Genomic DNA, 51,175 nt, shown 5'->3' with positions numbered 1-51,175 from the left:
CAAAATAGAATATTCAAGAAGAAACCAGGTATTCAAACGGAAATTCAGAGCAAAACTGAAATACTCAATGAATTACAAATCTATTTAATTACATTCCTTAACTTAACGGCATTAAATTACCAATTAACAATTACCAATTACCAATTAGCAAAATTCGAAATTCAAACTTAATGTTCAAAATCCCAAATGCCTATACAAAATATGAACCGTAGAAAATTCATCCTTTCCTCAGCTTTGGCGGCATCTTGGGCCACATTTCCTGGCCAATCTTTATTTGCGCAATTGCCAGGAAACAGAAAATTTAAAATTTCTCTTAACCCGGGTATCATTGGTGTGAAAGCCAATTTTGCCCAAACTTTGGATTATGCCATACAATACGGTTATGAGGCCATCAGTCCTTTCACTCAAGAGGTAATGGATAATTATTCTGATCAACAACTAGATGAGATAAATGCAAAAATGAAGGCTCATGGAATCAGTTATTGTTCTACCAATATTCCGGTGGAATTCAGAAAGGATGAAATTACGTTTAAGGATGAATTTAAAGGTTTGAAGAGGTTCTGTCAGACCATGGAAAAGCAGGGGGCAACACGGATGAATACCTGGATTATTTCTTCCCATAATGAGCTGACATATAATGAAAACATGCGTCAGCATGCATATCGCCTTGGTGAATGTGCCAAAGTGATGAGCGACTACGGTATTAGGCTGGGCTTGGAATATTTAGGAATGCGTACGCTTTTGATCATGAACCGCTATCCTTTTATTTCCAGTATGAAAGAAGGGAAAGAACTGATTGGGGAAATTGGGCAAAAAAATGTTGGTTTTGTTTTGGATTCATTTCATTGGTATTGTGCCAATGAAGGTATTGAAGACCTGCATACCTTAAAGTCGGAAGATATTGTAGTGGTAGACTTGAATGATGCTAGGGAAGGATTCACAAGAGAGACGCAAATGGATGGCAAAAGAGAACTGCCTATGGCTACTGGAGTAATTAATCTCAAAGATTTTCTTCAAGGACTTATCGACATAGGTTATGATGGCCCAGTTAGGACAGAACCTTTCAATCAGGTGTTGAACGAAATGGAAAATGATGAGGCTTTAAAAATCAACATGGATGCCATCAAAAAATCTTTGGCATTGGTGGGGATGTAATTGAATTTCCTTTTACAAGAACCCAATAGCATGTAGGCATAAAAAAACTCCTGCCAAAATAATTATCAGGCGGGAGTTTTTGAAGAATCTGATTTTTGTTTTTTTAAATTATCTCGGAATTTTAAAGACCAAACCTCCATCAAATCCAAACTGATACATGGTGGAGAAAGTAGTCAGACCAGCACCTGCGCCTCCTGTTCCCAACCAAAGTCCTCCACCCACAGATTGTACAGCAGAGAATAAAGAAGCTTGGATTCGGATCCCAACGTTCTCTGAAACCCATAAATTGGTTCCCCCTCTTAAATTCCAACCAAATTTGGTTGGTGTCTGGCTGCCACCGGTATCAGGATTCCTGACAGAGAAAATACCCATTCCAAGGCCTCCTCCTATAAAAGGTTCGGCGACTTCGCTTACCGGAAAATAGTTGGTAAAATTCAACATTATCCAATTGATACCCAGATCAAAATTTGTTCTTCGGATATCTCCTCCTGTAAGTTGAGAATCTACCCAAGTAGTTGGGGCATTGGTATCCTGCCTTAAATATTGGATTTCAATAGCCTTGCCGCCTGGAATTAAATATTCCAGACCAGCACCCCATCTGAATCCATCCTCAACCCTTCCTTCAAAATAGGAACTGCTTGAAAAAAAAGAGTCAAATCTATCCGGGAAAACATATCCTCCATAGGCATTGAAACGGAGACCTTGTGCAAAGCTAAGGGTGCTCACCAGCAGGAAGGTAAAGAAAATAAGAGCTTTTTTCATAATTTAAATACCATTGATTTACCTAAAGTTTACAAAACTAAGGATAATTGGCAATGATTAAAGGTTTGATGGCAAAATAATTATAAAATATTTTCCCTTACATTTCCCAACCCGATCTTACTGGTTCCTTTATAAATTGGTCTGCTTCAGGAAGACCTTTGGCTTTCATATTGTCATAATCCCACTCGATCAATTTGCCTCCCATTCTCAAAGAAAGAACTCCCAATAGGGTTATTTCTGTCAATCTGGCTCCGTATTCAAAATTGGAGGAAGCTTGGTCATTGTTTCGGATGGCATCGATCCATTCCTGGAAATGTCCAGGAGATCTTTTGATCGTTGGTTTTGGAGGTTTTACACTATTTCTGAAGGACTCTGGGAAAACCTGTGGTTTGCGATTGCCACCGTCATTGATGATGATGCCTTTGCTTCCCACAAACATGGAGGCTCTGGAACCATAAGAATATCCTTTTGGTAAGGCTGGGTGTAGATCCGGCTTTAGTCCTCCTGAATACCAAGTTATTTTCATGGCTTTTTGCTTGCCTTTTGGAGAAAAGTTAAAATATCCTATTTCCCCGTATGGTGCAATTTTGGCATCTGAATAGCCTGCGGGAAACACCTGCACGGTATCAGGGCTTTGAAGATCAAATGCCCAGGTCACAGAATCCATATCATGGCAACCAAAATCCCCCAAGGCTCCGCAACCATAATCCCAAAAATCTCTCCAGGTTACGGGTACATAGTCCTTGTGGAAAGGTACCATTTCCCTTGGCCCGATCCACTGATCCCAGTCAAAGCCAATAGGCATGGTACTCTGTCCTTGGGGCAAACCCTTCAGGCCAGGCAGCCAACGGCCTGCTGGAACCCAAGCATGGAATTCTTTGACTTCTCCAATGACCCCTGCCTGAAGGTATTCCACGGTTTCCCTTATGCCCTCAGCTGCATGTCCTGAATTACCCATTTGGGTAATCAAACCGGTTTCTCTGGTGACTTTGGCCACTTCACGGGCTTCCCAAATATTATGGGTAAGTGGTTTTTCGCAATACACATGCTTGCCCAATTTCAGGGCCATCAGTGCAATGTAGGCATGGGTATGGTCCGGTGTGGAGATTACAATGCCATCAAAATCAGAAGACTTTTCCATCATTTTACGGAAGTCATCATATTGGGCAACCCGCTTGTTCTCACCTTTGGAAGCATAATGTGCATCAATCATGGCTGATGTCGGCCCTCTTCCTGCTTCCGAGCGGTAATAAAAATCCGCCAGGTTCCAGTAATAGGCAGGATCTGCAACTGCTGTGATATTGACATTTTCCACCCTTAAAAAGGCTTCTGCATTTTGCTTTCCTTTTCCTCCGGCACCGATAATGCCTAAGTTGACCTTGTCACTGGGGGCAATATAGCCTGGTCCGCCAATAACATGCCTTGGCACAATCATCATGCCTGCACCACTAAGAGCAGCTGCTTTGACAAAGTCTCTTCTGGAAAGGGGTGATTTTTTGTTTTTCATGGTCAATAGGGTTCAAGGTTTTTAATGGTTAAGGTATTTATTTTGACCTTACAATGAATAATTTATTTGATGAAAGCCAGTTCATCCAATATCCATGGTTATATTATTTCATTTTAGCTATCAATTCTTTCATCAACTTAAAGGCTACCATTGCTGTCATATCATGATAGTCTCGGATTGGATTGTATTCTACTAAATCTGCTCCAATAATTGGCAATTTGATAGCCAAGAGAATATCCAATAATTGTCTGCTGCTCATTCCTCCAGGTTCGTAATGGGAAATTCCCGGCGCAAAAGCAGGGTCCAAAACATCGATATCCAGGGAAATATACAAAGGTCTCTCTAAGGCCGAAATAAAATCCATGGTGAAATCCTTCATTTCAATGATATTGACCTTGTACTTGGCTGCCTGTTCCCGCTGATGCTGTGTCAAGGTCCGGATACCTACCTGAGTGAGTGATTTCAACAAACCTTTCTCCAATAGTCTAGCAAAGGGAGAAGCATGGGAATAGGGATTATCTCCAAAATTCTCATATAAATCCCCGTGGGCGTCCAGTTGCAAGGCATGCAATGGGCCATATTTTAAAGCATATGCTTCAATCACTGGATAAGCAATAGAATGATCCCCTCCTAAACTCAGCAGTTTGCTTCCATCGGCTATGGCTTCGCTGACGGCTGATTTGATCTGTTCGTATGCCTTTTGGGGATCTTGACTGGAAAAAGAAAGATCACCCAAATCCTGATAATCCTGGCCTGCAATGATTTCCTTTCCCTCTTCTGTGTAGTTATTGGCAGAACCTTCGGTTGCCATTAAGCGGATTCTAGCTGGAGCTAAATACGGACCTCTTAGGAAGGAACTGTTGCTGTCGAATGGGATTCCTAAAACCTTTATTTTCATTGGGTTTTTACAGGTTTTAGCTCCTCGAAGAAGATATCGTCGTTGGGTACATTAAAGTCCATTCCTGTTACCTGCAATTTGTTGTTGATCAAAAACTGCAGAGTGCCGAAATTAAACCAGGCATGTTTTTCATCCCATGTTATTTCATAGGTGTCATAATGCCAGTGATTCAGGCTGGCGTTTAGTCTTGGGGCGTCTTCGAAATATAGGCGCAAAGCTCCTTTTTCTTCTTTGACTTCGATCTTGCCATAGATGTCTGATTTATAGGTTCCTACAAATTGGGAAGGAGAGACGGATGTCTTGGTATTGAGAACTCTGGCTTTTTTGATGTCTGCGATTCGGGTGTCAGTGGCTTGGTTGGCCAAACTCCTTTTGAGCAAATCAGCTGACCAGTCCTTATTTCCAGTTCCCAAAAATTGGTCAAAAACATAGTAGGTAGCCGCCATGATGGGGCTTTGGTGGCCATTGGTTAATACGACCACACCCAGCTTTTCCTTAGGGATCATGGTCACTGCGGTGATCATCCCGTCGTAGCCTCCTGTATGACCCACTATCAACTTTCCATGGAAATCTCCCAGATTCCATCCCAGTCCATAGCCGCTGAAATGCCTGCCCAGATCGTTTGGCTGGGTATGGTCCACCACATTGACATTGTGCATGGTCCACATCAAGTTGCGGTTGGCTCTGGAAATCAGGGTATCCTGTCCGATGATGCCATGATTCATATTGAAGATCATCCATTTGGCCACATCGCTTACGGAAGAGATCAATCCTCCAGTGGCACCGATAGTATCCCAATCCTCAAAGACGATGTGGAAGTTTTTTCCTTCTTCTCTTCCATGGGCAGTGGTGTAATTCCCTTTTTTATTTAGTTCTTTCGCAGTGGTGAGGGTACGGTCCATTCCCAAGGGATTCAGGATTCTTTCCTGCACATTTTCACCCCAGGTTTTGCCTGTAATCTTCCGTATGATTTCACCTGCGGTAACATACATTAGGTTGGAATAGCCATAACCCCCACGATATTCAAATGCCTGTGGGATTTTTCCTGCTCTTTTGATAAAGTCTTCAGCCGAACCTTCATTTTTGTACCAGATCACATCCCCGCTGAAAGTTCCCAAACCCACCCTATGACTCAATAGGTCTCGTATGGTGACATGGGCACTGATCCAAGGATCATCAAAAAGGGAAAAATAAGGCAGGTAGTCTTTTACCCGATCGTTCCATTCTAATTTCCCTTCCTGGACCAACATCCCGATAATCGCTGAGGTAAAGCCTTTTGAATTGGAAGCGATGGCGTAGAGGGTGTGTTCGTCAGGTTGCTCATTTTTGCCAACTGTTTTTGTGCCGTAGTTGCCGGTGAAAACAAGTTGCCCGTCTTTGACGATGCCTATGCTAACCCCCGGAACATCCCAGTCTTTGACCATCTGTTCAAAATAAGCATCGATTTTTTGGAGATCCGGGTTGGTTTGGGCCTGAAGTGAATGGATTGCCAATAACAAAAAGACCCAGAAGAAGTGTATATGTTTTTTCATCAATTGAGCGGGGATGGTTAAGGGCTCAATTTAGGAAAAAATCAATATTTAAAATGGTAAACAATTAGATTGAATGAAGCAGAAGAATTGCCTGAGATATGTCAGTTAAAAATTTCCTCCTTTTCTCCGTCATATATCAGTTTTCTTGTCCGATCTATTTCTTTTTTCAAGAAAGGATTTTTGATTTTTGATTAACAAAAGTTCTAAAGTGTTCATCAATTAGGATTGGTAGGCAACATATTTCTGATTGCTGCGATTTTCCAGTTTCCCTCCACTTTGATGACCAAAAAAGTACTCCACATCCTTCTCGTTGGAACCTCATTATCACTAATAATTTCATAGCGGGCATCTACAATGGCACAAGTTTCATTCAATAAGCGTGATTTTTCAACTTTGAGTTGGCGTTGCCCAGGATTATTGGCGGAGCTTCTTTGCATGCCGGACATGGCTTCATTGATCCCGGTTCTCCATTCCCCAGAAGAAACCAATTGATCTACCTCTTTTGTCAAAATAGATTTGAGCAATAAGGTATCCTGGTTTTCCCTTGCTTTGGAATAATCGGCAATCAGAGCCAGGATTTTTTCTTGGTCCTGATCTGAAGGTTGGGTTTGCCCAAATAAAAATGGGATAAATAGAACTTGGGAAAGAATTAGGAAGGATAGGATTTTGTTCATTGATCTGGGATATTAAACGAATCTTAATGTTATACCTTAAAAATAGCGAAAATAAAGAAGAAGCTTATTCAATTCCGAAATCCACCTTCCGAATCCTGCCTTTCAAATTTTCCGCCTTTCGAAATCCCCCTTTGTAAATGAATTCCTTAAAACCTAATAGAAATGTCAATTTTAAACCTCTAATTTCCCGTTTCCTGTCTCTCTTTTACCACCAATATCCCTGTAATTTCATTCATCGCTTTGACCTTATACTCAAAATCCCCTTTCAGGGTGTCCCGGTATGCGTGGAGGTTTTCCAATAGATCGTCGATTTCTTCGGGAAGGACTTCTTCCAATAGTTGCCTTAGGCGCTTTGCTGTTGTCGGGGATTTGCCGTTGGTACTAATGGCGATTTTCAGGTTGCCTTTGGTGACTATTCCTCCCAAATAAAAGTCACAGAGTTCAGGTGTGTCCGCCACATTGACTAGGATAAAGCGCTCCTTGGCTTCATCATGAATTTGCTTGTTTACCTCAGGGGAATTGGTAGCTGCAATCACGATATGTTTACCCCCCAAATACTTCTCATGGTAAGCATCTTCAATCAAGGTGACATGAGGAGCTGATTTTGCTATCTCTAGAAATTCCTCATTAAATTCTTTGGAAATTGCAGTCACATGGGCTTCAGGACTGCTTTTGAGCAAAAATGAGAGTTTCTCCGTTCCCACAAACCCACCCCCTACCAGGAGGACGTTGAGTTGGTGGACTTTAAGGAAGATGGGATAGAGGGTGTTCATGGTTCTAGAGATTAGAGTTAAGGCACAAGAAACAAGATGTAAGATGGATATTGGTAGATATTCACTTTGCGATATTTTGATATTTTGGTAGCCCCTAGAGTTCAGGGTACGTATATGATCTCATGAAGGAACAAGAACCTAATATCCATTAATATCCAACCCGCCTGCTGCCGGCAGGTATCAATTAATATCTTAATTTATTGAGCAACATGAATCACTTGTTCATAAACTTCTTTCAATCGATAACTTTCCTTCACCACCTCACCCACAATAATAATCGCCGGAGCGGCAATGCCTGCTTGATGGGCTTTGGAGGCTATGTCTTTGATCGTGCCTGCGACAAATTGTTCTTCCCTAGTGGTACCATTCTGGATAATGGCTACTGGAATATCAGACTTGCCGGCTGTTGAATATGCTTTCACGATCTCGTTTAGTTTTTTGGTCCCCATTAAGATGACGACCGTAGCTGTGGATTCGGCAGCTATGGCGATGTCGCGGGAGAGTTCTCCGTAACTCGTGGTAGCCGTAATCACCCAGAAACTTTCTGAAACCCCTCTTTTGGTAACAGGAATGCCGATTGAAGCAGGAACCGCAATTGAGGAAGTAATCCCTGGTATCACCTCAGTCGGAATACCAAAGGCTTCGATGTAGTCAATTTCCTCTGCCCCCCTTCCAAAAACAAATGGATCTCCTCCTTTTAGTCTGACCACATGCCCATGCTTAAGGGCGTTCTCCACACAAAGTCTATTGGTTTCATCCTGAGGACAGGAATGTTTACCTACCCGCTTACCTACATATATTTTAATAGCCTTATCGGGAGCATGTTTTAGGAGAGTTTTGTCTATCAGGGCATCGTAAAGTACTACATCCGCTTTATTCAATGCCAATATTGCTTTAAGTGTGATCAATTCGGGGTCACCCGGGCCCGCACCGACCAGGGTCACTTTTGGTTTAACTGACTGTATCATGCGAGCACCTCCCTTTCCCTATAACTGCTTATTGCTTCAAATACAATATTTGCATCTTTGAAATATGATTTCGCAAAGGATTCTGAAGGTTCATTTTTATTGATTTTATAAACAATATCCCCAAATTTTCCCCCTAAGTCAATTTTGCCACTTTCAATAAATGTTTCGTCAAAAAGTGCGATAATATTTGCATAGGAATTAGTGCTTTTATTTTCACTGAGCAATATGGCTTTTGCAGCATTTACCAAGGCAGCATAGGTATGGTATATACTGTCTGACCACCTTTTTTCAACATATGATTCTTTTGCTAGATCCAGCTTCTCCCTTGCTTCCAATAGGAGTGTCGCAATCAAATCTATAACTACGCCTGCACATTCTCCTACCCCGACTGCGACTTTATAGGCTTCCTCATTGCCCCAGTCTACCTGGTCTGCTTCTGTTAAGGTATCTGTATCTGTAAGAACCTTAAGGATGTCATAAAAATAAATCTGACCTTTTCGGTCATAGTAATTCAGGAAACTTTCACCTTCCTCGGAAAAGGCCTCAAAATCCTTTATCAGGATCCTAAGAGCCTCTGGGCCCCTTTTACTGGGTATTTTGATGACTTTATCAGCAAACCTGCCGTTTCCATTGCCTAATGTTCCACCGCCCAACAATACCTGGAGTGCAGGGAACACGGTTTTGCCCACTTTCATGGACATGCCCTGAAAGCCAATATGCGCCATGTTGTGCTGACCACAGGCATTCATACAACCGGAAATTTTGATGGTCAGGTCCTTGTTTTTTAAATATTGGGGAAATTCTGCCAAGATCAATCTTTCCAACTCCTGGGCAATGCCTGTACTGCTTGCTATTCCTAAATTACAGGTGTCAGTTCCAGGACAAGCAGTGATATCTCCAAATGAATTGTATCCGGCGTCAGCCAATCCGATTTTTTTCAATTCATGATAAAAGAACGGAATTGCTTTCTCTTGGACATCTCTGATAAGTATATTTTGTCTTAAGGTAAACCTGACTTCATTACCTGCAAATTTCTTAACCAAGTTAGCCAATTGTCTTGCCTGATCCGTATTGAAATCACCCAATAAAACTTTGACACCTATGGAAACAAAACCATTTTGTTTTTGTGGGAAAATATTGGTCAGTTTCCAATGTTCGTAATTTACATCAAGGGGTTCTTCCGAAACCGGGAAGGCCGGCTTAGGAAGTATCCTTGAATTTTCATAGGTTTTGTGGTTTATGGGATATTTTTTAAAAGGCAAGGCCTTTTGTTCTTCTTTGACCAAGTCCAAAAAGGCTTCTATTCCAATTTCATTGACCAAAAATTTCATTCTGGCTTTCAACCTTCTTGCCCTTTCTCCATGTCTGTCAAAAATTCTTAGCACTCCTTCAATAAAGGGAATCAATTCATCTGTTGCCAAAAATTCAGTGATTAAGTCTGCATGTCTGGGCTGAGAACCTAAACCACCCCCCAAAAGAACTTTGAATCCTCTGATTTCCTGTCCTTTTTCAATTTTGAGTTGGGGAATAAATCCCAAATCATGAAGATAGCTTAGTGCTGTATCCTCTTCTGATGCCGAGAATGCCATTTTAAATTTCCTCCCCATTTCCTGGCAGATGGGATTTCTTAAAAAGTATTGAAAAACAGATTCTGCATATGGCGTTACATCAAAAGGTTCCTTTGGATCCACACCTGCGGTTTCAGATGCGGTAACATTCCTGACGGTATTACCACAAGCTTCCCGAAGGGTCACATCGTCTTTTTCCAATTCCGCCCATAGTGCAGGTGTCTCCTCTAAGCTTACATAATGGATCTGAATATCCTGTCTGGTAGTAATGTGGAGTTTTCCTGTAGAATATTTATCTGAAACATCAGCAATCCGTTTTAATTGCTCACCGGTTGCCTTGCCATATGGCAGCTTGATGCGTATCATCTGGACTCCTGGCTGCCTCTGTCCATAGACACCCCTGGCCAACCTTAGGCTTCGAAATTTCTCTTCGTCAATTTTGCCTTCCCGAAAAAGTCTGATTTTCTTTTCCAATTCTATGATGTCCTTTTCTACAATTGGATTTTCGATTTCTGTTCTAAAACTCTCCATAATTAAAAATTATCCCTATAGGTTTTGTGGTTTAATAATAAATTTAAAATACACATTTCCTAATGGCCCTGTGTAATAAAATTGCTCTATTCAATAAATCCTACACTGACTGTATCAAAATTGCCTTCATCAATCAATATAAAACTTCCGTTTGATTTGTTCTTTTTGTAACTGTCAAAATGGATAGGTTTGCTTAATTTGAAATTAACTTTTCCTATATCATTTAATTTCAATTGTTGGGCATTTTCCTCACCTGAGAAGTCCGTATGAATAAGAGCGTCAATACTTTCCACTTTGGCTATAACCCTATTGATTCCATGTTGCAAAGTAAATTTATCACCTACTCTTAGCGGTTTGGAGTTAACCTGACATATGGTAGCCCTTACTGATTTTTCGGAAGTTGGTATCTCATATCGTTTTACCAACATATCCCCTCTACTAATATTGACCTCGTCCTCCAGCCTTATGGTAATGGAAGAACCAGGAGTAGCTTCCTCATATTCTTGATCAAAAAACTGTATGGATTTGATTTTGGATTGGGTCATTGATGGAAGAATGGTGACTTCATCCCCAACTTTCAAATTATCTCCATACAATTTACCTGAAAAGCCCCTGTAATCATGGAATTTTTCAGTTTTAGGGCGAATGACATATTGTACCGGGAATCTGGCCACCCCACTTTCGTGAAGGTCTTCTGTTTCAAGTACTTCTAAATGATCCAATAAAGTGTTCCCCACATACCAAGGCATTAATTCTGATTTTTTGGCAATATTTTCACCTTTTAATGCGGATATGGGAATAAAGGTAATTTGGTCTGAATTGAAATCACTTTTTTCAACCAAAGCCTCAAAGTCATTTTTTATTCTGATAAAAATGTCTTCATCATAATTCACCAGGTCCATTTTATTAATAGCTACGATTACATGACCCAAGCGCAATAAATTACTGATGAAAAAATGTCTGTATGTCTGTTCAATGACCCCCTTTCTGGCATCGATCAAAATAATAGCGACCTGAGATGTGGAGGCTCCTGTAACCATATTTCGGGTATATTCCACATGTCCAGGTGTATCTGCAATAATAAAGTTTGTTTTATCTGTATTGAAGTAGATATGTGCCACATCAATGGTAATTCCCTGTTCTCTTTCTGCCACCAAGCCATCTGTTGCAAGAGAAAAATCCAGATAATCAAATCCCCTTTGACGGCTGGTTTTTTCAATGGCTTCCAACTTATCAGTTGTTAAGGAATTGGTGTCATAAAGTAATCTTCCGATCAGTGTACTCTTGCCATCATCAACTGAACCGGCGGTTGCTATTTTTATAAGTTTTCTGTTTTCCATTATTTAAGATTTTAGACGTGAGACGCAAGACCTAAGACTAAATCTAGAGTCTGGTAAATGAAGCGATTTCAGTTTTAAGAAAAGATCCGTTCTTCATTCTTGATACTACATTAATTCCTTTCTTTGGTACATTGTACTTAATACGACGACAATCAGAAATACCCGACTTTCTTCCTTTTTTCCATGGCTGCCTCAGAGCGTTTGTCATCGATGCGGGCACCGCGTTCAGAGATAGTAGATTGTCTTATTTCTTCTACTACAGAATCCAAGGTAGTCGCATCGGAAAGAACAGCAGCTGTGCAGGTCATGTCACCAACAGTCCGAAATCTTACCATTTTTTCTACTACCGTTTCATTGCTTTCCCTATATACATGCTCATTGGCAGTCCAGATCAAACCATCACGGAAAAACACTTCCCTTTTATGGGCAAAATAAATTGAAGGTATTTTAATGTTTTCATTTTTAATATATTCCCAAACATCCAATTCTGTCCAGTTTGAAATTGGGAAAACCCGTACATTCTGGCCCTGGTGAATTTTTCCGTTCAACATATCAAATAACTCCGGCCTCTGGTTTTTTTCGTCCCATTGTCCAAAATCATCTCTAACAGAAAAAACCCTTTCTTTTGCCCTTGCTTTTTCCTCATCTCTTCGGGCCCCACCAATGCAGGCATCAAACTTGAATTCCTCTATGGCATCTAAAAGCGTTGTGGTCTGCAATGTATTTCTACTGGCATACCTTCCTCTTTCCTCTACTACTTTTCCTTGGTTAATGGAATCCTGAACATTCCTGACAATCAATTCCAATCCTAGCTCCCTGACCAATTGATCTCTGAATTCAATGGTCTCAGGGAAGTTGTGCCCTGTATCAATATGTAAAAGAGGAAATGGGATTTTGGCTGGATAAAATGCCTTTTGTGCCAGTCTAACCAAGGTTATGGAATCTTTTCCCCCAGAAAAAAGTAAAACAGGTCTTTCAAACTGGGCAGCTACTTCTCTCAAAATCTGGATTGACTCCGCTTCTTTTGGATTAGGTATAAATAAGTTTGACATGTCTATGTTCAGATTATGTTTTTCATTTTATTAAAAATTCCACCCGCTACTTTTGAAAAGTATGGGACATTTGTTTGGATCCCTTTAATTCTTAATTCAAAATTCTTCATTCCTAATTTCATATTCAAATTGTTCTGAAATCTCAGGCCCTAATGCTCACTTTGCATGTAAACCACACTCTTTCTTGGATTCTTCCCACCACCATCTGCCTGCCCTAACATCCTCCCCTGGTTGAATGGCTCTCGTGCAGGGAGCGCAGCCTATGCTGACAAAGCCTTTTTCATGAAGGGGGTTGTAAGGGATTTTGTTCTCTTTAATATACGCAATCATTTTATCAAAAGTCCAATCTAAAATTGGGTTGTATTTAATGATCTGATTGGCCTCATCCCATTCGATTTTTTGCATGCCGGACCGGTTTGGACTTTGTTCTGCCCTAAGCCCTGTTATCCATACACTGTTGTTTTGAAGAGCCCTTTTTAAAGGCTCCACTTTTCTGACATAACAGCATGATTTTCTGTTTTCTACAGAATTGTAAAAACCATTGATTCCCATCTCATGGACGAGCTTTTCAACAGATTCCCTTTCAGGATAATAAACCTTTATTTTTATGCTGTAATGGTTTTCTGTAATATCCAATAAGTCTAAAGTATCCGGGAAAAGTCTTCCAGTATCCAGGGAAAATATTTGAATGGGAAGCTTATTGGATGCTATCAGATGCGTAATGACCTGGTCTTCCTGACCAAGTGAGGTAGAAAAAACAATTTTACCAAAGAATAAATCACTTAACAGGGCAAGACCCTCATTTGGACTGAGTTGGTCTATCTTTCTGCTTAAGTTATGCAAGTTGTTTATCAGGCTCATTTTTTTCAATTTTTATTACGCCTTCCCAAGCGCGTTCGTGTAAATAATACAAGATAATTTTTGTCACTACTTCAATTGACCCTATGGAAATTGCCATTACCAATTGACCCGTCACAAAAAATGAAATTACCATGGTGTCAAGTGTGCCGACAATCCTCCAGGAAATAGACTTTAAAAAGCTTTTGAGGTTACTGTCCTTGCCTTTATTATTGACAAACCACTTTTTAATTGACTGATCTAAAAGCATATTTCAAATAGTTTTAAAAACAAAACTACATAAAACCTATAAAAAAACTAGGGTAATCTGAAAAAAAATTTATTCTTTTTCTAAAATATCAGCTAATGTCTTGTTTTCCAGCACATTAAGCATTTCGTCTCTAACTTGAAGCATGACTTTTTTTAAACCGCATTGTTCTTCATTTTTACATTCCACACAGGGTTCATAATAATTGAGGCTTACACAGGGTAGCAGTGCAATAGGCCCATCCAATAACCTGATAATTTTGGACAAAGGAATATCCTTCGGATCTTTGATCAGATAATATCCGCCCCCTTTACCTTTTTTGCTACCTAAAAACCCGGCCTTTTTAAGCTCCAATAGGATATTTTCCAAGAACTTATGGGAAATCCCATATTCTTCTGAAATATCCTGAATAAGTACGGTTTTTTGATCCCTGTGTTTGCCCAAGTAGGTGAGGGCATGTAAAGCATATTTGGTCTTTTTAGATAGCATAAATACAAAAATAGGCTTTTTATTTATTCTTCAAAGAGAAGGATTTTCAACCTTAGAATATTTATTTGACCTATCTTTGGGGCATGAATTACCTATCCGTAGAAAACCTAAGCAAGTCATTTGGCGAGCGTAAACTTTTTCAGAATATTTCATTTGGTATTGATCAGGGTCAAAAGATTGCCCTTGTTGGTATAAATGGTGCAGGGAAGTCCACTTTGATGAAAATTATTATGGGCATAGAAGTGGCAGATGCGGGAAATATTGCCATAAACCAACAGATCAAAGTGTCTTATGTACATCAAAACCCTGTATTCACCGGAAATCTGACAATATACCAAACCATTTTTGAGGGGAGTAAGAATGAAACCTTGCAGGTTATTGAGGACTACCATAAGGCTATGTTGGATTCTGAGATGGGCAAGGAAAACGGTGATATCCTCCAAAGGCTTTTTGAAAAAATGGATACTTTACAGGCTTGGGATTATGAATATCAGATTAAGGAGGTTTTGGGAAAACTTGGCCTTCATGATACGGATTTAGCGGTAGGTAATTTAAGTGGTGGCCAAAGAAAGCGTGTGGCTTTGGCCAAAGCCATTTTGGAGAAGCCGGATTTGCTATTGTTGGATGAGCCTACCAATCATTTGGATTTGGAGACTATAGAGTGGTTGGAAGATTATCTTTCCAAAGCAAATCTTGCCATATTAATGGTAACCCACGACCGTTATTTTTTGGAAAAAGTAACCAATCAGATCATTGAACTGGATAATGGAAGCATTCACCGCTATTTAGGAAATTATGGATACTTTTTGGAAAAAAAAGCAGAGAGACGGGAGATTGAAGCCACTGAACAGGAAAAGGCGAAAAGTCTATATAAAAAAGAATTGGAATGGATCAGAAGACAACCCAAGGCACGTGGGACAAAAGCTAAATATAGAGTAGATGCATTTGAAGAGACCAAAGAAAAGGCCTTTCAAAAAAGGGAGGAGAGGGAGATAGAACTCAATGTGGTCTCTCAAAGACTTGGGAATAAAATCATTGAAATTGAAAGCTTAGGAAAATCCTTTGATGAAAAAGTTTTGGTTAAAGGCTTTAGTTATACTTTTAAAAAGGGAGATAAAATCGGGATTGTTGGCCCAAATGGATCTGGAAAAACAACTTTTTTAAATATGTTGACGGGGATTATGCAACCGGACAGGGGAAAAATAACCTTGGGTCAAACTACTGCTATTGGTTATTACCGGCAAGAAGAGGATTCATTTGACGAGGAAAAGAGATTGATTGATATTGTTAAAGATGTTGCCGAAGTGGTGAGCATTGCAGGCGGGTCAACTATAACCTTCTCCCAATTTTTAACCAAATTCGGTTTTCCTCCTAAACAACAGCATACGCCAATTTCAAAACTAAGTGGGGGAGAGAGAAGAAGGCTTCAACTATTAATGGTACTGATAAAAAGTCCAAATTTCCTGATTTTGGACGAACCCACCAATGATCTGGATATCATGACCCTCAACACTTTGGAAGAGTTTTTGGACAATTTTCCAGGTTGTCTGATCATAGTTTCCCACGACAGGTATTTTATGGACAGGTTGGTCGACCATCTTTTTGTTTTTGAAGGAGAGGGTATAATCAAAGATTTTCCTGGTAACTATACAGATTTCAGAGAATGGGAAAAGCAACAAAAATCTCTTCAAAAGGAAACACCTTCTGCAAAGGAACCTGCTTTATTATCCTCAGAAACCCCCTTAAATAAAAATAAGGCCAGCTTCAAGGAAAAAAAGGAGTTTGAGGAGATAAACCAACAAATTGAAACACTGAACAAGGAAAAAAAATCTCTTGTGGAAAAAATCACCTCAGGAACTGTTGATCATCAGGCATTGCTTGATTGGTCTAATAGAATACAGGAAATTGAGGGAGTTTTGGAAGAATTGGAAATGAGATGGCTGGAATTGAGTGAATTGGATGGGATTGAATAAGTGGATGGGAAATGGTTAATTTTAAATGATAAATTACTCCTTAAAAAACTCCAAAATCCAAAGTTCAAATTTTAAAATTCAAAGCCCGGAGTTATCCTTTTCTTTAAGCCAATGGTAACGTATGTATTGAATTAATTGAATTTGGTTTACGCTAAATATTTCCTTTCATAAATTGAGTCCTAACATCGTGATGAAACTTTTCAATTGCATATCTTAACATGGTTCGGGGCATATTTTTGTAATGTTGGGTCAAAAAATCATAAGCCAATTGATAATCGCGCTTTCCCACTTCCCTAATCATCCAACCTACTGCCTTATGTATTAGGTCATGGGGATGGTGGAGTAATTTTTCAGCCAAGGCTATAATATCTTTAAAGTCGTTCTTTCTAATAAAATGGAAGGTAGCCAATATGGCCATCCGATTTTCCCAAATGTTCTCTGAATTGGCCAATTTGTAAAGGATATCCCTGTCTTTATCCCAAAGCCATCCGCCTAAAATTTGAGGGGCAGAACCGTCTACCATATCCCAGTTATTGATTTGATGCCGGATATTTAAATAGAAATCAAAAATTCTTTTCCTTTCCAGTGAATCTTTAGTTTTCTCAAATTTTGCGACCAACATGAAAAGACCGGTAAGTCTAACCTCATGGTATTCTGAGGCCATAAGTTCTTCGATTTGGGAGAGGTTTATTGACTTTTCAAATTTTTTGGCAACACTGCGTTGATATGGGACAGTCACACCCAAAAATTTATCTCCTTCTCCATATTCTCCAGGTCCGGTTTTAAAGAATCTTGGAAAAAATTCAGCTTTTTTCAAATCTGATAATTCCTTAAGACATCTAATTATTTCTTTTGGGGTATGTACTTCCATGTGTCCTGAGCTTATCAATAAATTTTCATAGTTCTCAACTATCAGAAAAATTGAGTGGATCATTAAAGATAATTACTTCCAAAAAAATAAAGAGAGTTTCTTTAGGTTACATGTGATTTAAAAATCCATGTCCTCATCAAATTCTTCTCTGTCCCTGTTTCTCCCATTTCTATCTTTAAAACCCCCAAACCTATAGGTGAAAGATAAGGTTCCGATTCTTGTTTCCCGGTTAAACATATTGTTTTGGACAAAGTTTTGATCTTCTGTTTTTATTCTAAAAATCCTCGTGTTGAAGATATCACTGACGTTCAAACTTACTGTAGCTTTATTATTCATGATGTTTTTTCTTACTCCAGCATTGATGCCCCACAGTGGTTCAATCTGACCTTGCGGCAAGACAATCGGACCCCGGTAATTACCCTGGATTTGAAAGGTGGCAAAATTAGGAACAGCCATATTGGCCAAGAGGGCTACTGTCCAACTAAAATTGGAATTGACAAGCCCTTCTTCGATATTGTCTGCAATTAATTCAGAATAAAACAGATTGCCTGTAACAGTTGCATCAAACCATTGCGTTACCTGGATCTGATTGATCAGTTCAAAACCCAGTTCACTTCTGCTATTGGCGTTTTCGCGGGTTTGTGTAGCCACGTTATTCTCATCAACGTTTAATACCCTGGTCAGAATATCAGTAGAGTATCTATGATAAAGGGTACCGTTCAGCAAGTATTTTTCCCAACCTTTCATATACCCTAACTCATAACTGTTGGTAAATTCAGGTTGTAAATAGGGATTACCGATGGATAAATTATATAAATCCGATACCCTGTAAATTGGAGCGAGCCCCCACATATTGGGACGGTTGATTCTTCTACTGAAATTAGCTGTAAATTCTTCCTCCTGGCCAAGATTATAGGATAAATAAGCACTTGGGAAAAGATTGAAATAATTGTTGACTACCACATTTTGATTGCTCTCTTGAAGGGAGATGGTCTCTGTATATTCTGCTCTTAAACCAGCCTGATATCCTAATTTGCCTTTAGAATTCCTGTAAATGCCATATGCTGCGTAAACATCTTCTTTAAAGTTGAATCCATCACTGAAAAAATCATTCTGTTCTAATCGGAATTCATTGTTTATATCCCCTTGATAAAAATCCTGTTCACGGTTCCATTCCCCAAAGGTTCCCTTTAATCCAGTTTCCAGCTTTCCTCTATCTCTGAATGGTTTCTCATAATCTAATTGAAGGATATAAAACCTACTCCATTGGGGTCTTTCATTGAATTGGAGTAACTTTTTAGAAATTACCTCTTCGTTGGATTCATTGAAAAATGCCTGGTCATAGAATTCTTCCTGGAGGCGGTCATCATAGGAGAAAGAAGCGGAGGAATACAGCCTTTGGCCCAAAGCGTCAATTTCCCAGGTGTAATTGATGCCAGTTTCAATGTTATAACTTTGTCTTTTGGAATCTGTATCTCTTACAAATAAGCTGTCCAATTGCCTGGAAGAATTTTCATTCCTTTGGTTCAATTCATTGAAACTGTATCTGTCCCGGATATTACCTTGAATATATATCCCCAAGGTTTTTTCTTCCGTAAAATTGAAATCGATTCCTCCCCTCATCAGATGGGAAGTGTTGTAGTTTTCGCCATAATTATTTTGGTTCAAAAAGGGAGAGGTGTTCGGATTGAAAGATTCTCTTAATCCCTCACCTTCTCTGAATAATCTTCTGTCCTGGAAATTATAAGAACCGTAAATATTCATTTTCTCAGTTCCGTAATTTAGATTGATTCCTGCGGTATATTTGTCTCTTGTTCCAACAGATGCATTTACCTGACCGTTCAAACCGGTTCTTTCATTCTTCTTAAGAATAATATTGATAATTCCCCCTACACCTGCAGCATCATACCTAGAAGAAGGATTGGTAATCAGCTCAACGGATTTAATACTATTTGCCGGAAATTGAGCTAAGATATTTTCTGAATCATCACCTGATAGATTAGAAGGCCTTCCATTGATATAGATCAGGATGTTTCCACTGCCCCTCATAGAAATTCCCCCTTCATCATCAATTTGAATAGAAGGAAGCGTTTCTAATAATTCAGTTGCAGTAGCCCCTTCTGCGACTATACTGTTTTCTACATTATAGGATCTTTTATCTATATCGCTTTCAAACATGGAAGTAACCCCTTCCACTACAACTTCCTGAAGATTTGTGGCATCGGTCTCGATCCGGATATTACCTACATTCAAAACACTTCTTTCTCCGATTGAAATATTTTTGAAAGCACTTTCATATCCAATAAAACCGACTCTTAATATGAAATCTCCTTTCTCTGATTCAAATGAAAAGCTCCCGTCCAATTCTGACATGGTACCAGTCACAAGGGAAGAATCATTGGGATTCAACAAAGCTATATTTGCAAATTCCATAGGATTCCCAGATTCCTTGTCTGTCACTTTTCCTTTAATGGTGAATGTTTGGGCTTGTATTCCAATAGATAAAAAAAATAATATAATGAGTATAAAATATGATAAAACAGATTTCATTTTATGGTTATTTTTATAAGTATTTGTTTCTTATTTATTTTATTTTATTGATTAAATATTTTTTATTTTGTTAATTTTTAATTATAAATTTTTTTATTTTAAAAAAAATAAATAATTATTTTGAAATTGAAAATTTGCCAGTATTTGATAGAGTAAAAATTGACAAATAATTCAATTTTAAATACAAAATACCTATATTTAACAACGTGAGATACCCGGAATGGTTTTGATAACCCAGGTATAAACATGTATTTTTTGATTAGAAGGTAATTACTTACACCAGCGGTAGCTGTGAAAAAATTATTGTGAAGTTATAAAAGGATTATCCTTTTGTGATTTGAAGGAGGGTATGTTGGATCAATCGGTCAACAATCTCATAAGGATTCCTGGCAAATTGTTGGGTAATACGGTTGGCAATTATAGCATTTAAGCTGATCACCTCATGGCCAAGCAAGCGTCCCATGGCATAATATCCGGCCGTTTCCATTTCAAAATTGGTAAGCCTCTGTCCTGAAACAGTAATAGCACTGAGTTTTTCAATGATGTCCGGTATTGCCGGAGAAATCCGTACTTTTCTTCCCTGTGGACCAAAAAATCCAGGACAGGTAACTGTATTGCCAATAAGAAGCCCTTTTCCCAATTGTTCCATTAAATGGGTTGACCCTTTTATGCAATATGGAGTGAAAGGTAAATCAAGTTTTTCCTTGACCTCTTTCCCCATATTTTTTTCAAAATCTGAAAAAACAGTTTTGTAAAAAGTCATAAGACTGTCCAAGCCTATTCCATATTCTGAAGCAAGCAAAGCTCCGGCAGGGATATCCTCCTGCATACTACCAGAAGTTCCAATTCTAATAATATTCAAGGTGGTATGTTTGGGTTTTGGAAGTCTTGTTTTGAGATCTATATTGACGATGGCATCCAGTTCAGTCATGAAAATCTCAATGTTGTCCGTACCCATACCTGTGCTTATGGCTGTAATTTGCTGGCCATTGAGCCAACCTGTGTGGGTTACAAATTCCCTCTTGGAGAGTTTGACATCTACTTTATCAAAATATTTTGAAACTTTTTCAACCCTGTCAGGATCGCCAACAGCAATAATAGTTGAAGCCAGGTGTTCTGGCTTCAAATTCAAATGGTAGATGCTTCCGTCAGGATTGATGATCAGTTCTGACTCCGGGATTCTTTTCTCCATGGATCAAATGTTTAACTTTTTCTTTATCCTGTCTTCTAAATAATCCTTTATATGGGTTATACCCATTGGTATTTTTCTGGTAATAACCTGTACCATCATATGTTCTTTTTTCAGGATGCTCTTTACATGCCACTGAGCATGCCCCTTCCAGTTCCCATCCACAATTTTCACAGATCGGCAAATGCTCATTACAAGATGGATTGGCACAGTTTACCATTCTGTCGCAAACTGTACCACAAACATGACAGGTCGATATCACAGAAGGATTTACTTTATTGACATCCACTGCGATTCTATTATCAAATACATAACATTTTCCCTCAAAATCTTCTCCGCCAGCCTCCATGCCATATTTAATGATTCCCCCGTGAAGTTGATAAACATCCTGGAAACCTTGTTCAAGAAGAAAGGCTGAAGCTTTTTCGCATTTGATCCCCCCGGTACAATAAGTTAAAACTTTCTTATTTTTCAGGTGTTCCAGTTCTTTGACCTTTTCGGGAAAATCCCTGAAATTATCAATGTCTAAAGTAATGGCATTTTTAAACCTTCCCAGCTCATGTTCATAATTGGATCGTACATCCAGAATAACCACATCTTCCTGGTCCTTAAGTAGCTTGAATTCCTCAGGTTCCAGGTGTTTTCCTGTTCTTGTATTGGGATCAATATGCCTGAGACTGCTGTGCACGATTTCGGGTTTTACCCTCACATGTATCTTTGCAAAGGCATGTTTGTCATGGCTGTCTATTTTAAATTCGGTTTTTGCAAACCTTGGATCCGCATGGATATAAGCCATGTATTTTTCGCAATCTTCTTTCAGTCCAGAAACTGTGCCGTTTAAACCTTCCGGTGAAATTATGATACGTCCACGGATATTGTGTTCAACGCAGAACAAGTGATGTTCTTCTCTATATGCTTCAGTATCTTCTATTGAGGCATAGCAGTAATAAAGCAGAATGCTGTAATCTTTGTTTTCCATAACTAAAGCCCTGTTTCCGGCAGGGTGTTTTGGTTTATTTAAAGTAAAATGAATTATTTTTTAAATGGTGCAGCAGGATTTCCAAATACAGTTTGATCTTCTTTCACATCTGATATCACGACTGAACCAGCCCCTATCCGCGCATCTTTTCCAATGGTGACCCCAGAAACAATCACAGCACCAGAGCCAATAAATGCTCCTTTTTCTATAACCACACCGGCATTGATGATGGCACCTGCACCGATCTGTACAAAATCTCCGATTTGCACCTGATGGTCAACAATGGCTCCTGTATTTAAAATACAGTGACTGCCTATTTTTGATCCTGCCCCAATATTTACCTTGGCATTGAGGAAGTTTCCGTGACCAATGGCAGCATCTGTTGAGACATAAGAAGTTTCATGGATCGCATTGATTGGCTGAACTTTTCTTGTGTCATTCAACATTTTTACCAAAAACTGCCGGTACTTATTGTCATCAACCGCAACAAATGCCTCACATTTTTTTCCGATAAGTTTGAGGAATCCTTCATCTTCAGGATGGCCCAGAATAGGGACAACATTGATTTCTGTTCCATGTAGCTTTTCATCTTCATCCAAGAATCCGTAAACAATTACTTGGTTACTGTTGAAAATCTCCAGGGCAGCATGTGCTATTCCTTTGGCTCCTAAAATAATGACAGGTTTGTCCATACTTATATGAATTGGAAGGCAAAAGTAAAGCAATTCGCACTTTAAAGCAAAATCACTTCTTTTTGGGTTTAAGTAGATTCTGGCCAATTTTACAGTCAAGACATTTCTTCCTTTTACAATATTCCTGGTATAACCCAATCATTCCCTGACTGTCGAAGGCATTGCCCGCTTGCCATCCATGAAGTATAAATTTTCTTATAATAAAGTTGTTTTCGCTCCCTATTTCCTGTAATAGGTCCAAAGCTTTTTCCTTCCAGGTATCATCCTGTATGTACTTTCCATAACCATACCATAAAGGCGTTACAAAATTGATAAGAAGTAGGTTAATAGTATCTTTGCTTAGGTTTTTGCTGATTTTCCTAGGTGCCTTTACCCCCAACCTGTAATGGTATTGCCAATAATTAGATCTTTCGATTTGGAATATTGGAAGGATCTGATTAAAAGTCTGTCCATACTTTAAAATTGAAGCAAACAAATTGGGTTCTTTGTGCAAAATCATTGCCAATTGAGAGATTCTTTGATAAGGGAAATTTTGTGGTCGAACTCCCATCATCTTCCAATCCTCAAATTTTACCAATTGTTTTAAAAGGTATTTTTTCTGATAAAAATCATATTCTTTTTTTAAATAAATACTGAATTCATCAAGAGAAGATTCTGGTAAAAGACCTGCCTGACCAAACAATAAGGCTTCCAAGGATGGTATCCTCTCACTGTGTTTTTTTAGCGTTTTTAATGGAATGCTTTCAGCAAGTTTCAACATGGAATCACCATTGGTTTTAAATCCACAACAAAGAAACAACCATCGATAGGATGTTTCTTCCCAATCATTTTTAGTGGATTTTAAAATCCGGTCAATAATTGCTGATTTTGCTTCTAATCGTTCAATCAGTGATTTTTCCAGCATTGAAAACCTGATAATAGAAGGGATTTCCATGATCCTTGAGCCGCATAAAATTTCATCTTTACCATCGCTGAGTTTTTCAAAATTTCTCAGTACCTCCAGATGAATTTTTCCTTTAAGTTCCAATGTTGGAATGATTGTCCCATCCTTATGGGTAATTGCCCTATCCTCATCATAAACCACATGCAAAATCACTGAGTTGTACCTTTCATCCTTGTGGTGCTCATGGGTCATCCATTCGGAAGCCTTCCTGTGGATTTCCACGTGGCCGAAATAATCAATATTGTAAATTCTGATATGAGATTCTAAAAAATCAGGTCCTTCGTGTAAATTATGAAAACCGATTTTTTTGATCTCAATAGGGTCCCCATTGGTTGTCTGAAGATTTGTTTTGTCAAAATACTGGTATTTCCATACCGCATGAAGAAAGTTTTCTTGAAAATCCATAGTCAAAAAGTTAGATTTAGATGAAACAATTGGATAAATAAAATAATCCTTAATTTACTATGAAATTCCTTTATTTGAAACAGGAAATCCTGACTTTTAAAATGATGGTAAAAAAAATCTTTTTATTTGTGTAGGTACTTCTCCAATAATACCTCCATTTCCAACTGTATTTTGGAAGCTTCTTGTTTAGCTGAATCCGCAAAGTTGATTCCACCTCCTGCATAAATAATTCCTCTTGAGGAATTCACAAGCAGTCCACATTGGGCATTCATCCCGTACTTTGCCACATCCTCCAGGCTTCCACCTTGAGCTCCAACTCCTGGAACTAAGAAGAAATGGTCAGGTACAATTCTCCTGACTTCAGCAATTTTCTCCCCTCTTGTCGCACCAACAACATACATTAAATTTTCAGGACTGCCCCATTTACTGCTTTTTTCCAAAACTTCCTGAAATAAAGGTTTTCCTTCTTTAGAAAGTTCCATCTGAAAATCCATGCTTCCTTCATTTGATGTCAGGGCCAATAATATCACCCATTTCCCTTCAAATTCCAGAAAGGGTTTTACACTGTCCACACCCATGTATGGGGCTACAGTAATGGAGTCAAAATCCATAGTTTCAAAAAAAGCTTTGGCATAAAGAGAAGAAGTATTGCCAATATCACCTCTTTTGGCATCAGCAATTGAAAAAATATCTTTAGGTATGTAATCCAAGGTTTTTTGAAGACTTTCCCAACCTTTAGGCCCTAAGGCCTCATAAAACGCAATATTGGGCTTATAAGCTACTGCAAATTCAGCGGTTGCCTCAATGATTTGTCTGTTGAATTCAAATATGGGATCTTTTCCTTTTAATAAATGAGAAGGGATTTTTCCAGGGTCGGTATCCAGACCCACACATAAAAATGATTTCTTTTTTAAAATTTGGCCGAATAACTCCTGACGGTTCATTGCTGGATTTTTTTCAAAAATAGGGATAAAAAATAATCCTGCATGTGATGCAGGATTTAAATTCAACGAAGATCAATAATTTCTATCTTCCCGTATTTTTGAGGATTGAAAGTGAAGTAATCATCTTGGATATCTGCGTTGGTGTTAATGGATTTAAACCGGTACTTAAATATTCCGCCCTGATCATCAAATATTTCCCAACCAATTAGGTCCTTGTTGACTTTGTCCACGCGAAGCAATACTTTTTTGAAAGGGGCCCCTTGATTGACAGCCAGTAATTCAATCTCCTGAATGACGACCTTATTTTCAGTTTTTTCTCCCATTAATCGGTAATTATATCCTTTTTGGTAGATGGTATACACAGATGAAGGTGTCAGCTCGTCTTCCATCTCACTGGCATTATTGATGGTTACTTCTTTGTAGTTTCCGGATTCAATATAAGTCCAGACTGTTTTTCCATTATTGAAAATTTCCTGTTCAGGAAGTTTCAAATGGTATTTATCACCCTTAATGGCAATTTCCCCAGTTTGGGATTGGCTTCTTCCATCCACCAAATCTTCATAAGAGAAATCAAAACTTGCTCTCAGCCCTTTTAATGTCTTGTATTTTTGGCTTACCCCATCGAGAATCTCTTTTGCTTTTGGATCTTTTTGGGCAAAAGAAAAATGGGCAACAGCACTAAAAAGAAAACAGGTGATTAATAATTTTTTAAACATGATACTTATTGAATTTTCCTTGTCAGGAAGCTTATTTGGGTAATTTAGAGGTTGTTCAATAACCGTTCCAAACTCGCTTCATCCTGAATTAAAACTTCTCTTGCTTTGCTACCCTCAAAAGGACCGACTATTCCTGCTGCCTCCAATTGATCTACAATCCTACCTGCACGGTTATAACCCAATTTTAATTTTCTTTGAATCAAAGAGGTACTTCCCTGCTGGTGAAGGACAATAAGCTTGGCCGCTTCATCAAATAATGGATCTCTGTCGGCAAGATCAATGTCCGCCACCCCGTTATCCCCATCCTCACCTTCAAACTCAGGAAGAAGGTAAGCATCCGGATAACCTTTTTGCTCCCCAATCCAATCACATATGGCATCAACCTCTGGGGTATCCAAGAAAGCACATTGTAAACGGGTCACATCCGAACCATGAGATAATAACATATCCCCCATGCCTATCAATTGATCAGCTCCTCCGGAATCAAGAATGGTACGGCTATCTATTTTTGAAGTCACGCGGAAAGATAAACGCGCCGGGAAATTGGCTTTTATGATACCGGTAATAACATTGACGGATGGTCTTTGGGTGGCTACAACCAAATGGATTCCAATTGCCCTTGCCAATTGGGCCAACCTTGCTATTGGCCCCTCAATTTCTTTCCCAGCTGTCATCATCAGGTCAGCCAATTCATCAATTACCAAAACGATGTAAGGCATAAAACGGTGACCTTTTTCAGGATTGAGTTTTCTGGCAATGAATTTGGCATTGTATTCTTTTAGATTCCTACAACCAGCTTCTTTCAAAAGGTTGTAACGGTTATCCATTTCTATACAAAGAGAGTTGAGCGTGTAGATTACCTTTTTTGTGTCTGTGATAATTGCTTCTTCTGAACCGGGAAGTTTGGCCAGAAAATGTCTTTCAATTTTATTAAAGAGCGTCAATTCCACCTTTTTTGGATCTACCAATACAAATTTTAGTTGTGATGGATGTTTTTTGTAGACCAAAGATGCAAGTATCATATTCAGCCCAACTGATTTACCCTGACCAGTGGCACCTGCCATCAGTAAGTGGGGCATTTTGGCCAAATCAATGACAAATACCTCATTGGAAATGGTTTTCCCTAAAGCTACCGGAAGATCTTTGTCGCTTTTCAGGAATTTTTCGGTGCCAATTACCGATCTGGCAGGAACTAACTCCCTGTTTTTATTTGGCACCTCAATACCAATAGTTCCCTTTCCTGGCATTGGGGCGATTATCCGGATGCCCAATGCGGCCAAACTCAGGGCAATATCATCTTCCAAATTTTTAATTTTGGAAATTTTGACTCCCGGATCAGGAACAATTTCATATAAAGTAACTGTCGGACCAATTGTCGCTTTGATTTCCTGGATTCCTATTTTAAAATTGACCAGGGTCTCAACAATCTTATTTTTATTTTCTTCAAGCTCCTGCCTGGATACAGTTACTTTTTGGAAATCATAGTTGTTCAGCAGGTCAAGGGTTGGATATTGGTAATGAGGCAAGTCCAATTTGGGATCATAAGGATCAAGGTTTTCTACTTCTTCTGCCGTTTTCTCCTCTCCATCTGCTTTGACAACAGAGAATTTCTTCTCTTCAAGGACAGATGGTTCATTTGGAGAGTCTTCTTGAATGGTAGATTCTCCTTCAATATTAAATACAGGAGAAGAAATTCCCTGCTTTGGAGTTTTTTCATCTGTTTTCAGTGTCCAAGTGTTCCCATCATCCTCAATATCTTCTTCCTCTTCAATTTCGTCATCAAATTCTCCATCCTCATCGAGATTATCCATATTGAAAGGTGAAGAGGTCAATGGTTTTTCTGAATCCTGCTCCAGAGAAGCGTTTTTATCTGAACTTAAGAACCAATTAAACTGGTCAATATTCAAATAATATATCACAAAGATCAGCAACGAACCCCCGATAATCAGGAATGTACCCCAGCCTAAAAAATTATCGGCCAGGATACCCAATTCAATACCAAAACCACCACTCAGGTCACCGATCAAATGATAACCTGATGTTTTTTGGACAAGGTATCCCGTAAGCAGACAAAGCCAGAATGTAAAAAAAAGGGCAAATACTGCATATCTGGAAAGAGAAAATAGGGATTTTTTAAAGGCAAGTTTGAAACCTATCAAAAAAACAAATGGAGGAAAGAGAAAAGCAGCTATTCCAAACCATTTATGGATAAAAACATGGGATAATTGTGCCCCTAACAAACCCAACCAGTTCCTTGTTTCTTCAGCAGTGGATCTAATATCCTGATCAATTTGGGAAACCACCAGATCTTGGTCAGCTTTACCTTCAAATAAATAACTGATGAAGGCAAATACCATAAAGATGGACAAAGAAATAAGAATGATTCCTAGGGTCAGCGGTAACCTTTTGTCTTTTACAAAAGACAAAGAGAAATTACTTTTTCCACTTGTTTTTTGCTTGGATTTGGGTTCGTTCTTTTTCCTAAAAGTATTTGATCGGGGTGTTTCTGAAGCCATTGTACTTTGCAGTCAATCTCTTTATGGGATTGAATATAAATGAATTTTAAAGATATCTTTTTATTGCTTGCCCAAATATTCGGCCAAACCTTTTTTTATCGATTTGACCATCCCCGGGCCTTCGTAAATCATTCCAGAGTAAACCTGTACAAGAGAAGCACCAGCTTCCAGTTTATTTATAGCATCCTTCGCATTGAAAATCCCGCCTACGCCAATAATTGGGAAAGCGTGATTGGATTGGCTGGCCAAATACCGGATGACCTCTGTACTTCTTTTCGCAAGAATCCTGCCACTGACCCCACCGGCACCTATGGCTTTAACTTCTTCTTCTGCTGTTTTCAGGTTGCTTCTATCTATTGTGGTATTGGTAGCAATGACGCCATCAATCTTGGTCTCCATCACAATTTCAATGATGTCATCCAATTGTCCCACCGTAAGATCCGGTGCAATTTTTAGGAGGATAGGTTTAGGCTTTTTCTTTTTGTCGTTTGCTTTTTTAACCTCCGTCAAGAGGTTTTTTAAGGGCTCTTTTTCCTGAAGATCTCTTAAATTGGGGGTATTGGGAGAACTTACATTCACCACAAAGTAATCCACATAAGGGTGTAATGTTTCCAGGCAATAGAGGTAATCATCCACAGCATGGTCATTTGGTGTACTTTTGTTTTTTCCTATGTTCCCTCCAATGATAATGGAGGTTTTTCTTTTTTTAAGTCTGAAAACAGCTTCATCTACCCCACCGTTGTTGAAACCCATCCTGTTAATTAAGGACTGGTCCTTGGGTAACCTGAATAGTCTGGGCAATGGATTACCCTCTTGGGGCCTAGGGGTCAAGGTTCCTATTTCAATAAAACCAAATCCCAACATCGCCATTTCATCAATTAATTTTGCATCTTTATCAAATCCGGCAGCCAGACCGACAGGATTTTTAAATTTCAACCCAAAAACCTCTCTTTCCAAAACAGGATTTTCATAGGAAAAAAAACCATTGATGATAGGTTTTAATAGGGGAAGGTTGAAAATTTTTTTGATCCAAGAAAAAGTGAAGTGGTGAGCATCTTCTGCGTTTTTCCTGAAAAGTAGAGGTTTGATGATTGCCTTATACACTTTTGGGATTATTGATTTTGACCGTAAAATTAAAGGAAATCTTAAAACTCTGTGGGGAATATTTCATGATTTATAAAAAGATCATTTTCTGGGATGAAACTCGTTCAATACTTGTCTCAGGTAATCCCTGTCCAAATGGGTATAAATCTCCGTAGTAGTGATACTCTCATGTCCAAGCATTTCCTGCACTGCCCTGAGATCAGCCCCGCCTTCTATTAAGTGGGTAGCAAAACTATGGCGGAAGGTATGGGGACTTACATTTTTTTTGAGCCCGACCAGTTCAACTTGTTTTTTGATGATCAGAAATACCATTACCCTGCTCAGTTTTTTACCCCTTCGGTTTAAGAAAACAAACTGTTCATGCCCCTTGGCAGGAGTCATTTGATTCCTTACTTCTTCTACGTACAATTTCAGGTATTTTAAAGCATCTTTTCCAATGGGAACCAATCTTTCTTTATTCCCCTTTCCAATTACCCTCAAGAAACCAATATCCGCATACACATTGGATAATTTTAAATCCGTAAGTTCAGAAACCCGTAGTCCGGAGCTGTAGAGGATTTCGAGCATGGCTCTGTTTCTATGTCCTTCAGGTTCTCCTAGTGGTATTCCCTCCAGGATTTGAACAATTTCCTGGTAATTTAAAGTGTCAGGTAATTTCCTTCCCAATTTAGGAGCTTCCAAAAGCTGCGCGGGGTCTTCTTTGATCTGGTCTTCATACATCAAAAAACGATAGAATGCCTTAATTCCGGAAATGATTCTTGCCTGGGTATATTCAGATATTTCCAGTTCCCCCAATCCGTTGATAAAATACCTAAGATGTTCCAGTTTTACCTCTGAGGGCTTTACCTCTGGAAATTGGCTTTCCATAAACCTGCTCAACTTTTCCATGTCCTGTAAATAGGCTAAAATGGAGTTTTTGCTCAAAGACCTTTCAATTTTAAGGTAATGTTGGAATTGACGAAGACTGGATTCCCAATTGGCAGCCATGAAATTTTTGGTCGGTTTATTTGAGTTTTGAATTAAGGTAGAAATTTAGGCAAATAAAAATTCCGAAAAGAAAAGGTGCACCTGAAAAGGCTTCTTGGAATTTTTTGAAGCCGGCTTCCTGATTGTAAAAAGTTTAATATGGAGAAATCTGTGTAATCTCTTAATAATGAAATAACTTTGGGCAAGTAAAAATACAACCACTAATTCTTTTAAAAATTTTGAAAATCTTAATAATTAATGGGCCGAATCTGAATTTGCTAGGAAAGAGAGAACCCGAAATTTATGGCAGTGTGACCTTTGAAGCTTATTTTGAAAGCTTAAAGGAGAAGTTTCCTGAAATTGATCTTCATTATTACCAAAGCAATATTGAAGGTAATCTAATTGATAAAATCCATGAAGTAGGATTTAGTTTTGATGCTATATTACTCAATGCAGGGGGATATACCCATACCTCAGTGGCCCTTTCAGATGCCATAGCAAGTGTTAAAACCCCGGTTTTGGAGGTCCACATTTCCAACATCTATAAAAGGGAAGAATTCAGACATAAGAGTATAATCACTAAAGAATGTATTGGTATGATTTCAGGTTTGGGTTTGATCGGCTATGAACTTGGAATCGAATATTTTATAAAGACTCAAAAATCATGATCACATTCGCCCCAGGCCCCTCAAAAGTCTACGATAGTCTTCCAAAATATATGCAGGAAGCCTACCAAAAAGGAATTTTAAGTGCGAATCACCGCTCTGCTGCTTTTATGTCTCTTTACCAAGAGACAGAAACCTTGATGAAAGAAAAGTTGCATGTGCCTGAAGGATATAAATTGCTTTTTACTTCTTCTGCTACTGAAAACTGGGAAATTATCACCCAGTCTCTGGTTCAATCTGCCAGTTTCCATATTTTCTCAGGTTCTTTCGGTAAAAAATGGTTTGATTATGCACGATATATTGAACCAAAGTCAATCGCCCATAAAATTGAACCGGATGAAACAATTCAGGTGGAATCCCTGGCTATAGGAGATGAATTTGATGTGATTGCCGTTACCCAAAATGAAACTTCCAATGCTACCCAGGTCAGCAACCAATTGATCGCGGATATAGCCAATAAATATCCTGAAAAAATGATTGCAGTCGATACCACTTCATCTATGGCAGGGATTGAGCTTGATTTTGAAATCGCAGATATTTGGTATGCATCGGTCCAAAAATGTTTTGGATTGCCGGCAGGTCTGGGTATCCTGTTGCTTTCTCCTAAGGCCATTTCAAAAGTCAAAGAAAAGGGAGAAAGAGGTAGATACAATAGTTTGAGTTTCATGCTTGAAAATGCCGAAAACTACCAAACACATTATACGCCCAATGTTTTTGGAATCTATCTTTTATATAGGGTTTTACAGGATATTCCTGAAATCCAGCATATAGACAGCAAGACCAGATCAAGAATGAGAACATTAGAGGATACCATTGCGCATACTTCCAAACTCAGAATGCTGATACAAAACCCTGAGGCAAGAAGTAGTACGGTATTGGCCATTTCTGGAAAGGAAGAGTTTATCAGTGAAATTAAAAGAGAGGCAGAAAAAAATGGGATGCAAATGGGTAGTGGTTATGGTCCTTTAAAACCTACAAGCTTTAGAATTGCTAATTTTCCTGCGATCAATGACGTGGAATTTGAAAAGTTGATCGGATTTCTGAAACAATATTGATCATGTTTAATTTAAAAGAAATATTTTCTGTTACCCTTATCCTGTTTTCAGTAATTGATATTTTGGGTTCGATTCCATTGATCATCAACCTGAGAAAAAAAGTAGGTCATGTTCAGTCAGGCAAAGCCACAATTGCTGCAGGCATCCTCATGTTGCTATTTCTGCTGATAGGGAAGTCAATTCTGTCTTTGTTCGGCATTGGGGTTGAGGACTTTGCAATTGCAGGGGCATTGATAATTTTTGCCTTGGGCGCAGAAATGATTTTGGGCATTGAGTTGTTTAAACCTGATCCTGAAGCTTCTACCACAAGCACTTCCATAGTTCCCATTGCCTTTCCCATGATCGCTGGGGCAGGGACTCTTACCACCATATTGACCTTAAAGGCTGAATATAGCCAACTCAACATTGCTATTGGAATAATAATCAATTTGGGTGTTGTCTATTTAGTATTGAAGAGCACCAATTGGTTGGAAAGAAAATTGGGTAAAACAGGACTTGATGTGCTGAGGAGGATTTTTGGCATTATTTTGCTCTCCATCGCCATCAAAATTTTCAAGGGAGCCCTTTATACAGGTGAAATGGGATAAGTTCAATTTAAAATTTAAGGGTGTATTTAAATCTTGTGGGAATGGATTGTTCCATTGCTAAAACTTGAGTTTAATTTGTTAGATGATTACAATTTATACAGATGGAGCCGCCAAAGGCAACCCAGGACCCGGGGGCTATGGAGTTGTGTTGAAATACAAGCATCATAGGAAAGAACTCTCTGAAGGTTTTCGTCTTACTACCAACAACAGAATGGAATTGCTTGCTGTCATCCGTGGCCTACAGGAAATCAAAGTAAGGGATATACCTGTAACTATTTATTCTGACAGCAAATATGTGGTTGATGCCATTGAAAAAGGATGGCTATGGGGGTGGCAAAAGAAGGGATTTAAAAATAAGAAAAACCCAGACCTTTGGCGTCTATATATCCCTCTTCACGTCCGGTACAAGCCCAGATTTGTTTGGGTCAAAGGACATGCGGGAAATACGGAAAATGAAAGGTGTGACCAATTGGCAGTGGCTGCTGCAGAAAGCCCCAATTTACCTCCTGATGTTGGTTATGAAAATTCCGGACCGGATTCTGAGATGGATTTTGATTCATGATGACTCGATTTTTTCATCTAGAGTAAGTCTTTAACTGAAATTCTATGTCGAAGTCCTCTAAAGCCTATTTTCAATTTAAACAGTTTGGAGTGCATCAGGATAGGTGCGCCATGAAAGTCAGTACAGATGGGGTTATTTTGGGGGCATATTCAGGTTTAGGGAACCCTAACAATATATTGGAAATAGGAACAGGTACAGGAGTGGTTTCACTTATGTTGGCGCAAAGGTTTCCCCAAGCTCAAGTCACAGGATTGGAAATTGATTATGATGCATGGGTACAAGCTTCTTTTAATGCAGATAAAAGCCCATGGGGAAATAGAATAATCTTTAAAAATCAAAGTTTTCAGGATTTTTATCAAAATGAAAATCAAAAATTTGATTTTATTATCAGTAACCCACCATATTATCCGGATCATTTAAAATCCAATAATCAACAGAGGAACCTTGCCTTACATAATGATAGTTTGACATTTTCCGATTTGGTTGAGGGGACGTCTAAGCTTTTGAGTAAAGAGGGAGATTTTTGGGTGATTTTGCCATTTAATCAAATGAAAAGCCTTGAATTGGAGGCCATGAAAGTTGGTTTAATTCCTAATCATATACTTATTGTAAGGGATAATCCTATAAAACCTATTCTCAGGGTTGTGAGGTCTTTCAGCTTCGCCGGGAAAGAACCTTTTTCGAATGAACTATTTATCAAGGATAGTCAAAATAAATATTCTGCTACATACGCTGATTTATTGAAAGATTTCCTGTTGATTTTTTAAAAAGTTCATTAAACTTTACTAGACTTAATTAAAGTATATTTTTTTAAATCTAATATTGCTGTATTTTTAGCCCTCGCTTAAAGTATTAATTTGATGATTAAGAGGATTATTGGTGTTATTTCAACCTGCTTTCTGCTTTTTGGTGTTTTTTCATCATGCGAAGAGAAAATAGATGTTGCTCCCTCTATTATTACGGAAGATGTGTTGTATGTCAGCGGAGAAAGATTAAGGGTTTCCGGCAGGATAATTACCACCCAAACCATAAATGCTTCAGATCACGGGTTTTATATTTCAGAGAATGAGTCATTCTCTCAACCTGTAATAATTTCCTTGGGGGAAAGGGCAAATCCAGGCCGTTTTATCGGAGAAATTTCTTCTTTGACCATTGATAAGAGATATTTTGTAAAGGCGTTTGTTACAATTCAGGATGAAATCATTTTTGGGAATGTAGCCGAAGTGGAAACCCTGATACCTGCAATATTCAGTTTTTCTCCCAATAATGGTCCTGAAGGAACAATAGTTACAATATCAGGTAAAAATCTGACTTCCGATACAGAGGTTTTTTTTGGAAGTGGTAAAGGAACTGTTGTAGATATAAGTTTTGAGTCCACCCTTCAGGTCAGAGTCCCTCCTATTTCCGGTCTGCCAGTGGTCAATATTAAGGTGGTCAATCAAGAAAGAGAAATAAGTTTTGAAACGCCTTTTGAGTACACAACCGGTAAGTATACCAAACTGGCAGATTTTCCATCTGCTATAAGAATTTTCGATGGCATTTCTTTACAGGAAAACGATGTTTTCTATGTAGGAATGGGTACAGATAGGGGACAAGCTGTTAATAATACCATGTGGAAATATCAAGTAGGGGATAATAACTGGCAGGAAATCCCATTACCCAGCAGAGCCTTGTGGAGGGCTTTTTCCAGTAAGACCTATTACGGTGGAGGTTCTTTGTCCCCAATATTTGATGGTCTGGTAGGAGATTTTTATCAATTAAAAAACGGTCAGTTTCTGGCATTGAACAATTTGCCCTTTTTCAAATTAAGGACAGTTGGTTTTGAAATTGGCGGAAATCTTTACGTATTGGGAGGGCGTACTATTGAGTCTCCCAAGGAGGTCTTTGAGTACAATGCCCAGACCAATATTTGGAGAAAAATGAGAGATGCACCGATAGAAATCGATGAGACCGTTCTTAATTTCACTTATGGTGGGAAACAATATTTTATCGATCCCCTGACCAAAGACCTGTTAGCATTTGATCCTGGGACAGATTCTTGGGAGGCCGTTTCAAAATTCCCTGGCGATCTTGGAAACGGAACAGGTGTCGGGGTAGTAATTGGTAATAGAGCATATCTTGGTCTCGGCAATAGGTCAGATCAAATGTGGGAGCTTAATATGACAAATTTGAACTGGGCAGAGAAAAATAAATTTACTGGCTCAACAGTTACCAGAAATTCAGGGGTTTATGTACATGGAGGATTGATTTACATGTTAAGAAGCGCAGAAGTTCAGATTCTGGGCGTACCTTCTGAATTTTGGGTTTTTGACCCAAATGGTTTTTAAAAAAAGATCTATGAAAAAGATAATAATTCTTTTAACCTTCTTTGTTTTCTTTTTTAACGGGTGGATTTTGGCCCAGCAAAGGAACGTGGTGGGAAGGGATATTGGTGAATTGAAAAACTTAAAAATCGGCGGTAGGTTAACTGACCAAATTACAGGTGAGGCCCTTGTGGGAGCGACTGTAACTGTTAAGGAAATCGATAAAACAGAAATTACCAATTCCAATGGAATGTTCAATTTGGTGTTAGACAGGGCAGAATATACTTTGGAGTTCAGGTATGTTGGATACGAGACAATTATCTATCCCATTGTTGCTGTAGGAGAAGGTAGAATAAATCTCACCATGATCCAGGAGGATTTTACTCTGGATGACGTGGTAATTTTTGGCAGAGACCCTGAGCAAAATATCAGGAGTACTGATATGGGAGCGATTAGTATAAGTATGAATACCCTGAAGGAATTGCCGCCTTTTTTAGGGGAAGTTGATATCATTAGATCTGTGGCAACTCTTCCTGGAGTAAGCCAAGTGGGAGAAGCCTCTTCGGGACTAAATGTAAGAGGAGGAGGCGCTGATCAAAACCTGATTATGTTTGCAGGAGCTCCTGTATATAACCCATCACATTTATTCGGTTTGTTTACTGCCTTCAATCCCGACGTGGTCAATGACTTTACTTTATACAAGGCGATCATCCCTACACGGTATGGGGGAAGGGGCTCTTCCATTTTGGATATTGGACCTAAGTCTGGGAGTTTGACGAGATGGGGAGGGGATTTTATGGTAGGTACAGTTTCAGGTAAAGCATCGGTCAATGGGCCAATTGTTAAAGATGTGCTATCAGCCCAGGTAAGTTTCAGGGGATCCTATATTAACTGGCTACTGAACTCATTGAAAAACCCCGATCTAAGGACAAGTCAGGCAAATTTCAATGATATAAATGCGATTTTATATGGAGAAATCAATGAAAATCATAATTTGACCTATAGCTTTTACCGAAGTTACGATGATTTTGCTTTAGCATCAGATACTACCATTTCATGGACAAACCAAAGCCAGTCCATTCGTTATTCAGGAAGGTTTGGTGAAAAAGCCAATTTGGATGTGATTGGATTCCAAACCTTATATGACTTTACCATCTTCAACCAATCCGGAATCAATAATTTTGATCTTAAATCGGGAATTACTGATACAGGGCTTCGGGTGAATTTCACTTATAATTTAGGAGCAAATAATAGAATCAGTGTAGGAGGGGACACCAAACAACTCACTATTCAACCTGGGGAATTGATTCCCGATGGAAATTCAGAATCTGGTGTTTTACCCCAGAAAGTCCAAAATGAGTATGGAAGAGAAAGTGGGGTTTATTTGCAACATGAATTTGAACTTGGGGAAAAGTTTGGTTTTTCCTATGGGGCAAGATATGATTTTTACCAATACCTGGGTCCAAGGACTGTGAAGGAATATGCAGAGAACCTCCCCATCAATTCAGGGAATGTAATCGGAGAACGTACTTATGAAGACGGGGAAGTAATTCAGACTTATGATGGATTTGGGCCAAGGGTTTCCGTAAGATATTCACTGGACAGCAGGACTTCCATAAAAGCGGGATACAACAAAATGTATCAATTTATACATTTGATATCCAATACTGCGACAATTGCACCTACTGATGTTTGGAAATTGAGTGATCAGTTTCTTAAGCCTCAGATTGTAGATCAATACTCATTGGGTATTTACAAGAATTTCAAAGGAAATATCTTTGAAACATCTGTGGAAGTATATTACAAGGACATCCAAAATGTAGTTGAATATAAAGACGGAGCAAGACTTTTGTTACAAAACGATTTGGAGACTGAAATAATTCCAGGTCAGGGTCAGGCATATGGGATTGAATTATATGCAAAGAAAAACTTGGGAAGAATTACAGGATGGGCAAGTTATACCTACTCAAGAGCTTTAAGAAGGGTAATTACTCCTTTTGAAGAGGAAATTATTAACGATGGGGACTGGTTTCCTGCCAATTTTGATAAGCCTCATGACTTAACCTTGATTGGAAATTATAAAATCAGCACTTTAACTTCTTTTTCTGCCACGTTTTCTTATAGCACCGGAAGACCGGTAACATTCCCTGAAGCAAAGTTTGATTTTGCAGGGAACTCTCTTGCCTATTTTAGGAATAGGAATTTACAGAGGATACCTGATTACCATAGATTGGACGTTTCTTTAAATTTTAAATTCCAAGGTAAAGGCAAGTTTTTTGAAGGAGACTGGACATTTGCCATTATGAATGTTTATGGAAGGAAAAACCCATTTTCTATCTTCTTTGCTGACCAAGCAGGCTCACCGCCTCAAGCATATAGATTGGCAATCTTAGGGGTTCCATTGCCTACTTTGAGTTATTCTTTAAAATTCTGATTGTGATGTTAAAAAGATTAATATTTGTTCTATTGATATTTACCCTTTCCTGTATCGATCCCTACAACATTGAAACAGAACAAGGAGAACAACTGCTCACAGTGGAGGGTTTTATCACAAATGAATTGGGTCCTCACCTTATCAGACTTACCAGATCAGATACTTATGGGTCGGTATTTGAAGGCTTGATCAGACCTGTAAGGCAGGCCATTGTCAATGTGAGGGATAGTCAGGGACTGGTTACCTTTCTTACGGAAATAGAGCCAGGAGTTTATGCTACTCCAAGTGATTTTGCAGCCCAGCCTGGTTTTTCTTATACCCTCCAAATCAGGTTGTTGGACGGGAAGGAATATACCTCATTTCCTGAAAAGATAAACCCAGTTGCCCCAATCGATTCTGTTTCTTACCGTAGTCTTAGTCTTGCCACGGATAACCGGCTTGAGGATAGGGTAGGGGTTCAATTGGTAGCCCATTTTAAGGATCCCAGTGATCAGACCAACTTTTATTATTGGAGAACTAACCCTGGAATGTACGTGGTTGTGGCAAACCCCGAATTGTACACTTTGCCTCCAGATCATCCTACCAATCCCAGAGGTCCTGCTCCAAAGGATTGTTGTGCCACTTGTTATCTTGTTGAAAACAGCAGGTTGCAGAGTTTTGCCATTGCCTCTGATGAGGATTTTAACGGACTTTCCACAAGGCTTCCGATTACTTTCATTGAAGATAATGGCTTAAGATTTAAGGATACTTATCGCGCAGATATTCTTCAGATGGGGATTTCTGCAGAGGCACATAGGTTTTTAAAGCTAGTGGATCAGCAGCTTAGTATTACTGGTAGTGTTTTTGATCAACCTCCTGCAAATATCCGGGGAAATATGGTTAGTCTTGATAATCCTGATGAGGTAGTTTTGGGATATTTTATTGCCGCTTCAGTATCAAACAAAACAGTCTACATCAAAAGAGAGGATTTGGAATTTACAGCTACTCAGAGAATTATTCCTGATGATTGTCAGATAGTACCGGATGCTACGTTGACACCTCCTCCAGGATGGAATCCTTGATCACAAACTAGTTTATCCATTCTACCACTTCCTTGAAAATGATCCCTTCATTTTCAAGGAGAGATAAAATCGGTTCATAAATTGCTGGCATCACGGGTAACTTTAAGCCCTTTTCTTTTATTTTTCCCACTAAAAACATATCTGCGGCGATGGCCAAGGGCAATCCCACCGTCTTGGCCATTGCTGTAAATTCTTGGTTCTCACCTTTACAGACCAAGCTAGAAGTTATTTTTTTAAGTCCTTTTGGAGTATTCACTTCAAAAAGATGTTGCATGACAATCATATCCTTATCCTCAGGATTGAGTTTCCATTTTTCTTCCAGTATTGCCTGTAATATTGAGGCAGGGCTTCCTTTGGTCTTTGGTAAATCCTTTTTATCAAATAGTTCCAGCCATTTGATTTTTTCCATAATTGTTTCGTTTACCCAAGGAAGAAGCTCCTGAAGTTTCAACTCTACACTTTTTGTCCTATGATAGGGAAGAAAAGCATTAAGAAATTCCCTTTTTGTAAATTTTTTAGGGAGGTCCATTTCAAACGTATCATCTGTTAGACCCAATTGCACAAACACATCCCAGCTTTGGCAAAACCCAGACCTTCTCAAAGTTCCCCTCAGGAGTGTTGGTATATTTTCCAATCCATAAATCGCTCTATAAATCAAGGAATCCCTGTTTGCATAGGCGTCAAATTCCCCCACATCCTGAAAAGAGATTTTTTCCAGTCTTTTAAATAACATATGATACGGGATATATTTGAGATCACCATTCTGTATATATCGGGACATCCCTTGACCAGCCAATACTACATTCCTTGGGTTCCAGGTGAATTTGTATTTCCATGGGTTATTTTCGCTTTCTGGCGCAAGAACCCCACCTGTGTAGGACTTGAAGGAAATGATTTCATTTCCTGATGCTTTTTCGCGGTCTATGATTTGTTTTGCTGACATATGATCAACGCCAGGATCCAATCCACATTCATTGAGAAAGAGCAGTCCTTTTGATTCGATGGCCTCTTTCATTTTTCTCAAAGCATCAGATTCATATGAAGCCGTAAAAAAATGCTTTCCCAAGTCCAGACAATCTTGGGCCACAATAGGGTGTAAAAATGCAGGCAACATTGAAATCACCAGGTCTGACTTTTCAATTAACCTCTTTCTGGATTGGATGTCATTCAGGTCAATGTCTGTGGCAAGGGCATTTTTTTGTGACTTCAATTTTTTTTCCGCAATTTCTTTGCTGACATCTGCCAAAATCACGAATCTATTTTTCTCAGATGCGTGATGTAAAAGATATTCTATCAAATAGGTGGAAGATTTACCTGCTCCGATGATTAAGATTGTCTGCATTTGGGTTTACAAAAATGTTTATTTGCAATGCCAAGTTGTAAAAAAAGTACCAAGGTCAAAAACTCTTCCTGATAAATTCAAAAAAAAGAACATTTGACATTTATTTTTTGTTAATTAAACTCTTCTTTAAGCATTAGCATGAGAAAAAAAATAGAATTTAGATCCACCCTTGAAGTTTATCTTCCTAAGGACTGGTCTGAGGAGGATAGAAACCTTATTGAATTGGCGCAAAAAATATCAAAAAATGCGCATGCTCCATATTCTGATTTTTTGGTAGGAGCAGCAGTCCTATTAGATAATGGTAAAGTATTTGCTGCAAATAATCAGGAAAATGTTTCCTTTCCTGTAGGGATTTGTGCTGAAAGGGCTGCTTTAAGTTATGCTATGGCTAATTTCCCGGATTCCAGGCCTAAAAAAATTGCTATTTTTGCAAGGAGACGACATGAAGACAGAATTGCTTCCGTAACCCCATGCGGGCTATGCCGGCAAACCATCAATGAATATGAAGTGAAATTTAAATCTCCTATAGAGGTTATGATGCTTTCTCCAGAAGGTCATTTGCTTGTAGCCAACGGAATTGAACAGTTGTTGCCCTTTAGATTCAATGATCTGAACAGTTGATGAAATTTGATATAAAATATGAGCATTTGGCTCACTTTAGGGCTTCCCATGACATTACTTATAGGGAAAATGAGATGCTGTTCGTGTTACATGGTTATGGCCAGCTTTCGGAATTTTTCTTAAAGAAACTTTCCCCATTATTCTCTGAGGAAAGACTGATTGTAGCCCCCGAAGCAACGAATTATCATTATTTGCAGGGTTTTTCGGGAAGGGTTGGTGCCAATTGGATGACCAAACATGAAAGGGAATCCGCTATTAGCAATAACAATAATTATTTGAACGCTATTTTGGAATTACTTTTGAGCAATTATAAAAGTTTTCCAATATTGAAAGTATTGGGCTTCTCTCAGGGTGCAGCAACAGCAACAAGATGGGTCAGTCAATTAAAGGTTCCAATTGAAACTTTAATTTTATGGGGAGGTGGATTCGCGCATGATCTTGAACCCGAAAAAGCCTCTTTGAAGTTGAAAAAAACGAATTGTTTTATCGCTACTGGAGATAGGGATGAATTCATTACAGAAGAGTCTATGTCCAAACAAGATGAACTGATCAAAGCTATGCGTTTAAAGGTAGAGAGGGTCGTATATCCGGGCGGCCATGACCTGGATTTGGGAGTTTTGAGCCATTTGATTGAAAGACAAAAAGTTAATGGTTGATACCTATCGAAATTGTTTGATTTTAACAGCCAGTTAGTTAATTTTCTCAAAATTTTACATTTTAACAATAATGTTTACCCTATCTGAAAAAGAAGTAGAGAAAATAGCAGCCCAACTGCTAAAAGGCATGATTTGTTTTTATCAATTGGATAATAAAAAAATCCATCATTTGCCTGATGACGAGGATTATTTTAATTATGACCTTACCCCTGAGGAAGAGGATATCCTTGATGAAATAGACGATAATCCTGATAATTTTGCAGAATTTACAAAAATGGAACCTAGTCAGGAACATCAGATGATGGAGAATTTCGCGGACAGAATTGTAAAAGAAAGGAATTTTCAGGATGAACTGTTTAATGCGTTGAGCAAACCTAAGGCAGCTACTGCATTTAAATTTTTGATTGATAGTTCTGGGAAATACAAAGATAGGTGGTCCGAATACCGCCTCCAGAAATACAAAGACTGGGTAAAAGAGCAAATAGACAGTTTTAATTACTCAGAAGAATAAAGAGCGCTACAGCATGTAGCACTCTTTATTTAAAAATTAAATTAGGAATTTTTTATCCATTTCCATATGGTTTTGTAATTCACTTTTGAACCATGGATTAAAATTCCTATCCTGTATATTTTTCCTGCAACCCAGGTGCTGAACAAAAAACCAAAAACCAAGAGAGCCATGGAAATCAATAAATCTGAGGCAGGAATCCCAAAGCTTGCTCTTCCCATCATTGCAATGGGAGAAGTAAAAGGTATTATGGAAAGCCAAAAAGAGACATTGCTATTGGGGTCGTTCAGTACAAATACAAAAAGCCCCAAGTAGGCTATCAGTAAAGGAATTGTAATTGGCAACATAAATTGCTGGGCTTCTGAAGGAGCATCTACCGCAGCCCCTATGGCTGCAAAAAATGCACCATATAGCAGGTAGCCTCCCAGAAAATAAAATATAAATGTCAATGCCAATCTAATAAAATCGATACCCTGAATTGCCTGGATTATTTCTATAAACTGGCTGTCCTGATTGAAATTCTGATCTAAATCGGTTGAGGTAAGTTCCATCACCTGTTGTTGTGGCATTTGCATACCGAAATATCCTGTGACAATAAAAGTTACCGTACTGATTAAGAAAATCCATATTAAAAACTGGGTTAGACCAACTGCCCCTATGCCTACGATCTTCCCTAGCATCAACTGAAAAGGTTTAATGGAGGAAACCAGAATTTCAATTATCCTACTTGACTTTTCTTCTATGACGCCCTGCATTATCTGATTTCCATATACAAAAATGAAAACATAAATCAGGATACCCGAAAAAAAACCAAGTCCATAGTTTAATGAAGCATCAGAGATTTTTTCCTCTCCTAAGCTGTCGAGATTGATGGTTTGGATATTAACCTTGGTTCGATACGCGGCAATTACTTCGGGGTCTATACCGGATTCATACAACCTTTGTTCTTCTATTCTCCTTTTCAGACTGGCCTCAAGAAATGAAATCAGGTTCACACTTGGGCTCTTTTCTGCATAATAAATAATTCCATTAGGCTTTGTTAAATCCAGTTTGGGTATGTAAAGAAGTCCTTGCCTTTCCCCATTCTGAACCATTTTTTTGCCCTCTTCATATTTTGTATTGGAGAAAGAAAAGGCATATTGTTCTGAACTTTCTATAAAGAACATGTTATTTTCATCCACAACCTCAATAATCTTCAGAGCCGAACCATCAGATTCTTCCAAGGCAATCCAAAGGAAAATACCCATGATGGCAGGGAATATAAGTGGGGTCAGAATGGTTGCCAAGAGAAAGGATTTCTTCTGTACCCTGGAAAGATATTCACGCTTAATTACCAGCCAAATTTTATCCATTACTATGTTTTTTAACTTGTTGGATAAAAATCTGCTCCATAGTTGGTAATATTTCATTGAATTGAAATATTTGGCCCAGTTGCATAGATTCTGTCAGGAAATCATTGGTAGACCTTTTTTCCAGTGAAACCCTGAATGTTTTGATTTCCCCATCTCCCTTCAATTCCCAAGTGTTAGGGTAGGATCCATCTGAAAGTTTGATTTTTATTTCGAATTCATTTGATCTGAATTGATCTTTGATCACATTCAATTTGCCCTCCAGTATTTTTTCAGATTTGTTGAACATCGCAATTTCATCACAGAGTAATTCCACTGATTCCATTCTGTGAGTTGATAGCAATAAGCTAATTCCTTTTTGCTTGAGTTCTAAAATTTGATCCTTGATGATTTCAGCATTCAATGGATCAAAACCTGAAAACGGCTCATCTAAAATCAGGAGTTCGGGTTCATGGATGACAGTAGAAATAAACTGTACTTTTTGGGCCATACCTTTAGAAAGGTCATCTATTCTTTTGTCCTTCCAGTTGCTGATATCCATTTTCTCCAGCCATTCATTCACCTTTTGTTTTGCAAGATGGCCTGACATTCCTTTCAACCTTGCAAAATAAATCAGTTGATCCCAGACTTTCATTTTTTTATACAGTCCTCTTTCCTCTGGGAGGTATCCTATCTGGGATATATGCTTCCTCTTAAGAGGTTCGTTTTTGAAAAGGATTGTTCCAGAATCACTGTCAATAATTTGATTAATAATGCGGATCAAAGTGGTTTTTCCCGCACCATTTGGACCTAGAAGGCCAAAAATAACACCTTGGGGAATCTTTAAATTAATATCGGATAAGGCTTTTGTTTTTCCGAATGATTTATTGAGACGCTGTATTTCCAGGATATGCAAGTTCAGAGAAATTTGACTAAAAGTAATAAAAAAAACTTTGAGTTTTTTTATTTGATAGTTACCGAACCTACCGATACATCTACGGTAAAGGTCATTAAGTTGGCAGAGTTTTCCCTGTAGGATTTACTGACATAGGTTTTGTTTCCTATATCCTTTAGATTTTTGGGAATACTGGTCCTGCACATGGCAGTAGATTTTATTTTCAGAATGAAGGGCTGGCTTTCTTCAGGCAATTGAATTTCTACTTTGCCTGCCCCGACCGTCGCAGTAATGTTGCATGACTCTGGCATTTTATCCGAAAATGACAAATTTAAGGTTCCGTAGTTGGCTTCAAACACCATATATTTTGCATTGGTAAAATTGAGATGTTGAGCATCCAAATTCCCCATATTAATACTGACCATCATGGTATCCATTTTGACAGAATTGGCCATTTTGCTACCATAATCCAATTTAATGTCAGCACTGGCTGATTTGATGATACAATTGGAAATGGGAAGATGTGAAAAATCAAAACTTACCATTCCAACTCCAAAGTTGAAGTTCAGATCATAAAGATAATTTGAATTGAGCCCGACATTCCATTTATGGTCAAAATCATTATTTGAATTGGGGAAAAGTTTATAGGATAGACTCTTTCCAAGATTCTCTGATTCGACATTTCTGTGAACCAAATGAGAACTAAGTACCTGGTCTTTTACTTCAAAGGAGAAAGAAGGAAGTATATTTACTTTTGAGAGTTCAGAATAAATATGGATGGGATTGTCCCCAATTTCCCTTTTGATTTCAGAAACACCTTTATATACATTGAAGTCTACATGGACTAGATTATATCCGGTTCTTTGCTCAACTTTAAATTCCTTAGTGATTTGAGCTTGAGCGAAGGGAAACAATCCGACAAAAAAGCCAAATAGTAAGAGTAATTTGTTCAACATATGGATAGGTTACGTCTATAAAAACAAAAGGTTCTTAAAGGTATAAAAAAAGCCGGATTTTCATCCGGCTTCAAGTTTTTAGAAAAATTCTTTCATTTTATCAAAGAAGCTTTTTTCAGAGGTTCCGGGATCCGGCTTAAAGTTCTCCGAATTCCTTAATGATTCCAGTATCTGCCTTTCTTCTTTTGAAAGTTGTTTTGGTGTCCAAACATTTACATGGATCAATTGGTCGCCTCTGCTATAACCATTGATATCTCTGATACCTTTACCTTTTAATCTTAGGATTTTCCCACTTTGGGTACCTGGATCCAATTTTATTTTTACTTTTCCATCGATGGTGGGTACTTCAATCTGTGCTCCGATGGCAGCATCAACAAAGCTGACATACAGGTCAAAAACTACATTATTGCCATCTCTTTGAAGGATGTCGTCCTGTATTTCTTCGATCACTATCAATAAATCCCCGGGCACGCCACCAGCCGTTTCATTTCCTTTTCCGGACATGCTCAACTGCATACCGTCTGCTACTCCTGCAGGGATGTTAATGGTAATTACCTCCTCTTTTAAAACCAAACCTCTTGCATCAGCTTCAGCTGGTTTTTTATCCACAATTTGGCCATTACCTCCACAGACATGGCAAGTGCTTGCTGAAACCATTTGGCCAAGCATTGTATTGACTACTTTTTTAATCTGGCCTGAACCATGGCAGGTTGAACAGGTTTTAAAAGTTACCCCATCTGCAAGAACATGGCGCTTAACCTTTATTTTTTTCTCTACACCATTGGCAATTTCTTTAAGGTTAAGCTTCAGTTTGACCCTTAGGTTAGTTCCTTTTTTTGTTCTCCTTCCTCCTCTGCTTCCTCCAAAAAAGGACTCAAAGCCTCCTCCTCCAAAAATATCTCCAAATTGAGAGAAAATATCTTCCATATTCATCCCTCCGCCGCTGAAGCCACCATTACCACCTAATCCTTGATGGCCAAATTGATCATATCGTTGGCGTTTTTCAGGATTGCTGAGTACTTCGTAAGCCTCGGCAGCCTCTTTGAACTTATCTTCAGCTTCCGGATTATCAGGGTTTTTGTCCGGATGATATTGGATAGCTAGTTTCCTATAGGCCTTTTTTATCTCTTCAGCAGAAGCGCTTTTGGAAACCCCCAATACTTCATAGTAATCTCTTTTTGCCATATTTTAATCTTATGCTCCTGTTACCACTTTGGCAAAACGGATGACTTTATCGCCTAAAGTATATCCATTTTCCACTACATCGATTACCTTGCCCTTCAAATCCTCAGTTGGTGCAGGAATTTGAGTAATAGCTTCCTGAGTATCTGCGTCAAATGGTTTTCCAATCAGGTTTTCCATTACTTTAACCCCCTTATTCTCCAAAACCTTTACCAATTTGTGGAATACTAATTGATTACCTTCTCTCACTTTTGCCCCATCTTCCTCTTTTTCACTGGCTTTAAAGGCCCTCTCAAAGTCATCTATTACCGGCAAGATTTCTTTCATCAATTCCTCCGATGCTGTTCTTATCAGCTCAATTCTCTCCTTTGAAGTTCTTCTTCGATAATTTTCAAATTCAGAGTATAACCTCAAATATTTGTCTTTAAGTTCATCCACTTCCTGACTTAATTTTTCTTCTTTTGATAATTCAGGACTTTCAGAGGTTGTTTCTGTCTTACTTTCTTCAACTTTGGTATTTGACATAATTTCTTCCTGGTTTACTTCCTGTTCCTGGGAAGTGGATTGCTCATCTTTCGTTATCTCTTTATCGGTCATTTTTCTCAAAATTTTATACTTAGACTCCTAACAATTTATTTGCCATAGACATATTACTGACAAACTGACACCTTTAATCTGAATTGATGGCCTGCCATAACAAATCTTTCAATTTGTCAAGGTTGAACTGGGACACCGAAGAAATGAAAATTGACGGTAATTCAGAGGGAATATCACTCTTCATTTGTTGCATCATTTCATTATCCAACATATCCGCTTTCGTAATTGCCAATATCCTTTTTTTATCCAATAACTCCGGATTATATTTCTCAAGTTCATTCAATAGAATTTTATACTGGCTCCTGATGCTGTCCGCATCTGCAGGAACCATGAACAAGAGAATAGAATTTCTTTCTATATGCCTCAAAAACCTCAGACCCAACCCCTTTCCTTCAGAAGCTCCTTCTATTATCCCGGGAATATCCGCCATTACAAAGGATTTATCGTCACGGTAGGGGATGACCCCAAGATTTGGGACCAATGTAGTAAATGGATAATCACCTATTTCTGGTTTTGCAGCTGAAATACTGGAAAGCAGGGTTGATTTTCCTGCGTTTGGAAAACCTACCAAACCTACATCAGCCAATAATTTGAGTTCTAAAATGATCCATTCCTCTATGCCAGGCTCACCAGGTTGGGCAAAATGCGGTGCTTGGTTCGTAGCTGTTTTAAAATGATCATTTCCCAATCCACCCCGTCCCCCTGGAGTAAGGATTACTTCCTGCCCATCTTCATTGATTTCAAAAAGTAATTCACCGGTTTCAGCATATTTGGCAACTGTCCCTAAAGGTACTTCCAGAATTACATCATTTCCGTCACGTCCTTTTCTCCTGCCCCCTTCTCCTCCTTTTCCATCTTCAGCGATCACATGTTTTTTGTATTTCAGGTGGAGCAAAGTCCATAATTGGGCGTTGCCTTTTAAAATAATATGGCCTCCCCGGCCACCATCCCCACCATCAGGGCCACCTTTTGGGACATGTTTTTCTCTTCTGAAATGTACAGATCCTGCACCCCCTGCCCCAGATCGGGAACAGAATTTGACATAATCTATGAAATTGCTCTCTGCCAATGCTTGATGTATTATAGGTAAACAAAAAAGGCTAAGCTATGTAAGCTTAGCCAAATACTCTTACAAAGGTAAGAATTATTTAAGGATTAGTAGCTGTCAATTACCTTGGAGATATTTTCAAAGATTCCTTCGATGGTTCCCACACCGTTGATCCTTGATAATTTCCCTTGCTTTTCATAATAGGTAGCTACAGGAAGGGTTTCATCCAAATAAACCTTTATCCGGGTTTCAATCTTTGATTCATCCTGATCATCGGTTCTTCCGGAGGTCTTGCCCCTTTCCCTGATTCTTTCTTTAAGTATTTCCTCTGCTACATCTAGGGCAATCATCCCCGATATTTGGGTTCCATTTTTTTCCATCAGTTTGTCAAGGGCCTCAGCTTGCGCCACAGTTCTTGGGAAACCGTCAAAAATGAAGCCATTGGTATCAGGAGTGTTGGCCAATTTGTCATCAACCATCCCAATTACTACCTCATCAGGAACCAACCTGCCCTCATCCATGTATTTTCTTGCAAGTTTACCCAAATCAGTTCCTTCTCCAAGGTGCTTTCTGAAAAGATCCCCTGTGGACAAGTGCGTCAGTTTATATTTTTCTATTATTTTTTCACTTTGGGTGCCCTTCCCTGCTCCTGGAGGGCCAAATAATACTATGTTTACCATCCTTATTTCTTTTAAATTCTTAACTAATTATTCTGGGTCCTATCATTGTTTAAGTTGGTATATTTCCCGGAGGTTTCTGCCAAAACCATCATAATCCAATCCATAGCCAACCACAAACTTATTGGGGATTTCAAATCCAATATAATCCAAATGTAATTTATATTGAATAGCTTCAGGTTTGTAAAGAAGCGTTGCCAATGAAATGGATGCCGGATTATTCTCTTTCAATTGTTGAATTAACTGGCTCATGCTGAGTCCAGTATCGACTATATCTTCTACAACAATCACATTTCTTCCTTCTAATTTAGTTTCCAACCCAATCAGACTTTTCACTTTACCAGTAGATTTTTCTCCAGAATAGGAAGAAATTTTGATAAAGGTAATTTCAGCTGGGATAGAAATTTGCCTGGCTAAATCTGATAAAAACATAAAAGCCCCATTCAACACACCTATTATAATTGGATCCTTTTCAGCAAAATCCTTAGAGATTTTCAGTCCAATCTCTGCAATCTTTTTTTGGAGTGTTTTCTCTTCCAAAAAGGGGATAAATGTTTTGTCTTTTATCTGGATCATTAAGCTAAATAAAAATGCCCTTGAGCAAAGGGCAATACAAATATAAAAAAAAATAAATCCGGCGCACCTTTAATCTTGCTAATCCTTATAGATGTGCCATTAAATACTTATACATTTCTGTCATTGCCTCAAGGTCACTTAGGGCAACTTTTTCATGGGGCGTATGAACGTTGTCTTCAGGTGCTCCGATAAAGCACCAGTCAATTGCATATGGTGAAAACTGAACTTCCCGACCATCACTTGCTCCATGTCCTTCCACCTCTAATTGAAAGGGGACTCCGCTTCGTTCCGCAAGGCCAATAATTTTATCCAAATATTTTTTGCGTGGAATAAATTTGTCCCTTATTGAAATGGCTACTCCCTCTTCATGTAAAATGCCATCAGTAACCCAAGTTATATCTGAAATCAATGCCTGGCTTACCGGATGCTTTTCTTGAATATATCTTAATAAATAAGGCATACTACCTCCGCCATGCTCTTCATAAGTAGAAAACACCACCCAACCATCCTCTAAAAATTCACATAATTTTAAGGCGTTAAAAATTCCAAGCCTGTTGTCAAGGTATGCAGCATGGATAAATTTCTCATCTATCTGAACATGCTGCTCATAAGATAACAAAGTACCTCTTTCAATTCCTCTTCCAAAATCATGGAAAGGTTGGTCATCCCTAATCATTAATTTACATCGAATTGGCCCATATTTATCATTACCGACCAAAACGGTTCCTTCAACCAATTCAGGGCTACCTACAGGAACCAATTGGTTTTCATATCGTGCCATGAAGCCAATGGTGTCAATATGAGCAAAAACAGCTGTTCTGGGATTGCCAAATTTAAGTAACAGGCAATCATGCAATTCAGGGCCATGGTGAATTTCTGGTGAAACTTTCCAAGAATGTTTTCGTTTGTTAATTGTGTTTAAAAGAAATTCCATTATATTCGACTCATCACTCGAGACGCTTTGTATTTCTAACAGGTCAATTAATGTTTTTATAGTTGGCATGATTTATGGGGCGTTTTAAATCCGTCTTTTCTGTCAAATCAAAAAGATTTTTCAGAAAGTTTAAAGTTTTAAAAAATAAATTTACATTTGTGTTTAGTTAAAAGTTTATAAATTTGCAGTTAAATCAATCAAACACTTAAAAAATTTAAAAAAAATTTTTTATCATGAAAAAATTATTACTCTCTACAATTATGGCGGGTGCCTTAGCTTTAGGAGCTAACGCCCAGGTTGACTACAACAGATGGTCTGTTGAGTTTAGTGGTGGGTTCAATAAAGCCATGGCTCCTTTGACTCCCGGATACTATTCTGCATCAGTAGGCCTTGGACATGTTGACTTAGGTGCCAGATACATGTTCAATGAAAAATTCGGTGCGAAACTTGATTTTGGTTTCGGTTCATTTAGTGAGGCAAGCAGGGATAATAATCCTGCATTTACTACAAGTTACAATAGAATTAACCTTCAAGGTGTTGGTAACATCGGTAGAATGATGAATTTTGAATCATTCACTAGAAGAGTTAATTTGTTGGCTCATTTTGGAGCAGGTATTGGACAAGTAAGTCCTCAAGATGGTCCAAACAGCGATTTCAATGATAAAGTTTACAATATAATCGCTGGAATTACAGGACAGGTTAAGCTTTCTGAAAGAGTTGCTCTTACTGGTGATATCAGCACCATTCTTAATGGTAGACAAACTGTAACTTTTGACGGACAGACCAACATTGGTCCAACCGATCCAAATTTCTATGGTGCTAATGGTACTTGGTGGACTGGTACTTTAGGTTTAAACATCTATTTGGGAAGCAAGGATACCCATGCTGACTGGTATGTTGCTGCTGATAAATATGCTACTAAAGATGAGTTGGCTCAGCAGATCGGTGAAATCAAAGATATGTTGAAAGATTCTGACGGTGATGGT

General features: G+C 38.6%; 48 protein-coding genes (1 of these 48 cut by a window edge). 14 read left to right on the top strand and 34 right to left on the bottom strand.

Annotation, left to right across the window (positions count from 1 at the left end):
- The first annotated feature begins 201 nt into the window (after window positions 1-201).
- Complete coding sequence (locus tag ACFSKV_RS12735; RefSeq protein WP_380803291.1) at window positions 202-1,155, top strand: sugar phosphate isomerase/epimerase family protein; 954 nt, start codon at window positions 202-204, stop codon at window positions 1,153-1,155.
- A gap of 108 nt (window positions 1,156-1,263) precedes the next feature.
- Here ACFSKV_RS12735 and ACFSKV_RS12730 read toward each other — a convergent pair whose 3' ends face one another.
- From ACFSKV_RS12730 to ACFSKV_RS12670, 13 genes are all read right to left on the bottom strand, one after another.
- Window positions 1,264-1,917: a porin family protein gene (locus ACFSKV_RS12730; RefSeq protein WP_380803289.1), complete on the bottom strand. Its 654-nt coding sequence runs from the start codon at window positions 1,915-1,917 to the stop codon at window positions 1,264-1,266.
- Window positions 1,918-2,014: 97 nt separating this feature from the next.
- Window positions 2,015-3,424, bottom strand: a complete 1,410-nt coding sequence (locus ACFSKV_RS12725; RefSeq protein ID WP_380803287.1) for a Gfo/Idh/MocA family protein — start codon at window positions 3,422-3,424, stop codon at window positions 2,015-2,017.
- Between the two features lie 103 nt (window positions 3,425-3,527).
- Window positions 3,528-4,322, bottom strand: coding sequence for an agmatinase (gene speB, locus ACFSKV_RS12720; RefSeq protein WP_380803285.1), 795 nt, complete (start codon window positions 4,320-4,322; stop codon window positions 3,528-3,530).
- Window positions 4,319-5,854 (bottom strand): serine hydrolase, encoded by a 1,536-nt coding sequence (locus tag ACFSKV_RS12715; protein ID WP_380803282.1) that lies wholly within the window; start codon window positions 5,852-5,854, stop codon window positions 4,319-4,321. The genes speB and ACFSKV_RS12715 overlap by 4 nt, the downstream gene beginning before the upstream one ends.
- A 215-nt stretch (window positions 5,855-6,069) precedes the next feature.
- Window positions 6,070-6,528 (bottom strand): DUF4440 domain-containing protein, encoded by a 459-nt coding sequence (locus ACFSKV_RS12710; RefSeq protein WP_380803279.1) that lies wholly within the window; start codon window positions 6,526-6,528, stop codon window positions 6,070-6,072.
- 179 nt (window positions 6,529-6,707) lie between these two features.
- On the bottom strand, window positions 6,708-7,301 hold the full coding sequence (locus ACFSKV_RS12705) for a precorrin-2 dehydrogenase/sirohydrochlorin ferrochelatase family protein (protein ID WP_380803276.1): 594 nt from the start codon (window positions 7,299-7,301) through the stop codon (window positions 6,708-6,710).
- 197 nt (window positions 7,302-7,498) lie between these two features.
- Window positions 7,499-8,269 carry a uroporphyrinogen-III C-methyltransferase gene (gene cobA, locus ACFSKV_RS12700; RefSeq protein ID WP_380803273.1) on the bottom strand — a complete coding sequence of 257 codons (771 nt, stop codon included), beginning with the start codon at window positions 8,267-8,269 and terminating at the stop codon, window positions 7,499-7,501.
- The gene (locus ACFSKV_RS12695) at window positions 8,266-10,368 is read right to left on the bottom strand and encodes a HEPN domain-containing protein (RefSeq protein ID WP_380803271.1); all 2,103 of its coding nucleotides are present in this window, start codon (window positions 10,366-10,368) and stop codon (window positions 8,266-8,268) included. The genes cobA and ACFSKV_RS12695 overlap by 4 nt, the downstream gene beginning before the upstream one ends.
- Window positions 10,369-10,454: 86 nt before the next feature.
- The gene (locus tag ACFSKV_RS12690; RefSeq protein ID WP_380803268.1) at window positions 10,455-11,708 is read right to left on the bottom strand and encodes a sulfate adenylyltransferase subunit 1; all 1,254 of its coding nucleotides are present in this window, start codon (window positions 11,706-11,708) and stop codon (window positions 10,455-10,457) included.
- A 152-nt stretch (window positions 11,709-11,860) separates the two neighbouring features.
- Window positions 11,861-12,760, bottom strand: a complete 900-nt coding sequence (gene cysD, locus ACFSKV_RS12685) for a sulfate adenylyltransferase subunit CysD (protein WP_380803266.1) — start codon at window positions 12,758-12,760, stop codon at window positions 11,861-11,863.
- Window positions 12,761-12,916: 156 nt separating this feature from the next.
- Entirely contained in the window at window positions 12,917-13,621 is a 705-nt protein-coding gene (locus ACFSKV_RS12680; RefSeq protein WP_380803264.1) for a phosphoadenylyl-sulfate reductase, read from the bottom strand.
- Window positions 13,596-13,868: a DUF2061 domain-containing protein gene (locus ACFSKV_RS12675; RefSeq protein WP_380803261.1), complete on the bottom strand. Its 273-nt coding sequence runs from the start codon at window positions 13,866-13,868 to the stop codon at window positions 13,596-13,598. Before ACFSKV_RS12675 ends, ACFSKV_RS12680 begins: the two co-directional genes overlap by 26 nt.
- Before the next feature lie 69 nt (window positions 13,869-13,937).
- Window positions 13,938-14,354 carry an RrF2 family transcriptional regulator gene (locus ACFSKV_RS12670; protein WP_380803258.1) on the bottom strand — a complete coding sequence of 139 codons (417 nt, stop codon included), beginning with the start codon at window positions 14,352-14,354 and terminating at the stop codon, window positions 13,938-13,940.
- 83 nt (window positions 14,355-14,437) lie between these two features.
- Here ACFSKV_RS12670 and ACFSKV_RS12665 point away from each other — a divergent pair, with 83 nt between their 5' ends.
- Complete coding sequence (locus ACFSKV_RS12665; protein WP_380803257.1) at window positions 14,438-16,327, top strand: ABC-F family ATP-binding cassette domain-containing protein; 1,890 nt, start codon at window positions 14,438-14,440, stop codon at window positions 16,325-16,327.
- 151 nt (window positions 16,328-16,478) lie between these two features.
- Here the strand turns inward: ACFSKV_RS12665 and ACFSKV_RS12660 are convergent, their stop codons facing one another.
- The 11 genes from ACFSKV_RS12660 to xerD all read right to left on the bottom strand — a co-directional run bounded on the left by ACFSKV_RS12660 (window position 16,479) and on the right by xerD (window position 30,223).
- Window positions 16,479-17,198 (bottom strand): DNA alkylation repair protein, encoded by a 720-nt coding sequence (locus ACFSKV_RS12660; RefSeq protein ID WP_380803255.1) that lies wholly within the window; start codon window positions 17,196-17,198, stop codon window positions 16,479-16,481.
- A 117-nt stretch (window positions 17,199-17,315) separates the two neighbouring features.
- Window positions 17,316-19,748 (bottom strand): TonB-dependent receptor, encoded by a 2,433-nt coding sequence (locus tag ACFSKV_RS12655; protein WP_380803254.1) that lies wholly within the window; start codon window positions 19,746-19,748, stop codon window positions 17,316-17,318.
- Between the two features lie 322 nt (window positions 19,749-20,070).
- Entirely contained in the window at window positions 20,071-20,940 is an 870-nt protein-coding gene (locus ACFSKV_RS12650) for a nucleoside phosphorylase (RefSeq protein ID WP_380803253.1), read from the bottom strand.
- Window positions 20,897-21,916, bottom strand: coding sequence for an oxygen-dependent tRNA uridine(34) hydroxylase TrhO (gene trhO, locus ACFSKV_RS12645; protein ID WP_380803251.1), 1,020 nt, complete (start codon window positions 21,914-21,916; stop codon window positions 20,897-20,899). The genes ACFSKV_RS12650 and trhO overlap by 44 nt, the downstream gene beginning before the upstream one ends.
- Window positions 21,917-21,969: 53 nt before the next feature.
- On the bottom strand, window positions 21,970-22,608 hold the full coding sequence (locus ACFSKV_RS12640) for an acetyltransferase (protein WP_380803250.1): 639 nt from the start codon (window positions 22,606-22,608) through the stop codon (window positions 21,970-21,972).
- A 52-nt stretch (window positions 22,609-22,660) separates the two neighbouring features.
- Window positions 22,661-23,956: a DUF2851 family protein gene (locus ACFSKV_RS12635; protein ID WP_380803249.1), complete on the bottom strand. Its 1,296-nt coding sequence runs from the start codon at window positions 23,954-23,956 to the stop codon at window positions 22,661-22,663.
- A gap of 122 nt (window positions 23,957-24,078) precedes the next feature.
- Window positions 24,079-24,900, bottom strand: coding sequence for an orotidine-5'-phosphate decarboxylase (gene pyrF / locus ACFSKV_RS12630; RefSeq protein WP_380803248.1), 822 nt, complete (start codon window positions 24,898-24,900; stop codon window positions 24,079-24,081).
- Between the two features lie 62 nt (window positions 24,901-24,962).
- Entirely contained in the window at window positions 24,963-25,616 is a 654-nt protein-coding gene (gene lolA1 / locus ACFSKV_RS12625; RefSeq protein ID WP_380803246.1) for an outer membrane lipoprotein periplasmic chaperone LolA1, read from the bottom strand.
- A gap of 44 nt (window positions 25,617-25,660) precedes the next feature.
- Window positions 25,661-28,132 carry an FtsK/SpoIIIE family DNA translocase gene (locus tag ACFSKV_RS12620; protein WP_380803244.1) on the bottom strand — a complete coding sequence of 824 codons (2,472 nt, stop codon included), beginning with the start codon at window positions 28,130-28,132 and terminating at the stop codon, window positions 25,661-25,663.
- Window positions 28,133-28,192: 60 nt separating this feature from the next.
- Window positions 28,193-29,236 (bottom strand): quinone-dependent dihydroorotate dehydrogenase, encoded by a 1,044-nt coding sequence (locus ACFSKV_RS12615; RefSeq protein ID WP_380803241.1) that lies wholly within the window; start codon window positions 29,234-29,236, stop codon window positions 28,193-28,195.
- A gap of 81 nt (window positions 29,237-29,317) precedes the next feature.
- Window positions 29,318-30,223 (bottom strand): site-specific tyrosine recombinase XerD, encoded by a 906-nt coding sequence (gene xerD, locus ACFSKV_RS12610; RefSeq protein WP_380803238.1) that lies wholly within the window; start codon window positions 30,221-30,223, stop codon window positions 29,318-29,320.
- Between the two features lie 218 nt (window positions 30,224-30,441).
- Here xerD and aroQ point away from each other — a divergent pair, with 218 nt between their 5' ends.
- From aroQ to ACFSKV_RS12570, 8 genes are all read left to right on the top strand, one after another.
- A complete protein-coding gene (gene aroQ / locus ACFSKV_RS12605) occupies window positions 30,442-30,870 on the top strand; it encodes a type II 3-dehydroquinate dehydratase (protein ID WP_380803236.1) in 429 nt (142 codons plus the stop codon).
- Window positions 30,867-31,922 (top strand): aminotransferase class V-fold PLP-dependent enzyme, encoded by a 1,056-nt coding sequence (locus ACFSKV_RS12600; RefSeq protein ID WP_380803233.1) that lies wholly within the window; start codon window positions 30,867-30,869, stop codon window positions 31,920-31,922. Before aroQ ends, ACFSKV_RS12600 begins: the two co-directional genes overlap by 4 nt.
- Before the next feature lie 2 nt (window positions 31,923-31,924).
- Window positions 31,925-32,509, top strand: coding sequence for a MarC family protein (locus ACFSKV_RS12595; RefSeq protein WP_380803230.1), 585 nt, complete (start codon window positions 31,925-31,927; stop codon window positions 32,507-32,509).
- Between the two features lie 82 nt (window positions 32,510-32,591).
- Window positions 32,592-33,071: a ribonuclease HI gene (rnhA, locus tag ACFSKV_RS12590; protein WP_380803228.1), complete on the top strand. Its 480-nt coding sequence runs from the start codon at window positions 32,592-32,594 to the stop codon at window positions 33,069-33,071.
- Window positions 33,072-33,115: 44 nt separating this feature from the next.
- Window positions 33,116-33,838, top strand: coding sequence for a tRNA1(Val) (adenine(37)-N6)-methyltransferase (locus tag ACFSKV_RS12585; protein WP_380803225.1), 723 nt, complete (start codon window positions 33,116-33,118; stop codon window positions 33,836-33,838).
- A gap of 93 nt (window positions 33,839-33,931) precedes the next feature.
- Complete coding sequence (locus ACFSKV_RS12580) at window positions 33,932-35,398, top strand: IPT/TIG domain-containing protein (protein WP_380803222.1); 1,467 nt, start codon at window positions 33,932-33,934, stop codon at window positions 35,396-35,398.
- Between the two features lie 10 nt (window positions 35,399-35,408).
- Window positions 35,409-37,808: a TonB-dependent receptor gene (locus tag ACFSKV_RS12575; RefSeq protein WP_380803219.1), complete on the top strand. Its 2,400-nt coding sequence runs from the start codon at window positions 35,409-35,411 to the stop codon at window positions 37,806-37,808.
- 5 nt (window positions 37,809-37,813) lie between these two features.
- The gene (locus ACFSKV_RS12570) at window positions 37,814-38,869 is read left to right on the top strand and encodes a DUF4249 domain-containing protein (protein ID WP_380803216.1); all 1,056 of its coding nucleotides are present in this window, start codon (window positions 37,814-37,816) and stop codon (window positions 38,867-38,869) included.
- 7 nt (window positions 38,870-38,876) lie between these two features.
- Here ACFSKV_RS12570 and ACFSKV_RS12565 read toward each other — a convergent pair whose 3' ends face one another.
- Window positions 38,877-40,211, bottom strand: coding sequence for a saccharopine dehydrogenase family protein (locus tag ACFSKV_RS12565; protein ID WP_380803212.1), 1,335 nt, complete (start codon window positions 40,209-40,211; stop codon window positions 38,877-38,879).
- A 138-nt stretch (window positions 40,212-40,349) separates the two neighbouring features.
- Between ACFSKV_RS12565 and ACFSKV_RS12560 the strand changes: the two genes are divergently transcribed.
- The 3 genes from ACFSKV_RS12560 to ACFSKV_RS12550 all read left to right on the top strand — a co-directional run bounded on the left by ACFSKV_RS12560 (window position 40,350) and on the right by ACFSKV_RS12550 (window position 41,999).
- Entirely contained in the window at window positions 40,350-40,832 is a 483-nt protein-coding gene (locus ACFSKV_RS12560; RefSeq protein WP_380803209.1) for a cytidine deaminase, read from the top strand.
- Window positions 40,832-41,488 carry an alpha/beta hydrolase gene (locus ACFSKV_RS12555; protein WP_380803207.1) on the top strand — a complete coding sequence of 219 codons (657 nt, stop codon included), beginning with the start codon at window positions 40,832-40,834 and terminating at the stop codon, window positions 41,486-41,488. Before ACFSKV_RS12560 ends, ACFSKV_RS12555 begins: the two co-directional genes overlap by 1 nt.
- Before the next feature lie 70 nt (window positions 41,489-41,558).
- Window positions 41,559-41,999: a UPF0158 family protein gene (locus ACFSKV_RS12550; RefSeq protein WP_380803204.1), complete on the top strand. Its 441-nt coding sequence runs from the start codon at window positions 41,559-41,561 to the stop codon at window positions 41,997-41,999.
- Between the two features lie 41 nt (window positions 42,000-42,040).
- Here ACFSKV_RS12550 and ACFSKV_RS12545 read toward each other — a convergent pair whose 3' ends face one another.
- The 9 genes from ACFSKV_RS12545 to ACFSKV_RS12505 form a co-directional block, all read right to left on the bottom strand.
- The gene (locus ACFSKV_RS12545) at window positions 42,041-43,348 is read right to left on the bottom strand and encodes an ABC transporter permease (RefSeq protein WP_380803201.1); all 1,308 of its coding nucleotides are present in this window, start codon (window positions 43,346-43,348) and stop codon (window positions 42,041-42,043) included.
- On the bottom strand, window positions 43,341-44,240 hold the full coding sequence (locus ACFSKV_RS12540; RefSeq protein ID WP_380803199.1) for an ABC transporter ATP-binding protein: 900 nt from the start codon (window positions 44,238-44,240) through the stop codon (window positions 43,341-43,343). The genes ACFSKV_RS12545 and ACFSKV_RS12540 overlap by 8 nt, the downstream gene beginning before the upstream one ends.
- Window positions 44,241-44,287: 47 nt before the next feature.
- Entirely contained in the window at window positions 44,288-45,175 is an 888-nt protein-coding gene (locus ACFSKV_RS12535; RefSeq protein ID WP_380803197.1) for a hypothetical protein, read from the bottom strand.
- 78 nt (window positions 45,176-45,253) lie between these two features.
- Window positions 45,254-46,360, bottom strand: a complete 1,107-nt coding sequence (gene dnaJ, locus ACFSKV_RS12530; RefSeq protein WP_380803195.1) for a molecular chaperone DnaJ — start codon at window positions 46,358-46,360, stop codon at window positions 45,254-45,256.
- Between the two features lie 9 nt (window positions 46,361-46,369).
- A complete protein-coding gene (locus tag ACFSKV_RS12525) occupies window positions 46,370-46,954 on the bottom strand; it encodes a nucleotide exchange factor GrpE (RefSeq protein ID WP_380803192.1) in 585 nt (194 codons plus the stop codon).
- A 73-nt stretch (window positions 46,955-47,027) separates the two neighbouring features.
- On the bottom strand, window positions 47,028-48,023 hold the full coding sequence (obgE, locus tag ACFSKV_RS12520) for a GTPase ObgE (RefSeq protein ID WP_380803189.1): 996 nt from the start codon (window positions 48,021-48,023) through the stop codon (window positions 47,028-47,030).
- A gap of 86 nt (window positions 48,024-48,109) precedes the next feature.
- On the bottom strand, window positions 48,110-48,682 hold the full coding sequence (locus ACFSKV_RS12515; RefSeq protein ID WP_380803187.1) for an adenylate kinase: 573 nt from the start codon (window positions 48,680-48,682) through the stop codon (window positions 48,110-48,112).
- Between the two features lie 42 nt (window positions 48,683-48,724).
- On the bottom strand, window positions 48,725-49,255 hold the full coding sequence (hpt, locus tag ACFSKV_RS12510; RefSeq protein ID WP_380803184.1) for a hypoxanthine phosphoribosyltransferase: 531 nt from the start codon (window positions 49,253-49,255) through the stop codon (window positions 48,725-48,727).
- Between the two features lie 85 nt (window positions 49,256-49,340).
- Window positions 49,341-50,258, bottom strand: a complete 918-nt coding sequence (locus ACFSKV_RS12505) for an aminopeptidase (protein WP_380803182.1) — start codon at window positions 50,256-50,258, stop codon at window positions 49,341-49,343.
- A gap of 164 nt (window positions 50,259-50,422) precedes the next feature.
- Here ACFSKV_RS12505 and ACFSKV_RS12500 point away from each other — a divergent pair, with 164 nt between their 5' ends.
- Window positions 50,423-51,175 carry the 5' portion of an OmpA family protein gene (locus ACFSKV_RS12500; RefSeq protein ID WP_380803179.1) on the top strand. 525 nt of this gene lie beyond the right edge of the window, so only the first 753 of its 1,278 coding nucleotides appear in the window; its start codon is at window positions 50,423-50,425; its stop codon lies beyond the right edge, outside the window.

The organism is Shivajiella indica (assembly GCF_042683085.1).
GTDB lineage: Bacteria > Bacteroidota > Bacteroidia > Cytophagales > Cyclobacteriaceae > Shivajiella > Shivajiella indica.
Note: the sequence above shows the minus strand (reverse complement) of the source record. Positions and strands in the feature narration are given on the sequence as shown.

Coding starts and splice junctions, on each gene's coding strand:
- ACFSKV_RS12655 (WP_380803254.1), bottom strand. CDS start 19,748: ATGAAATCTGTTTTATCATATTTTATACTCATTATATTATTTTTTTTA.
- ACFSKV_RS12585 (WP_380803225.1), top strand. CDS start 33,116: ATGTCGAAGTCCTCTAAAGCCTATTTTCAATTTAAACAGTTTGGAGTG.
- ACFSKV_RS12695 (WP_380803271.1), bottom strand. CDS start 10,368: ATGGAGAGTTTTAGAACAGAAATCGAAAATCCAATTGTAGAAAAGGAC.
- ACFSKV_RS12525 (WP_380803192.1), bottom strand. CDS start 46,954: ATGACCGATAAAGAGATAACGAAAGATGAGCAATCCACTTCCCAGGAA.
- ACFSKV_RS12565 (WP_380803212.1), bottom strand. CDS start 40,211: ATGCAGACAATCTTAATCATCGGAGCAGGTAAATCTTCCACCTATTTG.
- ACFSKV_RS12550 (WP_380803204.1), top strand. CDS start 41,559: ATGTTTACCCTATCTGAAAAAGAAGTAGAGAAAATAGCAGCCCAACTG.
- ACFSKV_RS12730 (WP_380803289.1), bottom strand. CDS start 1,917: ATGAAAAAAGCTCTTATTTTCTTTACCTTCCTGCTGGTGAGCACCCTT.
- ACFSKV_RS12660 (WP_380803255.1), bottom strand. CDS start 17,198: ATGGAAGTACATACCCCAAAAGAAATAATTAGATGTCTTAAGGAATTA.
- pyrF (WP_380803248.1), bottom strand. CDS start 24,900: ATGAACCGTCAGGAGTTATTCGGCCAAATTTTAAAAAAGAAATCATTT.
- ACFSKV_RS12515 (WP_380803187.1), bottom strand. CDS start 48,682: ATGGTAAACATAGTATTATTTGGCCCTCCAGGAGCAGGGAAGGGCACC.
- ACFSKV_RS12505 (WP_380803182.1), bottom strand. CDS start 50,258: ATGCCAACTATAAAAACATTAATTGACCTGTTAGAAATACAAAGCGTC.
- ACFSKV_RS12570 (WP_380803216.1), top strand. CDS start 37,814: ATGTTAAAAAGATTAATATTTGTTCTATTGATATTTACCCTTTCCTGT.
- ACFSKV_RS12575 (WP_380803219.1), top strand. CDS start 35,409: ATGAAAAAGATAATAATTCTTTTAACCTTCTTTGTTTTCTTTTTTAAC.
- ACFSKV_RS12690 (WP_380803268.1), bottom strand. CDS start 11,708: ATGGAAAACAGAAAACTTATAAAAATAGCAACCGCCGGTTCAGTTGAT.
- ACFSKV_RS12560 (WP_380803209.1), top strand. CDS start 40,350: ATGAGAAAAAAAATAGAATTTAGATCCACCCTTGAAGTTTATCTTCCT.
- cysD (WP_380803266.1), bottom strand. CDS start 12,760: ATGTCAAACTTATTTATACCTAATCCAAAAGAAGCGGAGTCAATCCAG.
- cobA (WP_380803273.1), bottom strand. CDS start 8,269: ATGATACAGTCAGTTAAACCAAAAGTGACCCTGGTCGGTGCGGGCCCG.
- ACFSKV_RS12535 (WP_380803197.1), bottom strand. CDS start 45,175: ATGTTGAACAAATTACTCTTACTATTTGGCTTTTTTGTCGGATTGTTT.
- hpt (WP_380803184.1), bottom strand. CDS start 49,255: ATGATCCAGATAAAAGACAAAACATTTATCCCCTTTTTGGAAGAGAAA.
- ACFSKV_RS12725 (WP_380803287.1), bottom strand. CDS start 3,424: ATGAAAAACAAAAAATCACCCCTTTCCAGAAGAGACTTTGTCAAAGCA.
- xerD (WP_380803238.1), bottom strand. CDS start 30,223: ATGGCTGCCAATTGGGAATCCAGTCTTCGTCAATTCCAACATTACCTT.
- ACFSKV_RS12620 (WP_380803244.1), bottom strand. CDS start 28,132: ATGGCTTCAGAAACACCCCGATCAAATACTTTTAGGAAAAAGAACGAA.
- ACFSKV_RS12555 (WP_380803207.1), top strand. CDS start 40,832: ATGAAATTTGATATAAAATATGAGCATTTGGCTCACTTTAGGGCTTCC.
- ACFSKV_RS12735 (WP_380803291.1), top strand. CDS start 202: ATGAACCGTAGAAAATTCATCCTTTCCTCAGCTTTGGCGGCATCTTGG.
- rnhA (WP_380803228.1), top strand. CDS start 32,592: ATGATTACAATTTATACAGATGGAGCCGCCAAAGGCAACCCAGGACCC.
- ACFSKV_RS12705 (WP_380803276.1), bottom strand. CDS start 7,301: ATGAACACCCTCTATCCCATCTTCCTTAAAGTCCACCAACTCAACGTC.
- ACFSKV_RS12665 (WP_380803257.1), top strand. CDS start 14,438: ATGAATTACCTATCCGTAGAAAACCTAAGCAAGTCATTTGGCGAGCGT.
- ACFSKV_RS12635 (WP_380803249.1), bottom strand. CDS start 23,956: ATGGATTTTCAAGAAAACTTTCTTCATGCGGTATGGAAATACCAGTAT.
- ACFSKV_RS12670 (WP_380803258.1), bottom strand. CDS start 14,354: ATGCTATCTAAAAAGACCAAATATGCTTTACATGCCCTCACCTACTTG.
- ACFSKV_RS12710 (WP_380803279.1), bottom strand. CDS start 6,528: ATGAACAAAATCCTATCCTTCCTAATTCTTTCCCAAGTTCTATTTATC.
- ACFSKV_RS12545 (WP_380803201.1), bottom strand. CDS start 43,348: ATGGATAAAATTTGGCTGGTAATTAAGCGTGAATATCTTTCCAGGGTA.
- ACFSKV_RS12650 (WP_380803253.1), bottom strand. CDS start 20,940: ATGGAGAAAAGAATCCCGGAGTCAGAACTGATCATCAATCCTGACGGA.
- ACFSKV_RS12600 (WP_380803233.1), top strand. CDS start 30,867: ATGATCACATTCGCCCCAGGCCCCTCAAAAGTCTACGATAGTCTTCCA.
- ACFSKV_RS12715 (WP_380803282.1), bottom strand. CDS start 5,854: ATGAAAAAACATATACACTTCTTCTGGGTCTTTTTGTTATTGGCAATC.
- lolA1 (WP_380803246.1), bottom strand. CDS start 25,616: ATGTTTAAAAAATTATTAATCACCTGTTTTCTTTTTAGTGCTGTTGCC.
- trhO (WP_380803251.1), bottom strand. CDS start 21,916: ATGGAAAACAAAGATTACAGCATTCTGCTTTATTACTGCTATGCCTCA.
- ACFSKV_RS12580 (WP_380803222.1), top strand. CDS start 33,932: ATGATTAAGAGGATTATTGGTGTTATTTCAACCTGCTTTCTGCTTTTT.
- ACFSKV_RS12595 (WP_380803230.1), top strand. CDS start 31,925: ATGTTTAATTTAAAAGAAATATTTTCTGTTACCCTTATCCTGTTTTCA.
- ACFSKV_RS12675 (WP_380803261.1), bottom strand. CDS start 13,868: ATGCTTTTAGATCAGTCAATTAAAAAGTGGTTTGTCAATAATAAAGGC.
- ACFSKV_RS12680 (WP_380803264.1), bottom strand. CDS start 13,621: ATGAGCCTGATAAACAACTTGCATAACTTAAGCAGAAAGATAGACCAA.
- dnaJ (WP_380803195.1), bottom strand. CDS start 46,360: ATGGCAAAAAGAGATTACTATGAAGTATTGGGGGTTTCCAAAAGCGCT.
- speB (WP_380803285.1), bottom strand. CDS start 4,322: ATGAAAATAAAGGTTTTAGGAATCCCATTCGACAGCAACAGTTCCTTC.
- ACFSKV_RS12640 (WP_380803250.1), bottom strand. CDS start 22,608: ATGGACAAACCTGTCATTATTTTAGGAGCCAAAGGAATAGCACATGCT.